Origin of the sequence: Fibrobacter sp. (assembly GCA_012523595.1) — a bacterium.
Classification (GTDB): Bacteria; Fibrobacterota; Chitinivibrionia; order Chitinivibrionales; family Chitinispirillaceae; genus JAAYIG01.
The window spans coordinates 57,672-105,163 of record JAAYIG010000137.1; the positions used below are offsets into that span (position 1 = coordinate 57,672).

At 46.1% G+C, this 47,492-nt stretch carries 27 protein-coding genes (1 of these 27 only partly in view); 10 read left to right on the forward strand and 17 right to left on the reverse strand.

The window, feature by feature from the left end; all coding sequences use genetic code 11:
* A protein-coding gene (locus GX089_09395) for a glutamine synthetase type III (protein ID NLP02695.1) crosses the window boundary here: on the reverse strand, positions 1-714 show its 5' portion. Its footprint begins 1,479 nt before the window's first position; 714 of the gene's 2,193 nt are visible here — the first part of the coding sequence; it begins with the start codon at positions 712-714; its stop codon lies off the left edge, out of view.
* A gap of 537 nt (positions 715-1,251) precedes the next feature.
* Between GX089_09395 and GX089_09400 the strand changes: the two genes are divergently transcribed.
* From GX089_09400 to GX089_09415, 4 genes are all read left to right on the forward strand, one after another.
* Positions 1,252-3,858 (forward strand): pyruvate, phosphate dikinase, encoded by a 2,607-nt coding sequence (locus tag GX089_09400; GenBank protein ID NLP02696.1) that lies wholly within the window; start codon positions 1,252-1,254, stop codon positions 3,856-3,858.
* A gap of 150 nt (positions 3,859-4,008) precedes the next feature.
* The gene (gene gltB, locus GX089_09405; protein NLP02697.1) at positions 4,009-8,538 is read left to right on the forward strand and encodes a glutamate synthase large subunit; all 4,530 of its coding nucleotides are present in this window, start codon (positions 4,009-4,011) and stop codon (positions 8,536-8,538) included.
* Positions 8,538-9,962 carry a glutamate synthase subunit beta gene (locus tag GX089_09410; protein NLP02698.1) on the forward strand — a complete coding sequence of 475 codons (1,425 nt, stop codon included), beginning with the start codon at positions 8,538-8,540 and terminating at the stop codon, positions 9,960-9,962. The genes gltB and GX089_09410 overlap by 1 nt, the downstream gene beginning before the upstream one ends.
* Before the next feature lie 418 nt (positions 9,963-10,380).
* Positions 10,381-11,700: a hypothetical protein gene (locus GX089_09415; protein ID NLP02699.1), complete on the forward strand. Its 1,320-nt coding sequence runs from the start codon at positions 10,381-10,383 to the stop codon at positions 11,698-11,700.
* A gap of 151 nt (positions 11,701-11,851) precedes the next feature.
* On the opposite strand, the gene GX089_09420 is transcribed toward GX089_09415, so the two are convergent.
* On the reverse strand, positions 11,852-12,166 hold the full coding sequence (locus GX089_09420; GenBank protein ID NLP02700.1) for a hypothetical protein: 315 nt from the start codon (positions 12,164-12,166) through the stop codon (positions 11,852-11,854).
* 1,034 nt (positions 12,167-13,200) lie between these two features.
* Between GX089_09420 and GX089_09425 the strand changes: the two genes are divergently transcribed.
* Positions 13,201-14,109: a hypothetical protein gene (locus GX089_09425; GenBank protein ID NLP02701.1), complete on the forward strand. Its 909-nt coding sequence runs from the start codon at positions 13,201-13,203 to the stop codon at positions 14,107-14,109.
* A gap of 3 nt (positions 14,110-14,112) precedes the next feature.
* Here GX089_09425 and GX089_09430 read toward each other — a convergent pair whose 3' ends face one another.
* Positions 14,113-14,850 carry a M48 family metalloprotease gene (locus tag GX089_09430; GenBank protein ID NLP02702.1) on the reverse strand — a complete coding sequence of 246 codons (738 nt, stop codon included), beginning with the start codon at positions 14,848-14,850 and terminating at the stop codon, positions 14,113-14,115.
* Positions 14,851-15,251: 401 nt separating this feature from the next.
* On the opposite strand from GX089_09430, the gene GX089_09435 reads away from it, so the two are divergent.
* The 3 genes from GX089_09435 to GX089_09445 all read left to right on the forward strand — a co-directional run bounded on the left by GX089_09435 (position 15,252) and on the right by GX089_09445 (position 20,719).
* Entirely contained in the window at positions 15,252-15,995 is a 744-nt protein-coding gene (locus GX089_09435; GenBank protein ID NLP02703.1) for a hypothetical protein, read from the forward strand.
* Positions 15,996-16,726: 731 nt separating this feature from the next.
* Complete coding sequence (locus tag GX089_09440; protein ID NLP02704.1) at positions 16,727-18,475, forward strand: glycoside hydrolase; 1,749 nt, start codon at positions 16,727-16,729, stop codon at positions 18,473-18,475.
* A 678-nt stretch (positions 18,476-19,153) separates the two neighbouring features.
* Positions 19,154-20,719, forward strand: a complete 1,566-nt coding sequence (locus GX089_09445) for a hypothetical protein (GenBank protein NLP02705.1) — start codon at positions 19,154-19,156, stop codon at positions 20,717-20,719.
* A 180-nt stretch (positions 20,720-20,899) separates the two neighbouring features.
* On the opposite strand, the gene GX089_09450 is transcribed toward GX089_09445, so the two are convergent.
* The 8 genes from GX089_09450 to GX089_09485 all read right to left on the reverse strand — a co-directional run bounded on the left by GX089_09450 (position 20,900) and on the right by GX089_09485 (position 31,220).
* Positions 20,900-21,634 carry an MBL fold metallo-hydrolase gene (locus tag GX089_09450; protein ID NLP02706.1) on the reverse strand — a complete coding sequence of 245 codons (735 nt, stop codon included), beginning with the start codon at positions 21,632-21,634 and terminating at the stop codon, positions 20,900-20,902.
* A 25-nt stretch (positions 21,635-21,659) separates the two neighbouring features.
* Entirely contained in the window at positions 21,660-22,796 is a 1,137-nt protein-coding gene (locus GX089_09455; GenBank protein NLP02707.1) for an alkaline phosphatase, read from the reverse strand.
* A 247-nt stretch (positions 22,797-23,043) separates the two neighbouring features.
* Positions 23,044-23,439 carry a hypothetical protein gene (locus tag GX089_09460; protein ID NLP02708.1) on the reverse strand — a complete coding sequence of 132 codons (396 nt, stop codon included), beginning with the start codon at positions 23,437-23,439 and terminating at the stop codon, positions 23,044-23,046.
* Between the two features lie 101 nt (positions 23,440-23,540).
* A complete protein-coding gene (locus GX089_09465) occupies positions 23,541-23,978 on the reverse strand; it encodes an Rpn family recombination-promoting nuclease/putative transposase (GenBank protein ID NLP02709.1) in 438 nt (145 codons plus the stop codon).
* A gap of 322 nt (positions 23,979-24,300) precedes the next feature.
* Positions 24,301-26,178: a family 16 glycosylhydrolase gene (locus GX089_09470; GenBank protein ID NLP02710.1), complete on the reverse strand. Its 1,878-nt coding sequence runs from the start codon at positions 26,176-26,178 to the stop codon at positions 24,301-24,303.
* A gap of 626 nt (positions 26,179-26,804) precedes the next feature.
* Positions 26,805-28,304 (reverse strand): hypothetical protein, encoded by a 1,500-nt coding sequence (locus tag GX089_09475; protein ID NLP02711.1) that lies wholly within the window; start codon positions 28,302-28,304, stop codon positions 26,805-26,807.
* A gap of 176 nt (positions 28,305-28,480) precedes the next feature.
* Positions 28,481-30,175: a cellulase family glycosylhydrolase gene (locus GX089_09480; protein NLP02712.1), complete on the reverse strand. Its 1,695-nt coding sequence runs from the start codon at positions 30,173-30,175 to the stop codon at positions 28,481-28,483.
* A 142-nt stretch (positions 30,176-30,317) separates the two neighbouring features.
* The gene (locus GX089_09485; protein NLP02713.1) at positions 30,318-31,220 is read right to left on the reverse strand and encodes a hypothetical protein; all 903 of its coding nucleotides are present in this window, start codon (positions 31,218-31,220) and stop codon (positions 30,318-30,320) included.
* 239 nt (positions 31,221-31,459) lie between these two features.
* On the opposite strand from GX089_09485, the gene GX089_09490 reads away from it, so the two are divergent.
* Complete coding sequence (locus GX089_09490; GenBank protein NLP02714.1) at positions 31,460-35,383, forward strand: AsmA family protein; 3,924 nt, start codon at positions 31,460-31,462, stop codon at positions 35,381-35,383.
* Complete coding sequence (locus tag GX089_09495; GenBank protein ID NLP02715.1) at positions 35,383-38,142, forward strand: BamA/TamA family outer membrane protein; 2,760 nt, start codon at positions 35,383-35,385, stop codon at positions 38,140-38,142. Before GX089_09490 ends, GX089_09495 begins: the two co-directional genes overlap by 1 nt.
* 142 nt (positions 38,143-38,284) lie before the next feature.
* Here the strand turns inward: GX089_09495 and GX089_09500 are convergent, their stop codons facing one another.
* From GX089_09500 to GX089_09525, 6 genes are all read right to left on the reverse strand, one after another.
* Positions 38,285-39,319 carry a glycoside hydrolase family 5 protein gene (locus GX089_09500; GenBank protein ID NLP02716.1) on the reverse strand — a complete coding sequence of 345 codons (1,035 nt, stop codon included), beginning with the start codon at positions 39,317-39,319 and terminating at the stop codon, positions 38,285-38,287.
* 171 nt (positions 39,320-39,490) lie between these two features.
* Positions 39,491-41,008: a hypothetical protein gene (locus tag GX089_09505; protein NLP02717.1), complete on the reverse strand. Its 1,518-nt coding sequence runs from the start codon at positions 41,006-41,008 to the stop codon at positions 39,491-39,493.
* Between the two features lie 287 nt (positions 41,009-41,295).
* Entirely contained in the window at positions 41,296-44,397 is a 3,102-nt protein-coding gene (locus GX089_09510; protein ID NLP02718.1) for an efflux RND transporter permease subunit, read from the reverse strand.
* Positions 44,398-44,399: 2 nt separating this feature from the next.
* Positions 44,400-45,497, reverse strand: coding sequence for an efflux RND transporter periplasmic adaptor subunit (locus GX089_09515; GenBank protein NLP02719.1), 1,098 nt, complete (start codon positions 45,495-45,497; stop codon positions 44,400-44,402).
* A gap of 24 nt (positions 45,498-45,521) precedes the next feature.
* The gene (locus GX089_09520; protein NLP02720.1) at positions 45,522-46,826 is read right to left on the reverse strand and encodes a TolC family protein; all 1,305 of its coding nucleotides are present in this window, start codon (positions 46,824-46,826) and stop codon (positions 45,522-45,524) included.
* Between the two features lies 1 nt (position 46,827).
* The coding region (locus GX089_09525) for a TetR/AcrR family transcriptional regulator (GenBank protein ID NLP02721.1) at positions 46,828-47,492 on the reverse strand (665 nt) is incomplete at its 5' end.

The following is a 47,492-nucleotide window of genomic DNA, read 5'->3' on the forward strand; positions in this document are numbered from 1 at the left end:
AGTGAGCTGAAGATCGCTGCGCATTTTATAGTATTTCTGATCGATGAGGAAATATTCCTGTTCCGCACCGCATGTGGAATAGACACTTTTTACATCGTTATGTCCGAACAGTTTCAACATGGCCACAGCCGCTTTGCTCAAGGCCTGTTCGCTTCTTAACAGCGGAAGTTTCTTATCGAGAGCCTCGCCTGTGTAGGAGATGAAGATTGTGGGGATACACAGTGTCTTTCCGTTTCCGCCGTTCATGATAAAAGCGGGGGATGAAGGATCCCAGGCAGTGTAACCTCGTGCTTCAAAAGTGACCCTCAGACCTCCGGATGGAAATGAGGATGCATCGGGTTCACCCTGGATCAATTTTGTACCGGTGAGTTTTTCCAGGATCTGACCCTTGCCGTTTATGGAGATAAAAGTCTCGTGTTTTTCTGCTGTTTGTCCGGTCATGGGCTGAAACCAGTGGGTGTAGGAATTGGCACCCTTCTCGATTGCCCAGCTTTTCATGGCATTTGCTATTTCATCAGCCTGCTCATTTGTTATCGGCACTCCATCTTCCTGCCACTGTTTGAAAGCATAGAAGGTTCTTTCGCAAACCATGCTCATCATAACAGCTTCGCTGAATGTGTTCTCTCCAAAATAGTCAGAGATTTTGCCGGAACATTCAAAGTTCCCGTTGCTGGCTGGTTTGATTGCCAGGTTTACTTCGTGACGTATACTCATAAAAGCTCCTCAAGTGAAATGATTTAATACTTGCAATTGATTATTCTGATTAAGAATCGACTTTCATGATTCTGACCAGAGAAACGTTAATGATCTTTTTTTTGTATCTGAGCATCTGCACAAAAGTGTTGCTGATACCAATACGGAACTAAATTGACATCAGCATATAGTCAAATTGTGTGCCATCTTTTTTCTGTTCTATGTCATCACTGCATAATTGCCCTTTTTTATCGATTAGAAGCGGTTATTTCGGTAGAGTACAGAAACGAAAGGGAGTAGAAGAGCCAAATTTGTACCCCTCGTTTTGATACCAAGATGTATCAGGTGTGGGGTGGATGATACAAAATTGTATCAGTGGGGTGAATGCTTGAGGGTGTTACTGCTCAGTGTTTCGGGATTGATCTGGGTGAAAAACACCTTAATATGTGCCTGTTTTTAGGGCTTTTGATTATGGAATGGGTGATTTGACACAAAATTGAATTGCATGGCACATTACTTGCATAATTGTCCTGGGATAAAATTAACAGAAGATATTTTATGCCAAAAGTTCTGAATTCACTAAGTACAGGTTTGCCAGGTCTGGATGAGGTAATCCAGGGGATAAGGCCGGGAGACAATATTGTATGGCAGGTAGAATCCATCGAGGATTACATTCCCTTCACAGAATATTTCAGCAGGGAATCACAAAAAACCGGTAATCCGCTTATTTATTTCCGCTTTGCAGATCATCATCCTCTTATTGCCGATGATATCGATGCTCTGAGATATGAACTTCATCCAGAGGAGGGGTTCGAGAACTTTATTTCTGCTATCTTCTCTGTGATAGAGAGGGTCGGTTTCGGGGCCTGCTACATTTTTGACTGCCTCTCAGAGCTTTCCGTAGACTGGTACAGTGACCGGATGCTTGGCAATTTTTTCATGCTGACCTGTCCCTATCTATACGACTATGACACCGCCGCCTATTTCGGGCTTCTCAGGAATCATCACATGTCTGCGGCAATCGGGGCGATTCATGATACGGCTCAGGTAATTATCGATGTTCACCGTAAAGATGAGAGGCTCTATGTTCATCCGCAGAAGGTTTATAAGAGATACTCTCCGAGCATGTACACTCTTCATGGCTGGGATGGGGAGCGGTTCAATACGGTGATGTCCAGTGCGATCATATCGGAGATCCTGGAGTGTGATCCCCAGCCCTGGCTTGATTTTTCGGTTCAGCGTGCTGATATCTGGACAAGGAATTTTACACGTGCAGAGATGCTGGTTCAGGGGAAGTACTGTTCCGGGAATTGTGAGGGTGAGGTTGAAGAGCTGAAAGAGCAGCTCTTAAGGATGGCTCTTTCCAGGGATCCCCGTCTGTTGGAACTTGCGCGTCGCTATTTTGATCTGGCCGATCTGGTGAATATTGGAAGAAGGATGATCGGCACAGGGCTTATCGGTGGTAAATCGGCTGGAATGCTGACTGCAAGGGCTATACTGGCAAAAAAAGCTCCTCAGCTATATGCGCTCCTTGAGGTACACGATTCTTTCTTTATCGGTTCCGATGTCTTCTACACCTATCTTGTGCAAAACAAATGCTGGTGGATGAGGCGCAAGCTCAAGAGGAGCGGTTCGATGTATGATGGGGCGGAGGAGATGCGTGAGCGGATGCTCAAGGGGAGTTTTCCCAAAGAGATCGAAGAGCAGTTTGCGCAGATGCTCGATTACTTTGGTCAATTTCCCATAATTGTCCGTTCCAGCAGTCTTCTTGAGGATGCTTACGGAAATGCTTTCTCCGGGAAATACGAGAGTGTGTTTTGTGCCAATCAGGGGACCCCAAGGGAGCGCCTTGAGAGTTTCAAGCAGGCGGTCCGCACTGTGTATGCGAGTACAATGAGCAGGGAGGCTCTCTCTTATCGTGAACACTGGGGACTGATGGAGCATGACGAGCAGATGGCTTTACTGGTGCAGCGTGTCTCTGGTGAGATGCATGGCTCGCTTTTCTTTCCGCATGCTGCAGGGGTGGGATTTTCGTTTAACCCCTTTGTCTGGAACAGTGATATTGATCCCTCCCAGGGAGTGCTTCGTCTGGTGTTCGGGCTTGGTACCAGGGCGGTGGATCGTGCCGATGATGATTATACCAGGATTGTGGCACTCAATGCCCCGCTGAAACGTCCGGAAACCAGTCTTGACGAGGTCAGGCGGTATGCGCAGAGACGTGTCGATGTGATAAATTTAACAAATAATACAACCGAAACACACCGTTTTGAGGATGTGATTCAGCAGTCTCCGAGAGTGCCGGTTGACATCTTTGCTTTCCGCGACGAGGAGATGGAGCAGCGGGGTAAAGAGGCGGGCAGGGATGTGTTTTCCTATGTATTAACATTTGATAAACTGCTTTCTGATACCGGCTTCTGCGATGCGATAAGAGAGCTTCTCAGAGTGCTTCACATCGCTTACGATCATGCTGTGGACATCGAATTTACGCTGAACTTTCTTGATGATAAATCCTTCAGGATAAATCTTGTTCAGTGCAGGCCTTTCCAGGTAAAGGGACAGTTCCGCTCGGTAAATCTGCCCCGTGGAATTCCTCAGGAAAGGATTCTGATGAAGACAACAGGGCCGGTGATAGGAACAAGTCGGGATATGACGGTGGAGCGCCTGATATATGTAGTTCCCGAGGTCTATGGCGGGATGAGCATGGGGGACAGATATTCGGTGGCGAGGCTTATAGGTCGCCTGACACACGCATCCGTGAAGAAGAATGAGGGACGTAAAGCGATAATGCTTCTTGGGCCCGGACGCTGGGGTACGACTACACCATCACTTGGTGTGCCTGTCTCATTTGCGGAGATAAACACTGTTGCTGTACTCTGTGAGATAGCATCGATGCATGAGGGGCTTGTTCCGGATGTATCGCTTGGTACCCATTTCTTCAACGATCTTGTAGAGATGGATATGCTTTACGCGGCGGTATATCCCGGCCGGACGGGAAGTTTCTGTCAGGAAAATCTTATTATGAGTATACCCAACCGGATAGGTGAACTGGTTCCGGATGCATCGATCTGGAGCCGTGCAGTGCATGTGATTGAATCAGGGGGTGAGGCCGGCAGCATGAGATTGACAATTGATTCGATGAAACAGGAAGGGATGTTGTATATATGATGGATCGGACAGCGCATAATAGTTTCTTGATTTTGGACAGGTATTGGAATTGGTGCCGAAATGTCCGGAAAAGTATCGATACCGATTCCGACCCCGAATTGGGAAACTTGTAAAGTAAAACTGAAACAGAGAGGTTTTGACGGGAGCAATATGAAAAAACAGGGATTGTATGATCCGCAATTCGAGCATGACAGTTGCGGGGTGGGTTTTATCGCGAATATAAACGGAAGCCGTTCTCACCAGATTGTCATAGAGGGCATATCGATACTTAAGAACCTGGTTCATCGCGGGGCAGTCGGCGGTGACTCGATGACCGGTGATGGTGCAGGGATTCTGCTGCAGATTCCCCACGTTTTCTTTGCACGTGAATGCGAGAAGAAGGGAATGGTTCTTCCGCCTGAGGGAAACTATGCTGTTGCGATGATCTTTATGCCTGATGATCCGGCTGTCCGCGGAAAACTTGTGCGTCTTGTCAATGATACAGTACAGGATGAAAACGGGAAAGTACTCGGGTGGAGAGATGTGCCTGTTTGTCCGGATTGCCTGGGAGAGATGGCGCGTAAATCCATGCCTTTTGTGAGCCAGATATTTGTTGTTTTCGATAAAAAAGGCGATGATCTGGAGCGAAAAGTCTACCTGACACGAAAATGTATCGAGAAGAGGGCAATGGAGTCTGGCTTTGGTATAGATGATTTCTATATCCCGTCATTTTCAAGCAGAACCATTGTCTATAAAGGGATGTTTGTGGCGCCGCAACTTGAGGCTTTCTACCCTGATCTCAGTGATCCGGAGTTTCAAAGTGCCATAGCTGTGGTTCATCAGCGCTACTCCACAAATACTTTCCCCTCCTGGCCTCTTGCCCAGCCATTCAGATATATAGCCCACAACGGAGAGATCAATACGCTCCGGGGAAATATAAACAAGATGATAGCCAGGGAATCCTCTCTGAGGTCTGATCTTTACGGAGAAGAGATAGAAAAACTCAAACCGGTGATAAACACCTTGTTGAGTGATTCTGGAATTTTTGACAATGCTTTCGAGCTTCTTGCCAACAGCGGCAGGTCGATAGAGCATGCGATGATGATGATGGTTCCGGAGGCATTCGGTTCCAGGCTTCACATGAGCCAGGACAGGAGGGCTTTTTACGAGTACCATGCCTCGATAATGGAACCCTGGGATGGTCCGGCTGCCATAGCCTTTACAGACGGAGTGAGGGTAGGGGCGACTCTTGACAGAAATGGATTGCGTCCTGCGCGGTATATCATAACCAGAAGCGGCAAGATGCTTCTGGCATCCGAGGTCGGTGTACTGGAGATCGCATCTGAAGAGGTACTGCAGAAAGGCCGCCTTGCACCAGGCAAGATGGTTCTTGTGGATACTTCACGCGGGAGAGTCATTTTCGATAATGAGATCAAGGCATCCATATCCCGAAGGAAACCTTACAGAAGGTGGCTGGAGAAAAATGTGATAGAGCTTAAAGGTCTCTTTCAGGTTCCGGGACCGGTGTCATTCACTGCAGATTCTCTGGATCTTCAGCAGAAGATTTTCGGGTATACACTTGAAGATATAAAAATGACAGTGGGTTCCATGGCGGAAAATGGTCAGGAACCGGTGGGGTCGATGGGTAACGATGCCGCGCTTGCGGTTCTGTCCGAAAGACCTCAACTGCTTTACAATTACTTCAAACAGCTTTTTGCTCAGGTGACAAATCCGCCAATAGATCCTTACCGGGAAAACCTGGTCATGTCTTTAATGAGCTATGTCGGACGGGAGGGGAATCTTCTTGAGGAAACTCCTGAGCACTGTCATCAGCTCAAACTGCTCTATCCGATTCTCACCAATGATGACATGAGCAAACTGCAGAATTCGGCACAGGAGGATCTTCGCTGGGCGAAGTTATCCATTCTTGCACCGCTTGAAAACGATAGTGTGGATTTCAGCAGTGCAATTGAGCGGCTTTGCATAGAAGCAGAGAAAAAAGTGGATGAAGGGTGTTCGATAATCATTCTCAGTGACCGGGGTGCAGGGGAGAATGATGTACCGATGCCTGCACTTCTTGCTGTCTCAGCGGTACATCATCATCTGGTCCGTGCTCACAAGAGGCAATTGACAGGCTTGATAATCGAGACCGGAGAGGCTCGTGAGGTGATGCATTTTGCCACGCTGATCGGTTATGGGGCAAGTGCTGTAAATCCATATCTGGCTCTGGAGACGGTTGCTGGTCTCAAGGCGCAAGGTCTTCTGCCGGAGGGTCTGAGGCTTGAGACTGCCCTTGAGAATTATGTAACCGCGATAAAGAAGGGATTGCTCAAAGTAATGTCAAAGATGGGTGTCTCTACTATCAGAAGTTACAGGGGTGCCCAGATCTTCGAGGCAATCGGACTTAACAGTGATGTGGTTGAAAAGTATTTCCCTGGAACAGCATCGAGGATAGAGGGAGTCGGTCTTGAATCCATAGCCGCGGAATCTTACAGGCGCCACAGGAAGGCATTTGATAAGCCGATCGTTTCATCGGCGGCTCTTGACTGGGGAGGAAATATCCATTTCAGGAGGAATTCCGAGAAGCATCTTTTCAGCCCTGAGGCGGTGACTCTTCTGCAGCAGGCTGTGCGCAGCGGTGATTATGGAGTTTACAAAAAATACACGGAGATTATAAACGATATAAGCAGGAATCTCTGTACACTGCGGGGACTTTTTACCTTTAAGAACCGTACTCCGGTGTCGCTTGATGAGGTTGAGTCTGAGGAATCTATTGTGAAGAGATTTGTCAGTTCAGCGATGTCGTTTGGCTCGATAAGCAAGGAGGCGCATGAGACGATAGCCTGTGCAATGAACCGCCTTGGTGCATCGAGCAACTCCGGTGAAGGAGGGGAGGATGAGGAGCGGTATGTACCTCTGCCAAATGGTGATTCACTGAAAAGTGCCATCAAACAGGTTGCCTCGGCCAGGTTCGGAGTGAATATCAGCTATCTTGTCAATTCAAGAGAGCTGCAGATAAAGATAGCTCAGGGGGCAAAGCCGGGTGAGGGCGGGCAGCTTCCTGGAGACAAGGTAGACAGGATGATAGCCAGGGTGCGCCACAGCACTCCCGGAGTCATGCTGATCTCTCCTCCGCCTCATCATGACATATACAGTATCGAGGATCTGGCGCAACTGATCTTCGATCTGAAGAATGCCAACCGTGAGGCTCGTGTTTCTGTAAAGCTGGTGTCTGAGGCTGGTGTGGGGACGGTTGCCGCAGGAGTAGCCAAAGGGAAGGCTGACATGGTGCTTATAAGCGGTCATGACGGAGGGACGGGAGCCTCTCCCATATCCTCTATCAAGCATGCGGGTATTCCCTGGGAGATAGGACTTGCCGAGACTCAACAGACTCTGGTGCTCAATAAGCTCAGGGACCGGATCAGGGTTCAGGTTGACGGGCAGTTAAAGACCGGACGGGATGTGGTTATAGCGGCACTTCTGGGTGCGGAGGAATTCGGTTTTGGTTCATCGGTGCTTGTCACTCTGGGTTGTGTGATGATGCGCAAGTGTCATTTGAACACCTGTCCGGTGGGAGTGGCGACACAGAACAGTGAACTGAGAAAACGTTTTGCGGGTAAACCTGAGCATGTCGTGAATTTCATGATGTTTACTGCCAGGAATGTGCGGGAAATTATGGCAGAGCTGGGTTTCAGGACAATCGATGAGATGGTGGGAAGAGTGGATGTCCTGGATGTGAACAGTGCGGTTGAAAACTGGAAAGCAGTGGGGCTTGACTTTTCAAGAATTCTTCACAAACCTGAGATGCCGGAAGGCAGTTCTCTGAGGTGTACCAGCCGTCAGGCAATCGATTTTACGGCATCGCTGGACAATGAACTGATTGACAAGGCCCAGTCTGCTCTTGTCAATGGTACACCTGTGAGCCTGTTTGCATCGATCCGCAACAGCAACCGCACTGTTGGTGCATCGCTGAGTGCGGAGGTGGTCAAACGGTTTGGATCAAAAGGACTTCCTGCGGATACCATAAAATGCAAGTTCACCGGTTCTGCAGGGCAGAGTTTCGGGGCATTTCTGGCAACTGGAGTGACTTTTGAGCTGGAAGGGGACACCAATGATTATTCAGGGAAAGGTCTCTCAGGTGGAAAGATTATCATTTATCCTCCAAAAGGATCGACCTTCGTGGCTCATCAGAATATCATCGCCGGTAATGTCAACCTGTTCGGTGCTACTGCCGGTGAGGCGTATATCTGCGGTATGGCTGGTGAGCGTTTCGCGGTGAGAAACAGCGGCGCGACAGCGGTGGTTGAGGGTGTAGGTGATCACGGCTGTGAATACATGACAGGAGGAGTGGTGGTTGTTCTGGGTCAGACCGGGGTCAATTTCGCTGCAGGTATGAGCGGAGGGGTGGCATTTGTGCTCGATGAGAACCAGCTTTTTGATACCCGATGCAACTTGGAAATGGTGGATATTGAGCCGGTCACTGAAGAAGCCGATCAGGAGCGCCTGTTCAGGCTGATTCAAAACCATGCCGAGTTTACAGGAAGCAGACAGGCGGAGAGAATACTGAGTAACTGGACCGATGTGCTCAATCAGTTTGTAAAGATAATTCCGATAGATTACAAGCGGGTACTGGAGAGGCTGCGAAAAGAGGAGCTGAGGGAGACTGAGGTATTGACAATAACTGAGGAGGTTTACAAATAATGGGCAGGGCAACCGGTTTTCTGAAATATAAAAGGGTAGAGATGAAAAAGCGCCCTGTTGAGGAGCGCGTAAAAGACTACCGCGAGATCGCGGAGCTTCAGCCGGAAGAGGAGCTCACACGTCAGGGTGCACGATGTATGGACTGTGGAATTCCCTTCTGTCATGCGATGGGGTGTCCGGTACTCAATCTGATTCCTGAGTTCAACGACCTTGTTTACAGGGGAAAGTGGAAAGAGGCCTGGGAGCGTCTGGAGATGACAAACAATCTTCCGGAAATCACAGGACGTATCTGTCCTGCGCCATGTGAGGCAGCGTGTACTCTTTCGATCAATTCAAGTCCTGTTACCATAAGGCAGATAGAGCTGGCGATAATAGAGCGGGCATTCAGGGAGGGGTGGGTTCGGCCGTTAAAGCCTTTGAAAGAATCAGGGAAAAAGGTGGCTGTTATCGGCTCCGGTCCATCGGGACTGGCTGCGGCACAGCAGCTTCGAAGGTATGGGCATTCTGTAACTCTCTTCGAGAAATCCTCTAAACCCGGTGGCATATTGCGGTTCGGGGTACCCAGTTTCAAGCTCGAAAAGAGAATTGTTGACAGAAGAGTACAGCAGATGTCTGAGGAAGGGGTGGTTTTTGAGACGGATATAGATGTGGGCGAGGATATTTCCGTCAGGTACCTGAGACGCAGTTTTGATGCTATTCTTCTGACGACGGGTGCAGGTCATCCGCGTGATATAATGGTTCCGGGACGTGGGCTTGAGGGGATCCATTTCGCGATGGACTTTCTTAAAGGGGCAAACCTGTTTTCAGCAGGTGAAGTGGGTGAGAGGGAGATTATCAGCGCCAGGAACAAAACAGTGCTTATTCTTGGCGGAGGAGATACCGGAGCTGACTGTACTGGTACATCTGTGCGTCAGGGCGCAAAGAAAGTGTATCAGTACGAGATTATGCCCAAGCCGATGGAGTGGCCGCACTCCCACAATCCCTCATGGCCTAACTGGCCTCAGATCCTGCGCACGTCAACATCGCATGAGGAGGGGTGTGAAAGGGAGTGGGGTGTGTCACTCGTTCAATTGACCGGAAGGGATATCAAAGTTCAGCAGGCACACTTTGTCAGGGTCGAGTGGAAAAAGAATCCGGAGACCGGAGCGATGAAGATGACTGAAGTGCCGGGTTCGGAATTTTCTCTCGATGTTGACATGGTTTTACTGGCGCTTGGGTTTGTGCACACAGAACACAGCAGGCTTACAGAGGAACTGGGTGTCGAATATGACAATAGAGGAAATATCAAGACAGACAGTTCCTATGCCACAACGGTTCCAGGGGTATTTTCAGCAGGTGATGCATCCACAGGAGCGTCACTTGTGGTAAGGGCTGTTTTCCATGGCCGTCAGGCGGCTGATTCGATTCATAAATATCTGTCCTGAGATCAGAAAAGCGACCCCGGAGTAAACCTTCAGTTTACCTCCGGGGAAGCATGCTGCTTTACTAATGCTAACAGTTCTACAGCATCGATAAGATTTATAGATACCTGTGCTCTGGCAAGGGTACAGTTTCCAGCCACAGCATTGAACTTCACAACTTCCTCACTATATCCAGTGGTTGTCCTTTATCCTGGTCTTCTCTCTGAAGAATATGATTCTGAGCAAGCGTGTCTGCTTGGCAATTTCCCTCAGGCATTTTCTCATATCGGCCTGATTATCAGTGCTTTTGTGCTGTCTGCATCAACTGATGAGATCAGGAAAAGATTCGATTAGAGAGATGCCCTGACAGGATTGGCATTTGCTTTGTAATGAGAATATCGGCTACTCAGGTGAAGATGTGAGATAAAAAGAGGGTGATACGATGAATGGTGAATACAGTGGTAGAAATGAAGACGCACGGGAGATCGAGAGGCTTCATGCACAGGTCAGGGCGCTTCAGGAGGAGCTTGCTCTTAGAAAGGGTAGTGAAGGCAAAAAGGTGGAACCGGGCACTTCCGCTGTTGAGCACGAGAGGCCTGAATCGGCGGGCAGAAGAATCAGTTCTCTGATTCTTCTGATAATAGGCATTGTAGCGCTGTTTGTGGCTATTCCTGTTCTCTGGCTTAACCACACATTGTTAACCACAGACGGGTGGGTTGAAGCCGTGGGGCCGGTAACTGAGGACCCGGCGGTTCAGGATGCAGTTGCGAATGCTGTCGTTCAGGAATATTCAAGGCAGGAAAATATCAGGGCCTGGGTTCAGGAGCAGCTTCCTGAAAAATCCGAGGAACTGGCGGGTCCAATTATCACACTTTTACAGATGGCAGCACGGCAGGTCGTAAAATTCATCATAAGCACTGATGCTTTTGAGGGTATCTGGACTGAGGCAAACCGTCTAAGTCACAGTCTGGCCATGGCCGGGTTCACAAGGGCAGATCAGATCGATGGGCAACTGGTTGAGCGTGCGGAATCGATGGAAATCGATCTGCAGGGAATAATCGAGACTCTTCGGCAGGAACTGCAGAGGAGAGGGCTTGGTTTTATATTGCCTGAGGGGATTACGGCTCAATTAGCGATTCTGCAATCTGAACGGTTTGTAAGGTTTCTGAACATATTGAAGACTCTCAATACTGCAGCTCCCTGGCTTGCTTTAATTACCCTGGTGGCAATAGCAGGTTCATTAGTACTGTCATACAACCGGAGGAAGACAGTACTTTTCCTGGGTGTGGGAATCATATCTGCGGGTCTGATTCTATTGATTGCCAGTTTTATAGTCAAAATGAGAATGGTTGGGCAGGTCCCTCCCGATGCTTTATTCACATCAGAGGCAACTTCTCAGGCCTACGATACGATTACAGGAGGACTGTTATCTACTTTGGGTGCCTCACTGCTGCTTGGAATTATACTGTGTTTCGGGGCTTATGCTCTTGGTCCCTCATTATTGATGACCAGAATGCGGAGGAGAGTCCGCTTATGGATTTACCAACTGGGAGGAGATCGGGCACCTGGACGGGTAGGGGGGTGGATAAAAGCGAATCGTAATAAATTGCAGGCAGCAGTATTGATTCTTGCTGGATTTGCACTACTGCTTCCTGTGGGTCGTAGTGTGATCTATGTCGTGTGGCTTACCGTGGGGGTTGTGTTCCTGGAGTTCCTGATCGAGTTTTTTGGAAGGACTGCTCCGCCTCCATTAACGACATAACCTCCCGGATAAACTTCCATGGCTTTGGGGCAAAGGTACCCTGTTTTGGCGGCTTTTTGATCATGTGGCAAAAAGCCGCCTTTTAGAAGAAAAGAAAAAGGAGGAGAAAGGTTCTTCTCCCCGATTATCCTGAATAAAGGCCTTTTTCCCCTTAATGAGCTGTTGCCCTTCTGGCATAAGTCGGTCTTGTACCGAAAACATGCCACAGTGCAAGGACTGCGGAAGCGATACCAACGATCAGCAGGTTTAGAGGCTCAATCAGTGCCGGAATAAATCCGGAGAAAATTAACCATAGCCCAAGGAATCCGTTTACGTAGCCCTGCCAATTGCCTCTTGCAGACCAGAACCCGAAGACAGCCATCACTATCCCGGTAACGATAAAATTGGCTGGAATCACAAGCCCTGTGGAAAAGCTGGAAACAAGGGCCCACACTCCAGCTAATAAAACTATCCATGCCTGCCACATAATTACCTCCTGGAAATTAGTGTAGTTCTAATAAGAATGCGAGATAGCGACTGCATTTATTCAATTTGGCTCTCTTTGCCTTTCATGTGAAAGCAGGAATACAGCATTAAAAGCTTAAGAAAAAGGTAGGGGCCGTGTTCCTGGCCCCTAAAACCCCCGCTGAAGGTAACGAATCATTATTCATGCCGGAAGACCGTCATGGGCAGGACTTTCTACGCGACAGGTGTTCATTACAGGCAGCGTTTTTCTTTCCACGTTAAATCTTGGTAATGCATCTTTGTCTCGAAAACCTTAGTATCTGTCTTAAAACCTTAGTAGCAGCAGAAAAAATCAATGACAATAACCTTATTACATTATTAAGAGGTGTGGAAAGGAAATAAGGTAATAAGGTTTTTTCACGTTTGTTAAAATCTGTTACTACTAAGGTCTGGCGCGATAAATACTAAGGTTTCAGGGGAAAAGCATGCTGAAGCCAGGGGGAAGTACGGCAATACGATGGTACGAGAGTACGACTATACGACAGGAGCATGTTCAGGCCACCCTGTGCTTCTTGAGGCTTTTTTAAATATGATTACGAGCACAAGAACGAAGGTGAAAATCCGGTATATAATATTCGTTTCTTCTTCCACCAGTAAAGGTTGAGAAGCCAGCTAATCTTGCCCAACTTGTAACAGTTTCCCGTTGTGCACTGCACTTCGTCAGCACAGAGGGGGTGGCGAACGATCCGCCTACGCTAAGAAGCTACGGCAGGGCAGACAGGGTGAGACTTTCACCTCCTTATAGTGAAAAAATCAACACTCTGCAAAAGGCGTTTATTTATACTGGTAAATATTACTTTTTGATTACAATTATCCATACTGCTTCGCTAAGCACGAGAAGATTCAACGAAGTTTTGGCTCAGGAAAAAAAAGGAGAGAAAAAACCTGAAACGCTTATTGCATTTATTTATTGCTAATAGTTAAATATTAGACATATCCTGTTCTGAGATAACAGACCAGAAACTACCCATATATGGGTATGGGTGGTGGAGAAAAATGAATTCAATATTAATGCTTCTTCTGGTTTCTATACTTGCTATCCCATCTTCAGCGGATAGTGACAGCAAAAATAAGCCTGTAGAAGGAAAAGCTGCCAAAAAAATCAAGTTCCATACCGGCCCTGTGACCTGCGGGATAAGTTCCTGGATGAGTCATTATCCCAATCGTGATGCTCTCAACGCCTACAATAAACTTGCCTTTGACAGCTATTTTTCTTACGGGAAATTAAAGGGGTTTGTCGGTATTCCGCTTCAGTGTACTGTGGAAAAGAGGGATTCTCTGAATGTCAATGGAAAGAAAATCCCCTGTGATACGGTTTTCAGTGCTTTTGCATTAGGAGATTTCACTACCTATGTCGGTTACAAAATCGGAAATATTGAACCGAGAATAGGGGTAACATTTCCTCTCTTTTATAAAACCAATACCGGGGTCTGGCTGGGATCAAAGAATGTTGTTTTAAAGACAGGGTTTGGCTTTTCCGGTGATCTTTATAAAAAGTTAAGGCTCAGGTATGGAGGAGAGATTTACTACAATTTATATGTAGCTGGTTATCCTGAAATAGATGGTTCTCTGGGGAAGAGAGGGAGCTGGTATATAGATCCCGATATCAAAGTCACATCAAAGGTTACTAAAAAATTGACAGTCGGTTTAGAGACACTCTGTGGGTTTAAGAAACTGTATCCGTCATGGCTGAAGTACGGCTCTTTCCAGGGCTATGAGCTCTCATCATCGATAGTTCCCCATGCCATATTTTCATACGAATTTTCCTGGAAATACTATATCAGCGGTAAAGCAGGGTTTGGTGCCGGATTCAAACGCAAGGTTGATTCGTCTCAGGGGGAACATCCGTGGAGACATACCGGGTATGCGTCAAATTTCGGGATCAGTGTGGGGTTTTATCCCTGAGATTTAAATCAGCCCCTTAATCTTCTGGTATTCCTCTTTATACAGCAGCGATGTATCGTCTTTAGGAGCTCCGGGGGTTCTGGAAATCTCCTTTTCGATAGCATTGATACGCTCACTTGTACGCGGGTGGGTGGAGAGAGGCTCGAAAATTTTTGGTTCTTCACTATACTTGTCAAGTAAAAATTTAAGAAAATGTTTCATCCCTGCAGGGTTGATTCCAGCATCTGTGGTATACCGAACCGAGTACTTGTCCGCATCGTACTCATCGTTTTTGCTTAATTTCAGAAATGCCAGGCTTTCAACAAGGTTTGCGATAGCTCCGGCAATTGAGGAGGAGTCGCTGCCAAAGAGGATAGTGTTTACAAGGTTTAAAGCTTCCCCCTGTACCATCTTGTTAACGCCGTGATAGAGGGTAATGTGCGCGATCTCGTGTGCAAGCACTCCGGCAAGTTCAGATGTGCTCTGGATATTTCTCAAAAGCCCGGTATAGACAAAAACATGTCCGCCAGGGATCGCAAACGCATTTATTTCATCATCTTTGTCGAGTATTGTGAAGGTGAAAGGAAGGTTCGGGCGCTCATCCTGAACAGAAGCCAGATACTGTCCAACTGAATCAACGAATCTTATGACAGCCTGGTTTCTATTGTATTGGGGATACTCCCGGGTATCGGAGAGAATCTGTGCTTTGAAACTGTTTCCCAGTTTTATCTCATCTTCCTCTGATATTAAAAGCGGTCTCAAAGCATTGGTAATCCCCTGACAGGATAGAATGAGAGAAAAAAGGACCACTGTACAGGAGAAGTAGCGATATCGGGTGAATTGTCTGTTCATAGGCTTCTATAAAAAAATATAATCTTGGAAGTATGAAAATGGGTACTTCGTTTAACATTTGTCCGTAGAAAAAGAGCATGAAAAAGAGGCTCACCGGAGGCGTACAGTGAAGAAATAGAAAGAGGGAATAGAGGGGGGGGGATTACCACAGAACACACAGAGAGTGCAGAGCAAAAAGAATGAAAATCCCGAAATTTACACTTCCGACAGTTTTCACTGTTGGCAAAATTTAGTTTATTTTCAAGAACATTTCAGTCTGAACTGAAAAACAAAAAAATCTTCACCAAAATGCAGATAGGATGTTATTCCCGATGAGATCGGCTCGCCATCTTTCAATAATCTCTTTGTGTTCATTTCTGGTTTTTCTGTCTTGCTCCAAACCACCACAAATGGTGGTGCTTCCAAAGGATTTCAAAGTGGGGGCAGGAAGACTGACACTCGGTGTCATGTTTGATCCGTCACAGCCATTTATCGGCAAACCAAACCTGATCAATTCATCGTTTGGCCCCGGCAACCCCATGGATAATTTCCAGCACTTTTTCAAAGTATCCTTCAGGGATGCTGTTCTTAGAAATTCTCTTTTTTCCCGGGTGGTATTTACCGATGATTCATTAGGGATGAAAAGCAAAGGGTTTTCGTATAGAAAGAATTATCTGGAAATGAAAGTCCCATTGGAGAAACTGGACCGGTTTGTATCCGATGGGATAGACTACCTGATGATAGTGCAGAAGCTTACATTAGATATTGTCGGAAGTGCCAACTCAGATTTATCCACTTTTAACAGAAGAAGACATGGTAAAATGATGATCGATCATCTTGGGGAAGAGAATAACCGGGAAACATTTGTAAATTACAGGTTGAAGCTCTCCGCAAAGGTATTGATTGTAAATTGCTCAAACGACTCCGTAATTACCTTCGGTAATGTAATTACCGACAACAGTGCCGCTGACCTCTCCAGAAGCGACTGGACTGAAAGTGTAAATGAGTTTGTGGAGGAGATATTTGAGGGGGTTCCGTTTGGCAGGGAGTATGAGAAGAAGGATGGTGAGAGGTGATTTGGGGGGAGCTCCCTAGAATAATATGCCATTATCAATGCAGATGTCACGACACTGAAATTTTTAAGCATGTTGTTGATCTATTGAAGAATTGTGAGATAATTGAATCCATTTTGTAGCGAGGATGGTTCATAAGGTAATTAAAAATACTGAATAGCAGTGGTGTTATTCAGGTAATCAAATACCTGAAACGCTCCGGTACACTGATATGTTTCGATGATAGGGAAACTGCCTGAAGCATAAGATGGCGAGGAACACTCTGATTCTCCTGTCATTTTCACGCCGTCCATAGTAATGATACGTTGTCAATTGAAAGTATTGGCTATTTCAGAATTGTTTACTTGAAAGGGGCTGAATATGCTAAAAAAAGGATTTTTGTAATTTTTACATTGTCACTTTTCTCTGTAGCGTTCACAAAACCGTGTGGTTATCATAAATAAGCTGTGATATTTGAAAACTTCTCAGTTTACGATATCCGCCATGTTTTGGAATGAGGCCATCCATATTTCAGGGCCTTTCGATTTATGGTGAAACTATTTCAGGGATTTTCAGATTTAGAAGAGGGAAAACTATTTGTGTAGAATAGAAGAAAAATTACAGTATACCTGAGGACAACCTGGGCTCTCATCATAACACCCATCTTAAATTCCCCTCTCCCCATATCATATTTTAATTGAACCACTGTATACTCACATAACAACAAACTTTTCTCAATTTTCAGAGGGGGAAAAATGAAAAGTCTGTTCATCAAAAAGGCCGTCCATTCACTTTCCATATTTGCAGTGAATGGGATTGTATGTTTACTTCTCTTACTGGCACCATCTTCTGTGAGAGCCGCCTATTCCATTCCGGTACAGGTCGAAGCCGAAGATCTGTTGTTAAGTAACGGGGCTACTGTTACCACCAATGTCTATGGAACCGAATATCCCGGGTATTCCGGGGAAGGATTTGTATGGGTATCCAATTCCGGTACATTGGCATTTGAGGTTACAATAACGGAAAAAGGGATGTATGAGCTGTCAACAAGATGCTGGATGTACCTGGGGGAGGAGGGTGACACAAGACTTCAGGCTGTAACCGTAAATGGCAAAAAAATCGGGGATTTCTATATCCCAAACAAAAACGAATGGATTGATTTCAGTTTCGGATTTACTTTCCTTGAGGCAGGTACGGCAAAAATCGAGATTGGTACCTCAGGAAGCTGGGGATTTATCCTTTATGACAAAGTAACATTTGACCATGCAGATATGCCTGATCTTAACATTTCACCCGCGACCTGTGATCCAAATGCGACACCCGAGACAAAGGCACTCAAGCAATACCTTACCAGTGTGTATGGAAAGTTTGTCATCTCCGGACAGCAGGAGATTTACGGTGGGGGAAATGACGGCAATATGGAGCTGGAGTTTGAATATATCTATGAAAAGACCGGTAAATATCCTGCGATCAGAGGCTTTGACCTGATGAACTATAATCCTTTGTATGGATGGGAGGATAGTACGACGGCCAGGATGATAAAGTGGGTAAGGGAGCGCAATGGTATCGCGACTGCATCATGGCATATTACCGTACCGCAAAATTTTACAAATTATACTCTCGGGGAGTTCGTTGATTGGCAACAGTGCACATATAAACCTACTGCCAGTTTTAAAACTGCAAATTGCCTCAATGAAACTACCAAAGAACATGCATACCTGATGATGGCCATTGATTCTCTTGCAAAGCAGCTTCTCATTCTCCAGGAGGCAAAAGTTCCTGTCCTGTTCCGTCCTTTCCATGAGGCAGAGGGGAATAACAACACAGACGGCTCAGGGGCGTGGTTCTGGTGGGGATCGGGAGGCGCGGAAGTCTACAAGCAACTCTGGAGATTGCTTTATACTACTCTGACGGAAAAATACGGGCTTCACAATCTGATCTGGGAGGTTAATCTATACACCTATGCAAATTCTTTCGAATGGTATCCCGGAGATGACTGTGTAGACATAGTCGGCTATGACAAGTATGAGGGATCTCCCTACACATGGGAAACAAGTGCTGTAACAACGGTATTTCTATCTCTGGTCAATTACACAAATGATACAAAGATGGTTGCCCTGACCGAAAACGATGTCATACCGGATATCCAGAACATTGTCAATGAGGGAGCCTGGTGGCTGTATTTCTGCCCCTGGTATGGTGAATTTCTCATGAGTTCAAGATACAATGACCCGGTATTGCTTAATACTATTTATAACAGTGAGTATGTAATAACTCTGGATGAGCTCCCGGCAGATTTATATACAAAGTCAGTAAATACGGTTGTCAATAAAAGATATACAGTTTATAAAAGATCTGAGCAACCCCGCACACTTCTGATACTAAACAACAGCTCATCAAAACAGCTTTCAGGTAAGAGAGATTTTTTCTCGTTGTCGGGAAGAAGAGCGGATATGAAGTCGCGGAAGATTTTAAATAAGGGCATTTATATAAAAAAGAAATAGAAAAAATATCGGGCTGAGACGATGACAAGAGAATATTAATAGATATTAACATAATTTCTATATATTGTTGAACTATGGTAAATAATAATAAGAAAATGGGTAGGGGCCGTGTTCCTGGCCCCTAAAACCCCCGCTGAAGGTAATGAATCATTATTCATGCCGGAAGACCGTCATGGGTAAGACTTCCTACGTGACAGATGTTTATTACATGCAGCATTTTTCTTTCCGCATTTCTCATACATTAATCATTTCAATCAACTAATCACAAAATTACAGTTCAGATTCATATCCTGTATACAATATTCGTTTCTTCTTCCACCAGTAAAGATTAAGAAGCCCTTTTGCCTTACCCGATTTGTAGCCGTTTCCCGCAGTGCACAACAATGTGTCAACACAGAGGGGGTGGTGGAAGGCCACCGTCTTTCGGTGGGCTGGAACCAGGGGGAAGACCTCCCACACATTATTTTTTTAAAGGACAAATTATTTTTCCGCATTAGCTTTAAATTCAACAATTTGTCCTATATCAGCAAAAGCAGGAACCCAGACTTTCTGAATGAAACCAGGCGATTATGTAACATTTCCCCATTCCGAATCGTTTATTTTTCAGATATGGAAAAATTCCTCCAAAAGCTGAGCTTTATTAAGCAAAACCCGGTAGTTTCCGTCACGATCATATTTGTGGTGATTTGCATAACCATGACCCTGGCGATCTCATTCTTTGCCATCAAAAACACTGTTATCAATTTTAAATACCGCGATATATGTCCCGACTATTTTGCATCACTTGAAGCCTATGTGGTGGGGCCGGATGGAAAGGGGCTGGATTCGGTTTCCGTTACAATGCGCGACAATTCCAACATTAATCTGATCTACCGGACCTTTACAGACAGTACCGGAAGATTCATGCTCTTTAATGATTTCAATACCTTTGCACTGTACGAGACTCCGTTTACTTATTATCTGTTTGTGGCGCTCAATGGCAATCAGGATACTGTCCGCTACAAGTTCAGGCGGTACAGAGTCTGCCATTTTGAAAAATTAGAAGGCCCAGACACTATTATTTTCGATCCTTTTAAAAACAGTAATGTCAACCTTGCACTCCATGAACCGTCAAATGTCAGCCTGTCCTCTGTAACTGATGATACTCCCTATGAGAGAATCGCCCTTTTGTCCACTAAACCCGGTTTTATCTCACGGTCTGTCGAGGGATGGGAAAAGGTCCTTTACGGCAGCATTTTGATTGGAGACAAGAGGATAGGTGTAGCAGCAGTCAAAAACCATCAAAACAATCCGGAATACAGCAGGTTTTCAGTGTACTATATCATTGACAGAAACGGTAATTCGGATCTTTCTGATGACCAGGTAAGCTTCTGGCAGGTAAATGATGACGGATCGGAAGCTGATTGCTCGGTCCGGGACTGCTTCAGTGAAGACAGCATTGTAATAAACGGATCTGCAGTGCGTTTACAGATTAAATTAAGGGGGTTTGGTACCGACAACCCTGTACTTGATTACCGCAATAACAGCATTATCCAGGGATATTATTCGCTGACTGGAAAGAAAATAAAGGCGCTTCTCTGGGACAGGGGGATGACCGGTTTCAGGGAGAGATCGGGGATCAGAATCGGGCTGGATCTCGATGGAAACGGGAATGTGGATTTCCGTGAGGGATCATCTGAGATGTTTGAAAACGCCACGCAAGCCATAGTAATTGACACTCTGACATTCCGTATCGATTCCATATTGAATAACGGAATCACTGTAAGAGGCAGGAGACTTTATGGAGGGTCGGTTAAACGCACAAGCGTCTCTGTTGGTGATATGGTACCCAGGGTTGAGGGATATTTTTTACAGAAATTCAATCTCTGGAAAGAGTGTTCAGCCAACGATATTGTAGCACTTTACTTCTTTGAGGGCGATTCAAAGCTCAACATGAAAGACAGGAATCTGCTTTCATTTATAGAGTCTGCCGGCCTTTACTACAAAAGAATAAGCCTGGTCGGAATAAACCGCAGGACAAGTGGTGAGCCTTATACGGAATTACCGGTGATAGAGGAGAATCTGGGCTGGGATGGGCCGATGGTGAGAGCGCTTCACAATCACAGAGACAGGGAACTGATCTGTGTTGACAGCACAGGAGTTATTGTCTGCCGCGGAGTCCCGGGGAATGATCTCTTTAAGCAGTTCCTGGAGAAAACTGGGGCTGGGGCAGAGAAGGCTTCTTCTACCAGCAGGGTACGATAGTACGACAATACGACAGTACGACAATACGAGGGCACGACATTACGATGTTACGACAAAACGACTGCACTTCAACACATGTAAACCCTGAAAAATCGGGGCAAATAGAAAACAATGAGATTTTATTTTCCTGCAAGCCCGGTTCAGGGCTTAGTCTGGTAGAGGCGGCATTAATGCCGCCTTTCATTGCATGTCTCTAATTCTTACCTCTATATCCTTGTCATTTTTAAGCAGTTCAGTAAGCCTGGAAATCTCCGTATCACCGAAATGGTAGGGGTAAAAGATCTTCGGTTTTACAGCCCTGGCAGCATCCGCCGCCATCTCAGGAGTCATCGTGTACGGAAGATTTACAGGAAGGAAAGCGATGTCGATTCGCTTAAACTGCTTCATTTCAGGGATATTTTCCGTGTCTCCTGCAATATAGATTTTTTTGCCTTTTATGGTGACGATATACCCGTTTCCTTCACCTTTGGGGTGAAAAGGCTGGCCATTATCTCTTTTATGCACAATGTTGTATGCAGGCACAGCTTTTATCTCGATTCCCTTTATTTTTTTACTGTCACCGTTTTTCATGACAACTGCATCTTTCAAGCTTCCGGCAACAGTTTGCGTACCTACAATCACTGTTCCCTGCTTGAGAATCTGATTCAACGCGGCAGTATCAAGGTGATCCTGGTGATGATGGGTGATAAGCACCAGATCAGCATCCGGTAAAGTCGAGTAATCGGCTACTTTGCTGTAGGGATCCACATGAACAACCGTACTATCAAAAGTAAACATCAGGCTGCCATGCCCCAAAAAGGTGATCATCAGATTGCCCGATGAGGTAGAAATGGTGTCTGTCTGATATTGCTTCTGTGCGTGTGAGAAAGTTGACAATGCGAAAATAACCAGCAGAGGTGCAAAGACATGTCTCATAGAGTCCTCCTTAGTGTTCACTTAACTATCTGTTTCTGATTCTATAAAGATATATTCCAGTTGCCCTGTTTTTAACTGATATCCGGTTCAAATCTGAAGAACCTTCCTGTTCAACAATATGTTCTGGACGGGACCGCTTTCCAGAGAGACTGAAACACTCTACAAGTGTGCCTGAAGGCAGATTGTTGAAAACTACTCTTTTATCAAAAACCGGACTTTTAATTATGTCATCTATAACGATTGGAGCATTTCTGAAAATCTCATGCATAACCTTACCCTCTGCTCCCGGTATGCTGAAATTAGCAATGTAACCGATAGTAGGCGCAATGTCAATCAACTCTCTTGGGATTGCAGAACTGTGATTAATCTTTATACCTGGGCCAATAGCAATAAACATTATATGGGTACAACCTTCACAATCATCACCATGAGAATAGAAATCATGAGTATGGCGTCCGTGGTCGTTTGTAATGAAAAGTGTAGTGGTATTACGCAGAACCGGATCATTCTGGATTGCACGCCAGATCTCTCCGATGAAATCATCTGTTTTTTTAATTTTTTCTATGTAGCCATTCCAGTCTCCTGAATGCCCCATTTCATCGGGTCCAGCATAATTGATCAGCATCAGCGAAGGGCGCTCTCTGAGAATGTATTCGATTGCAAGGGCATGGGTGATGCTGTCGTCCCTTATCCCATCATTGCCGCAGTCAACAGTAGGAAGATATTTACCGGACCAGAATGGATCTGATGTATTGGCGAGTATATCAAGTTTTTTCTTAGAACAAAGCACAATACAAGATGAGGAATCTGTTCTTTTTTCCTTACGATAATACTGGAAAATGGATGGCGAGGTTGGCAGCATCGACCCGTCATTGGAGAGATCCTGATGTGTACCGGTTGTGATTCCGGAGTGACCGGGAATTGTTTCAGAGATCAATGTGTGTGCAGAGCAGGGTAAAAAGGTACGGAAATTTGTCAGAGTCGTTCCTTGTCTGGCCAGTGCTGCAATGTTGGGGACATTTGATTTGTCTCCCATTGTTTCAGAATACCTCGCGCCGTCCATTACCACTATGACAACATGGTCCGATGCAAGAGAAAGACAGTGTAGCAGGAATAAATATACAAATGAGACTGCAGGAGGACGGACAGGTGGTATAGTCATATTTTTGATTTTTTCGTGACCTCATGTCCAGTATTTTGCGACATAATAAGTATAGTTTCCGGATCAGTTTTCAGAAAAGGAATAGAGAGTTGTTTATCAATATTGGGTTCTGGTATCGAAATGTCCGGGTACCTGGATAAAAAGATGTTATCGATATTGATTCCAGAGCCACTGCTGACCTGAAAAGAAAGTGCCGAGTCATTAGAATACTGGTATATTTTAGCAGCTTGACTCATGCATGATAAAATCAGGTCTTTTTTATAATCTTCTCGATTGTCTCATTATCAAGACCGGTAATATCCTGGATAGATTGCAGACTCATCCCTTTCTGGGTCATCCGTTTGACAATTTGGTTTACAAATTCTTCTTTGTGCTCAATTTCTGCATCTCTTTGCTTAAGTGCAGTATCTTTTTGCTCGATTACTTTTTTTAATTCTCTCTCTTTTTCTTTCCGCCCTTCCTCACGATAACTATCCGCTATTGTCTTCATAATTGCCTCACCATCTTTGTGCTCTTTCACTACTATTTCCCTGAACCGGCCTTTTAACTCATCATCAATCACCGACTGCAAATATGTTAATACTACATACAGGTAACCATCACTTTGAACCTTTTCTGATATCCGTAATTTGCGGTAAAACACTTAAAATCTCAGGGCTTCTACTGTACTTAAGAGCCAGCAGAAGCATCTTGAGTTTACCAGCTCCTGCCTCAGTGGGAGATCCATCTTCCATTTGCCCCGGATCAAAAAGCCACAAATCCAGCATTAAAAAGCGAAAATCCGGAATAACCTCTTTTATTCCCTAGAATTGCGATATCAGCTATCAGACTATTGTCGAATTTGCAAGGTCCGTTACAATGACATACCACAATTGGAATTACTAACGGCAAATGTTTGCCAATCCCGTTTTGAATCTCATGTTGGTCGAATATATCAAGGATATAGCGCAAAAGCTGGAAGTGGATTCTTCTGTCCGGTGAACTCTTATGCTCAAAGAGCAGATAAACCCATTGATCATTCAGGGTTTTTGTACGATAAACGACATCTGAGCGGTGCTCCTTAAGTCTTTCATCGAGCCATACCTCTTTTACAATCTCCAATGTATCCCAATTGATCAGGTTTTGGGCTTTTGATGGCAATGTTAAAAAAGAAAGCTGTCGTGCAATGTCGATATCCTGCATCGATTCTCGGAAAAGACGGTCGTGGGCATGCTGTATTTTTTACAAATCCTGATTGTTTTTCAGGGAAGCCATATTGCAGTATTCCTCTTTGTATAAGTTACTCAGGGTTGTTTGTTGTTGTTCTGAAAATAGTAATGTTTTTTGGAAAAAACTGACTTGTTGGTAAGAAAGAAATATGCACACGGAGAGGCGGATAATTCTGTACTCTGGATGCCTGTTTTCACAGGCATGATGATCTTCGGTGGCAGTTGTGCTTTACAAGAAACACCCTTACCTTTACATAATCCCTGCGAAAGCAGTTCCGGAAACTCTGACCACTGAATTACCTTTTTATCACTTTCCTTAAAATGGTATTCCTGTTCCCTATACTCTCAAGAGTTACAATGTAAAGGCCCTGAGATGAACTCCTGCCCTGTCTTCTTCTCAGTTCTCCCAACACATCTCTAAAGCTTCCGGCACTGCTTAACACCCGTGATTCCAAAAGACGCCCTGAAAGCGTGTAAAGTGAAAACCTGCATGCGCCATCTGAATACAGAGCGGGATTAATACCAGTTAAATCGGATTTACCGGCAGATGTTGACACGTATTGATAGCCTGTAAACTCGATCTCGCTCACATTGAGATAGCCTCCGGTACCGTTATATCTTACAAATCGCACAGGCGCGGAGTGGATTATCGGTACTGTCGTAAATTTGTTTTCCTCCGGTATCCGTGGAATAGTGTACACTTTCTCCCAGTTTACTCCATCTGATGAGACCTCAACTGTCCGTCCTCTCATCCTGTCCGCGTATCCGGTGCGGGGATAATATCTGAAACCTGTTATGATCATGGAATTCCCGGCACCGAAATCATAACCCACCCAGACTGTCTCTCCCACACAATCGGAGTATGTTGATGTGTTCCCGTCAACAGCAGCATCATACTCCACCCCAACTGTGTTGTTCCAGGGATCACCATCGCCGATAACTGTTCCTGTCAGCTTCACGCTCTTAGGTGCAACTGTCAGTTTGCGTGTTACCTGGGCAATTGTATTTGCCGCTTCTGAATCATCTTTTATTCCTTTTATTGTGAGAATTATCTCTTCGCCCGCTGAAAGCCCGGATACCTTGAGCACAACTGTTCTGGAATCAATCTGGAGTGCTGCGGATGAGATTGAATGGCCTTCGATTGTGAAGTTGGAAACCGATTCGGAACTTGACTTGTCGAGTTCCTCGGAAAAAAGAATCGAAACAGTACCGTCCTCAGATGCTGCGGCATCAACTACAGCGGGAGGAATTGTGTCAAATTCCTGGTAAACCCGGACATAATCGATTAAATACTGGATAGGAAAGGTGGTTCCGGAAGGGTCCCCGCCGTTACTCCCGATTGCCTGGTTAAGCATGATATATGCTTTCTGGTGAAAAGGGTTTTTCCCGTCACTTTCATTTATTGTGATTTTGAGATCTGTGGCATTCTGAAGAAAATCGTCAACCCAGAGCTGAACCTCATCTTTTGTCCACAGCATCCTCCAGATATGGAAATCTTCGGCAAAATCACTTCCTGCATCTCTGGTCTTAGAGCTCCAGATCCCTTTCCATCTCTCCTTCGATCCCCAGCAAAGGTTAGCATGGAGTTTACCAGCGTAGTATTCCATAATATCGATTTCACCGTTACTGGGCCATTCACCCGAAACTCCAAGAGTCCAGAATGCCGGCCATGATCCCTGACGTACATCTATTCTTGCCCGCATCTCAAAAATCCCGTACTGAAATTCCTGCTTTCCACGGGAATACAAACTGGCGGATGTGTATTCATTTCCGTTCCAGTTATCTCTCCTGGCCTCGATAATCAGATTCCCGTTTTCCATCCTGACATTTTCCTGTCTTTGACGGGTGTAGTACTGAAGTTCGTTATTGCGTACATAGCCCTCCTCGTAGCTCCAGTTCCTGGAGTCGGGAAGTCCGCTGCCGTTGAATTCATCGGACCATACAAGGCGGTAGTTTTCATAAGATGGCTGTGCAGCGACAGGGTAATAGAGCCCGGAAACGATAAACAACAGGGCTGTTGAGATTAGAATTTTTGTTTGGTTTTCTGTTTCCACGGGTGCTCCTTGGTATTCAGATTCTCTGTCCTGATTTTTTGTTTTTCTGTGAGATAACCAGATACAAATAATAACAAAAAAAGTCAATTGCTGGTTATAATAATAGAATTCATAAAACATTTCCAGTCCATGTCTTTAAGACCGGTAATTGTTAATATAAGAAGTAGATCGTGATTTGTCACAAATAGTTTTGTTCAGGATGGCTGGAAAATGGGATGAAATGCAGCACTTCTACGTTCCACGTCTTTCCCGGCAAAGCAGGAGTCCAGATATTAAAAGCATCAGTAAATGGTAGGGGCCGTTTTACGGGCCCCTAAAACCCCTGCTGAAGGTAACGAATCATTATTCATGCCGGAAGACCGTCATGGGCAGGACTTTCTACGTGAGAGATGTTCATTACAAGCAGCACTTTTCTTTCCACGTCTTTCCTGGGGTACGACAGTACGAGGGTACGTACCCAGTTCACCCTGTAGTTTTTTGATGATCTTTTTTTATTTACGATTACGAGCACATGTGGGCTGGAGCCAGGGGGAGACCTCCTGGAGACCTACCACGCGTTATCTCTTTAATGAATAAACGTTTCTGGATTACTCTCCAGGCAAAGGTTTGCGTTAAAGAATGATTGGATTGATAGAGTACGATAGGGCTTTAAGAAAAAGTATGGAATAAGATCTTATATTGATGTTCCACTCTGATCAGGAGCCTGCTCCTGATATCTACGGAGAATTATTACTGATCTTTCTATACTATTTAGTAAAGGTTGATCCTATGACCCTGCTTTTGTCTGTTTCTTTTAATACAAGCAGCCTTATCCCTGAACTTTTTCCTGCCTCACCCCTGAAAATTCTTCCATTTAAGCTGTAGGTTTTGCGATCTCCCGGACAAAACAGGGAAATTGCGCTGAGATGATATTTGGAACCTTTTACAGTTTTTGATGAGGCATTCTCAAGTGCTCCGATATCAATACTCCCGTCAACCGGACGGCTTTGTTCCGAGCCTGTGTCTATCAATACGGCATGCGGGGGATGAAAAGCGGGAGGGAAAAGAGGGTTTGTGAATGGAGCGGAAGATATGGTCGGAGTTGATTCAGCGCCTGCATTGATAAGTGCACCTCCGGGCAGAGGAGTAAAATCATGTTCATCTGCATTTACAAACGGTGATGTGTTCCCTGAAAGTGTACTGCTCCACTCTCCCGGAATTCTGGATGCTCCCTCCCTGACCCAGTTATTACTTCCTGTCAGGAGGCGGGGTGAGGTCTTCCACTCCCCGTCAGCATCATTTACAACACGGATATCCGCCCCCGATATAAGATTGTAAATGACATTGTTATACATCTCAAGCGTTTCAATTGAGTTGAAAGTCCTGATACAGTCGCCTCTGGAGCCGGTGAGAATAAATGTGTTATTGACAAATCTATACCGGCCGTTGGTGGGATATCCGGGAGCGTCACCCCCTATTCTGGCGCATGAATTCCTCTGCTGAATTATGACATTCCCCACCACATCTGTATCCTCCCGGGCAGTCTCTATTGAGACATCTTCATTGTCCTCAGGATCAGGAGCAAAGAGTCCCAGACCATGCCCGCTGCTTCCGGCATTCTCCATCCAGTTGTAATAGATCTCGTTACGCTCTGCACGGGATTTTACATTATCCCCCTGTACAGCATCGTGAAGGTAGCAGTATTGAAGGCGAAAGGTGGCCCCGGGGTGAGCTATTTCATCGGTGGCCATGTAAATCTGATGCTGAGTGGCTCCTCCGGTTGGCACTCCGTTTCCGTAAAATTCACAATACTCAACTGTCACATTTCCGGTGCCTGTTCCGTAGCCGATCAACCCATGGTTACAATCGTTTATTATGCAGTCCCGCACCTTTATATTGTCCCCGAAGACACCGATTCCTTTTGCAAGACCACTTATCTGCAATCCCTCTATAACCACAAAGTCTGCAGATACATTTATTCCATACATATCATTTCCTGAGATCACAGGGCGGGATCCGTTTCCGGATCTCACTCCACGGATAGTGATCCAGTTTTTTTCAGTCCCGCTCCGATCAATATATACCCCGGAGGGGTACGATGCATCTCCGTCGACAAGCACAATGTCCCCGGGTTTTAATCTACCAACGACATCCTGAAGAGTGGCGAAATCTTTTCCTTTTCCAACCAGATATGTTGCAGCATCCAGGCTGCTGAGAACAACAGAGAGCAGAAGCACAATCGAGAGAGTTGTTTTGGTTTTATTCATATCAGACTCCGAAAATGATGACAAGGGGCAAACACTAATAATTCTACACTTGTTTAATATAATGAGCTTTGAAAATTTTATGGGGAGGCAAGGTGATGGAGCATCGGTTTATAACAGGAAAACCATCCCCCAATCGGGGGACTTTAAGGCACACTTAACAGAATAGAATGAGGAGTTTAATAACCGATCACAGGAACAGATATATATTCTCCTGAACGATTTTCTATCCTCAGAAGATGGACCCCTTTACCCAGAGGCAGTTTCACTTTACCGGGGCGTGCCTTGAATGATTTGAGCAGACTGCCTGAAAGAGAAAACAGAGAGACCTTTTCCGCATCAGCAGAAAGTTCAACTACTATCGATCCGGGCTGTTTTCCCAGAAGACGAATGCGGTTACCTGCCAGGGAACCGGCGTGGTTGACAACTGATGTCACCACCTGGAACTCGATCCAGTTGAGATTTACAAGACTGGAACCGGAACCGCTCCACTCCACACGTAAGGCAGCCGGACCGGACTGAAGGGAAAACTCAGAGGATACACTGGTAGTTGTCCATTCCTGCCATCCTCCGGTGTTTCCAACGTTCCAGGATCCCACTGAAGCACCATTGATCTTCAGAGTAACAGTACCGCCTTCAGACTCTGTTGCCACCCGTAAGGAAGCTGTGTAAGTGCCACCTCTGGATACAAAAATTTCGTACTCCGCCCAGCTTCCCGGTGTTGTATACCCCAGATTTTCACCACCACCGGCATCTGATGTAGTCTCGGTTTGTAACCCCTCTGACTTGGAAGAAAATTTTTCCGCCTCGACTCTCCCCGGCAGTTTAAGGGTATCTTCAGGAATCGGGTCGAAATCGTATACTTTTCTGGACTTGAGCCTCTCTCTGATCCATTGACCGGATTGAGAGATATTGCCGCTGTTCCAGTTGCCTGCAGCAAGTGCTCCGGGAACAAGGGCTGCGGATGATTCATCTTTGTCCATGATAGACCAGTTTGCCCAGCTGATTCCTTTCTGATCTGCCCAGTCAAGCCAGGCCTTCCCCTCGTTTGTGTAAACGGTCTTGTCCGTATTTCCCCCATCGGCAATAGAGAGTCCAAACTCGGTGATAAAAAGAGCTGCACCCTTGCCCAGAGCTGCATCAGCTTTCGCTCTCAGTTTCTCCCCGTGACTACCAGCGTAGAAATGAAGAGTATAGGCAATGTTTGTTCCGGAAAGCGGATCATCCGCGGCTTCATCGACATTCTGTGCCCAGAAGGGAGTCCCGACAATTATCAGGTTTGAACTGTGCTCCCTAATGACCGGAATCACCTGATTTGCGTAACTCTTAATATCATTCCAGGTATCCGCTCCCTTGTCACCCGATCCGCCTGTGTTGTCGGGCTCATTCCAGATCTCCCATATAATATTAGGAGTGCTGGAATAGGTCTGTGCCATCTCCGCAAAGAAGGTTTTGGCCTGATTTACATTTGCGTTTGCGTTGTGATCATGCCAGTCTACTATAACGTAAATCCCTCTTGCTATAGCGGCATCGATAACTTTCTTCAACAGGCTTTTCTGGCCTTCGGGATCGGCCAGATATCCCTGTTGTCCGTTGGTGGATCTGGGCTCAACAGCCATGGCGCAGCGGATCAGAGTAATATTCCAGTCATCGACAAGCCAGTTTACAAGATCAGCATTATAGTATCTCTCTCCGCCCCACACTGACCAGTAAAGACTCATCCCTGCTACCTGTACAGGTTGATTGTCTTTAGAGCCAACAATCTGATTGCCGCTGACTTTCAGTGCTCCATGTGTGTCAACAGGGGAAGCAGAAAAGAGAGAACTTGCGGAAAAAAGAAGGCATATCATCAGGGTACAGCATGTTCTTTTCATTAAATACCTCTGCATTGAATCACTTAAACGGTTAAAAAGAAGATCGCTTTAGTTTATACATATATTAATTACACAAGAAAAAAATAGCAACCCGGAAGTAGCGTGTTTAAAAGAATTTTTTAATAAGTGTTAAAAAAATTCCCTATACTCTGAATATCTCAAATCCCAGGGAGAAGTTGCGGCGAATGTCTCGGCTGTCGATAAAACCGAACGGGTGTCCGTAAAGGAAGCCGGTAAAGAGCCCGATTCTAAGCCCCGGGGTTATTTTCCGGTTTAATCCTGCTTTCAGAGAAAAAGTGCCTGATCTGTGAATTACAGGATATGTGGTTTCCTTCAATGTGAGAACAGAGTGATCTTCAGAGTAGACCTCTCCTGTCGCTTTCATGCGGCTGTCAAAGATGAAACGTCCGTAAAGAGAGAGATAAGCCGCACCTGCTTTCCCCACATCACAATCAAACTGCATCCCACCCGATAAACCATGTCCCTGTGTCAGCACACCTCCGCTCAGTTCGGGAGTGTTTTTTGACATGAAATAAAAGTGATAGAACAGCTCTGCTGTCAGATTTCCAGGCATAAACGATCGGGAGACTCTGTTTCCAAAATTTGCTGCATTCAGAACCATCCATCGGTAAGTTTTATCATAGATCTTTTCGTATGCATTGTCCGTTTCCACAACTATTCCCATCGTAGGATGCGCGCTTTCATGGTAAAGTCCGGTGATAAAACCTGTTTCAAGTGTATTCCATTTTATGTCCTTAAGTAAAAACTCCGCGCGGACAACACCTCTCCAGTTATGATTTGGCAATATCTCCTGATTGAACCGTTTCTCATTGCGTACCTCGATGAGTCCACCTAGAGAGAACCATTTCAGGGATATTCTCTCGGCAATACTGGCCACCGGAACACCATCCGATGTCACAGCAAGAGAGCTTCGGAAATGATCCGGGTTTGCACTCAGGCCATCATTGGAAAAGGCCGTTGTGGATATGAGAGATAAAAGCAGGAAGAAGAGGATAAATTTGTGAATATTTCCTGGGCTGATCATAATACAAAACTACTAAAGGGGGCGGGAGAGATGAAGATAACTCCGTGATTATATGACTTAAGTCACTGATTCACTTCAGGAGTGGGAGTTCCAATGCAGATCCTGAAAGAACTATGGGATGATAACAGAATAGTAATGTATTTTTGTACCAGGAGACTAAATTTACTCTCAGGTATCCTCATTCTGGATTCTGAATTCTGAAAGATTTCTTCCTGGTATCAAAATAACCGCAGGATAAAATGAAACGAATCTGCCTGATCTGCGCCATCATACCGGCTACTCTGATAATCATAGTCTCTGCCCTGACAATGTCTTTGAAACTCGATACCGTTCACCAGTTTGCTATCTCCCAGGTCAATAAAGCAATCCCCGGAAAAATCTCTCTGGGCAGCCTCAAACTCTACCTCCTCGACCTTAGAGCAGTGATCAAGGATCTCCAGGTTGCAGATTCCACAGGGAGACCTCTTGCAGGAATAAAGAAAATTGAAGTGGATGTTTCCACACTAAGTCTGCTTCACAGAAAATTGGTGGTTGAAAAAATTCTAGTGGAAAAGCCTGGGGCCTCTCTGGAACTGGATTCAACCGGAAAATTATCCCTCCTTGGCGCTTTTTCGGCCGGTGATACACCGCCAAAGGAAAAGGAAGATGAGAAAACAGGTGGCAAACCCCCGGTTGTAGAACTGAAAAGCCTGGATATCTCCGGTGGAGACATCCTTTTCAAGGCGGATAATGACAGCCTTTCAGCCAGGGTGAGCGGCCTTTCCCTTAAAGCTGACGGGGAAACAGGAACTCTTTCCGGCAGGGCATCGGTTACAATCGATTCCATTTCAGTACTGCGAAACGGTGGAAGGCTCGATGTGAGCGGCATGTCCGTAAATGCCCGCATGAAAGAGATGAATCTCGATACGTTTGAGATGAGATTATCAACCGACAGTTCTGTAGTGGCAGTCAAGGGCAGGGCTCTTTCGCTTGACAAAGATCCGGAAATCGGCCTGTCCGTGGATATCGATCTCCTTCTGAAGGAGTTTCTTCCGATACTGGGTCTTGAGGAGAAACTCAGCGGTAACTCCAGTATCTCTTTAAAAGCAGGTGGTAAAATTTCCAATCCCGACCTTTATCTTGATGTAAAGTATGCAGGCGGAAAAGTGTGGGGTTACCCCCTGCAGTCGGTTTTTCTCAGGGGAGAGATGAAAGATCGGATTTTCGACCTTGTTTCCCTGCATGTCGATGCGCCGGTTGGAGGTGTGGACATAAAGGGAAGAGTTGATCTGAGGAGAATGTTTCCGGATGGATTACTTTCTTCACCGGGTTCTCTGAATGAACCGGCATACAATCTTTCCGTATCAGCAAGAGGCGTTTCCCTGAAAGAACTCTCACCCGGAATATCGGGCACTGCCGCGGCATCGGTTGATATCGATGGACAGGGATTTATTCCTGATTCTCTTTCTGCAAAGCTTGGGTTATCTGCCCGGGTGGCATCACTGAAACTTTCCGGAGATAAAACAGACGGGAAAAACCTGCCTCTTGATGCCGCAGTCTCCTGCTCTGTGTCTGTGACTGAGAATACCGCTTTGGTACACAAGCTGAAGGGAAATCTCGGCGGTACAGGGTTAACACTGACAGGAAGACACGAGATCGGTTCAGGGAAAACGGATGCTGATCTTAAACTTTCCCTTACATCACTGGGAGAACTGATGAAATTCGCCGGGACAGACAGTGTCAGGGGAAAGGCGGATGTTTCTGTGCATGCAGGAGGTGATCTGAGAAATCCTGTGGTAGACATGGTGGTAATTGCTGAAGCAGTATCGTATGAGAATATCCGCGTCGGAAATCTTGCACTTAATGCTGGACTCGGGAGAAACGGAGTCGCAGAAGTAAAAAAAATGGAGCTTGTAAACAGAAATTCTCATCTGATGGTTTCCGGTACGGCGAAAGTGCTTGATAAAGGCAAGGTTCTGCCGTCTGATCAGATGACTTTTGGCCTCTCATTGTCTTCTGAGAACCTTGAACCTGGCGATTTTCTGGATTCGATCGGGGGAAGTGTAAAACTCAATGCGCAAATAGAGGGTACTGTAAATGATCCCGCCGGACATGTGAAGCTTTCCGCATCCCGGCTTTCTGCAGCGGGCCAGAGTATAGCAGGTGTAACTCTGGATGCAATTCTAGATCAGCAGCGACTTAATATTCAGCCTTTGAATGTAACGATCAGTTCCGGTCAGGATCTTACAATTAAAGGATGGGCATCACTGAAAGATTCCTTCAGTGTGGCTCTGTCTGCCCCTGGAATTAACCTTAAAACTATTTCCGCCTTATCATCGCAGGATTCTCTGGACGGAACCATCTTTATGGATCTGCAGGCAGGCGGGACCTATAAGAATCCTCAGGCAGGAGGCAGTGTCGGTGTAAAGGGGATAAAGCGGGGAAAGTTACGTCTTGAGGATATATTGCTGCGACTTGCTTTGAGTGATCAGCAGATCGATGTGAACGGGAGAGTCCTGGGGGATGTTTCAGCCGGATATAATCTCGGAACCAGAGAATTTTCTGCCAGTCTCGAAATAAATAATCTGCTTCTGACGCCATATCTTGCAATCACAGGACAGAGTCTCGATGGTTCATTGACTGCCGCAGTCAAGGTCGCCGGCAACAGCGATTCACTGGACAGGATCACCGGATCTCTCAATATAGCAGACCTGAAAATGAGCTACAAGTCAATTCCGGTGATTGAGATCCAGGGTTTGAGGGCGGCTTTTGAGGAATACCGGTATTCAATTCCGGATTTTATCATAACTCTGGCCGGTGAAGGATCTATCAAGGGACATGCAGAGGGACATGCAAAAGGCCCGCATGATATTGCGCTGAACGGGATGGTGCCTTTGACAGTTGCAAAGTACTTCTCTCCGGATATTCCGGATATCGAGGGACGCCTCTTTATCGATGCATCACTGAAAGGCACACCGGAAAATCCGGACCTGAAGGCAATTGTGAAGCTCAGAGATATCGCAATGACTGTCCCCGGACTCACCCAGCGTTTACATTCACTTAACGGAGACATAATAGCGGATCCAAAACGTGTGAGAATTGTGGAAATAAAAGGAAAGATCGATGACGGAGGACTGGGTGTAAAGGGAGAGCTTGAACTCGATAATCTCGCTCCGTCAAATCTGTCCGTGGATATTGCACTGGATGCAGTTCCGGCCGGGGTACCGGATATGCTCGATATAGCCATCGGCGGTAGATTGCATGTGTCAGGTACACCGGACACCTCCCAGATCACCGGAGATATCGTTCTTCTTGATGGTTTGTATTACAAGGATATAAGCATAAATCCTCTGGGTATCGTGGGAGGAGAGCGTAAACGCAAGGTGAAACCGCCTCCTGCGGAATATTCCGCTCCATATATCAGAAATATGCGCTTTGATATAGGTGTGCAGACCAGGTCTGCTTTCCGGGTTGATAATAACATGGCCCGGTTGACTGTCGCTCCGGATATCCAGGTAATGGGCACGTTACAGTCACCATCAGTAAGCGGAAGAGCAGTAGTTGAGCAGGGTATTATCACTTACCTCAAGAAAGAGTTTACCGTAGACAGGGGAATAATCGATTTTGTCAATCCCTACGCGATCGAGCCGGAAATTGACATTGTGGGTACAGTTCCAGTAAGGGACTGGAAAATCCAGATCCTGATATCCGGGACTCCGGATGATCTTGTGCTGAAGCTCTCCTGTGAAGATCAGGCATTTGATGACCAGGATCTCCTTTCGCTGCTTATCCTCGGTAAGACAACCGCCGAACTTCAGGGAGGTATCGGAGCTGTAGCCGGGGGACAGTCCAATGAGCAGATGCTTGCCTCACTTGTAGCTTCTACATTCGGCGGTGGTATTAAAAAGGCTGCAGGACTCGATATGCTGAAAGTGGAAACCGGCGAGGAAAATGGGGAAGAGTCGGACAGGATCGCTGTTACAGTTGGAAAGCAGTTTACAAAACGCCTCGGGACAAAGTACACAATTGAATCCAAAGACTCAGAAACACTTCAGCGTGCCTCAGCAGAATTCCGTATTCTGCAGAATCTGCTTATCGAGGGATTCCAGGAGTATTATCTCACCAAAACCGATGACAAGGGCGCCTACGGCGGCCAGATCCGGTTCTCATGGGAGAGACGCTGATGGCTTTCAGATCTGCTATAATACTCCTTGCATGTGTTTTTTCCGTTTTCTCCCGGGAAATTATCACCAGTGTTACCTGTGAAGTATCCGGGGATTGTGATTATCTTCGCGAAACAGCGATGAAGCTTATTTCCCTGAAAGTCAATGAGCCTCTGGATACAGTGCTGCTGAATCAGTCACTGGAAGCTCTGAAAGTGTGCCGTCTCTTTGAGCAGGTAGACTATGAAAGATCATCCGGAGAAGTAAAATTCCTCCTTACACCTGCAGTTTATGTGCGTGATATCCGTATAAAAAGGGAGATACCTCTGTTTGAGGATGATGTAGAGAGGGCGATGAGCACTTATCCGGGAGACATTTACACTGAAGAGATGATGAAAGTTCAGGATTCCCTGATTACCGCACTTTATCAGCGTGAGGGATTCATCAGCCCGTATGTTGAGGTATCATCGTACCAGCACCGGTCAGGCACTGACAAGGTCCTTACAGTAAAAATAAAGGCAGGACCGTTTTACAGGCTTAACTCACTTGATATCAGGGGAAACAACTCTGTTTCAGATTTCCGAATAAAGCGCAGCATGAGATTGTGGAGGACATCGCTGCTGCCGGGAATTGCGGGTAGATTTGTGGAAACGGTGCTTCAGGATGACATAAAAGGGCTTCTTGAACTTTACAAGTCAAAAGGATTCGCCGATGTACAGATACGCGATACGGTTATTACCGATTCTCTGACAAAATTGGTACAGGTTATTCTCGATATAGATGAGGGCTACAGGTACAGGGTAAAAATATCCAGCGAAGGAAATCGTGCTTTCAGAAAGCGTACTCTGCGTAAAGATGTTACGATTCACAAGACAGGAAACAGGAACAATGCGGGTGTGAGAAAGTCTGTCAAGGCAATGGAAAAACGCCTGGCCAACGCCGGTTTCCTTGGTGCCGGGGTGGAGATCGCAGACACTGTTATTCAGAAGCGTAAGCATAAAAGAAAAGAAGTGTATTTCTCTGTGAAGGCGGGGAAAAGGACAACTGTATCATCTATTATCATAAAGGGTGCACGCAGGCTGGATGAGAAGACTATCCGCGGGCAGATGCTGCATGTTGACAAAGGCAGGGACAGCAAAAGGGCCTACAACCCGGAAAGACTTCAGGAGGATATTTTCGCTATCCAGACACTTTACCGTTCCAGGGGATTTCTCAGCGCTAGTGTAAACCATAAGGTCGAGCAGTCAGAAAATATGGTATCGATAGTCATTTCCATCGATGAGGGAAAGCGGACCTTTATAGGCGATGTATCTGTCGATTTCTCCAGGTTCCCCTGCCTGGATACAGGCAAGGCGATTACAGTCAGAAAGGGTGATCCATTCCGAAGTGATCTGCTGAAACGGGGTGCTCATTCTTTGCAGACAATAATCGCTGAAAAGGGATATCCCCATGCAGTTGTAACTCCGGTTGTGTCATTGAGTGAAGACAGCAGCCGGGCAGATGTGGAGTTCAGCATCGAGGAGGGGCCGCTTGTGACCATGGGAGATATCCGGTATATCGGTGCGTTCCGTACCCGCAGAAGAGTGCTTGAAAGAGAGTCGATGGTCAGGTCTGGTGAGCCGTTGTCTTTGAAGGATATAGTCGATACCCAGAAGAGAGTGAGGGATCTGGGACTGTTCAGCTCTATCCGGTTCAGGACCATCGGTTTACGTGAGAAAAGAGATACGGTTCATATGTTTGTGGAAGTAGCTGAGAAACGCTCCATCTACGGGGCTCTCGATGGGGGCTATCAGTCGGATAAGAGAACTTTTTTAAATGCAAAGGTGGGTGACCGCAATCTCTTCGGGTTTAACAGAGAGGCATGGGTTAGAGGAGAAGTCAGCCAGCTTGACAGCCTGGTGCGTGGAGGCAGTGTGGATGAGATCGACTGCAGGGGTGAAATGGGTATATCTGATCCCAGGCTTTTTGGCACCAAAATCCGCGCAACGGTCCAGTTTTACGGAGAAAGAGAGTCGCAATTGAATCAGAGCTGGAAATCTGTCGCGGGCGGAGTGTCAGGGGGACTCACCTTTATTCCGAGTAAAGACGTAATGCTTGGCCTTGGAGCGGGCTATGAACGTCGTAAGCTTTTTCAGGATATCGGAGGTGTTCAGGTGGATACAGCCGGGATTCCCGAGGAATTGCGGCCACGTAACACCGTAAGTCTCAAACCCTCTTTTGCCTGGGACCGCAGGGATTCATTTACCCGCCCTCGTAAAGGAATGTTCATCTCCTCTGTTGCTGAACTTTCCAAAAGTATCGGTAGTACTGTTGACAATTTCCTGAAAGCACAGGTCGAGGGCAGGGGATATCTGTCTCCGTTTTCTTTCCTGACATTTGCAGGTGTGGTACGTGGTGGTTATCTCAAACCCTGGGGCGGAGCGAAAGAGACTCCGGCGGACAGGAGGTTCTATTTAGGCGGAACCGGAGATGTGCGCGGGTTTGATGAGAATCTGCTGAACCCTGATGACACCACCGGTGGTTATTCCTCCCTTTCTGCAAGTATAGAGGCGAGGCTGGATATCGGCTTTAATCTGGAACTGGCAGCATTTGCCGATGTCGGGCGGCTGGAGGATCAGCTTGTTACGATTACACCGGAACAGTTCCGTTACTCGGCAGGTGTGGGAATAAGATACGTTACCCCGATAGGGCCGATAGGTTTTCTTTACGGGTGGAAAATAGGACGGAGAGAGGGAGAAAGTCCCGGAAAACTGCATTTCTCACTGGGGTATACGTTCTGATACACTTCTCTTCGAAATCGGTATCGGAATCGGTATCGAAGAATTGGATGTCAAGGGCATCTTATTATTTATGGAAAATCGGTATTTTCGATACCGATACTGACCCCGATCCTGAAGACAAACAGAACCGGATACTCCTGCCTCAATTTATCGGTTTTACCCGCAACCAGCTTTTTCTCTTCTCTTTTACTTCCTCCACATCGATTATCCCGGCATACTGACGGAGTTTGCGCCTGATAATCTTTCCTGATGCGGTAAAATTTGACGCCTGCCAGTACCCGATTGGACGGGTGCCGGGCAGGAGGGCTGCGGATGTCTCGTCCTTGTTCGCTATCGACCAGTTGCACCAGCTCAAATGATGCTTGTCCATGAATTCGAACCACTCTTCTGTCTCAGCAGTGTCAAGAAAACCGTTGCCGGTTGCAACACAGGTGCCGAATTCAGTCACAAACAGTGCTACACCTTTGTCAAGGGCTGCTTCGGCTTTATCCCTGAGTTCACCTTTGTGTGAGGCGGCGTAGAAATGAAGCGAATAGGCAAGGTTCTCCCCTTCAAGCGGATCATTTGCGGCATCGTCAACATTCTGGCACCAGGATGGAGTGCCCAGGATAATCAAATTGTCGGGATCGACCGATCTGATGGCGGATACAACCGCTTCTGAATAGGGCTTGACTGAATCACTCCAGGATACTTTCATAGGCTCATTGAAAATTTCATATATCACATTTGGATATTCTCCATAACGGGTGGCCATCTCCTTGAAAAATCTCACAGATTCCTTCTGGTTCTTATGTGCGTAATGATCATGCCAGTCAATTATGACGTATATTCCCTTTTTGATTGCAGCATTAACTACGGTAATTATCTTTTCCTTTTCCGATCCATCGTATAAATATCCGCTCTTTGTTTCCTCGTGCTTTACTCCCAGCGCTGCGCGAATAATTGTGACTTTCCAGTCATCAACAAGCCATTTGACAGCACTCTCATTGTAAAAGTCTCCCATCCACTGGCTCCAGAAAAGGCTCATCCCCCTGAGTTGAACCGGATTACCATGCTGATCGACTATTTTGTTTCCTTTCACGCTCAGCTTTCCGTGTTTTTCCACAGGTGTGGGCTCGCCGGCGGAAACTGCCGCAATGTAAATAAGAAGGACTGTAATAAATGGTATGATACGCATCCTGAAATCCCGGTTGATATTAACAAAGTAAATCTGTGATATGCCTGTTTAATCATCCTGTTTGAATCAAACAGGTATTGTAACATTTTTTGCCTTGAGAATGAAAGTAATATTTGCCGGCTCTGTTTCTGGGGGGCGGCACCGGTTATCGATACCGATGCCGATGCAGTATTAGAAGAGATATGTCACACCTATGCGCATGTCCAGGCCTTTGAACTGAACATCTCTATGGGGGAGCATTTTCTGATCGATCTTGAACTCTCTCTCGACTTCCCTGACATCCCAGATCACATCGTCCCATTCCCATGTTATATACTTTGCACTCCATTTTGAAACAGCGGGGTGGTAGCGATACCCGGCATGGGCAAAAATACCCAGATGTCTCATAATCTTTAACCTCAATCCTGAAAAAACTGCGGCACCGAAAGTAAAGGCACTGATCTCCTCTATTGCAGTCGATTCCATTACTGTGGTACGGTAGTTGGTTAAGTGGCTCTGAAGTTGATATATGTAGGGAATTTTGTATGTATATGATCCAAAGCCTAAACCGGCACCAATCGGTATAAAAAGGCGTTCCGCGATAACCGCAAACTCATATCCGATGCGGAAGTCAAAATCGAAAGATGAAAACTTATCCGATTGGTTGATAAAAGCAAAATTGAATCCGGTCATGACATTTGTGTTTCGTATCTGGTAAAAATCGATGGATAAGAAAAAGCCCATGAGCTTTTCCAGAGCTTTGAAATCGGAAAAGTCAGGTGTCATGGTATCGATATCCCCATATCTTATATAAGTGGTATAGGTGATAGTGGGAGCGGAGCCGATGGATGATGCTGCGCCGCTAAAGGCATATCCGCCGGAAATTCCGAGGTTTGTCCCGGGTCTTGTCTCCCGGATCATATCGCCTGCACCGATATTTTCACTCTTTTTAACAACCTTCGCTCTGGAATAATCCTTTTCAACAGAAGTGACCTTTATCAGCGCTGTCTCTATACTCTCGGTTCCAATTTCCTCCCCGGTAGATTCATCGATGATTCTCGATCCCTCTCTCAGGACTTTATAGTATTGACCTTTGCGAATACCCATTTCTGACCCCATGTTTATAGTCACTTCCCCGGGATCCACTCTGGCTATACGTGCATCCAGCGGATACATCTCTTTGATACTGGCAACGATGGAATTTACTGAATTACCTGCTGCGCTGAGCCGTGCTTCGCTTGTAGAACTGCCGGACCCGCTCTGATCTATCTGAATCGCATTCTTTACTGTTCCGCTTGACGGATCTATGAACTGCACGTTTAAGGAGATCTGCGCTGTTATACCCTCCCCGGAATACTCTGCGCGGTAGTAGTCAACTGTTCCCAGAACAACCAGGTCTGCTCCGGAGGCTTTCCCGACTTCAACCGCAGTAGAATCATTGATGGTTCCACTTGATTCAGGAGACTTTTCCTTAAGCAGTGTTTCAAGCTGCATCCTGTCCACAATCTCAAATCTGCCCTGTGAGGCAACAGTTGAACCTGTTCTATCGGTCAGGATTTTTCCCAGATTGCTGCGATCCTGGGATGAGCCTATGATATCAGTGGAGACCGAGAACGGTAAAACAGCGATTTTTGTTTTTCTCTGTTCTGCGTTATTTGCAATGGCCAGAAGGAAAAATGACAGGAAGACTTTTTGCAAGATATGCGACATAGTACAACTCCTGAAGTGTTTCGGGTGATACGATTTGTGAGAGTAAATACAATTTTTAATGTTTGAAAAGCAACTCTGAGTGGTGGTGAGGCTCGCCTCCGCATAGCACCTCGGCGTAGCACTTCGGTGGAGTGATTCGTCGACATCCGGTTGGACACTTCCGGAAAATTCAGTGGTCTGGGATAGACCCCAGGGTACAGACCTTGTAATCCTGGCAGAAAAAAAATGCCGGTGGCTTGACGCCACCGGCTGAAAAAACTGAGTGCCGGATCTGATGGCAGAGGGAATCAGTCTGTATGCCCCAGAACTTTTTTCTTTACACGGCTTCTTGTAAAGTGGCTGATCCTGTCTACCGCACTGTAGAGTATAGGAACTACAAACAGTGTAAGCAGTGTTGATGTCAGAAGCCCGAATGCTACCACTGTACCCATCGGACTCTGCATTTCTGAACCCTGCTTTGTACTGAGTGCCATCGGCAGCACACCAATAATGGTTGTCAAAGAGGTAATGAGAATCGGGCGCAGACGGAGAACTGAACCACGGACGATTGCCTCTCTCTTCGGAACACCCTCTTTACGCAGATCATTTATAAAGGAGATCATCACTATACCGTTGTTAACCACTATACCGGCAAGGATAATCACTCCCATAAGCGCGGGCACAGACAAAGGATGACCCATGATCATAAGTCCCCCAACGATTCCTATAAAGGCAAGCGGCACTGTAAACATAACCACAAAGGGCTGAGAAAAACTCTCAAACTGTGCAGCCATAACCATGTAAATAAGAACTACTGCTATTGCAAAGGCGAAGAGGAGATCACCGAATGTTTCCTGCATGTCTTTGTAAGACCCGCCGTATTCCACGAAATACCCGTTTGGCATGCTCGCCTCAAGAGGTTTCAGTTCCGCCTTGACTTGCTCAATGTATGCCTGGATATTCCTCTCTTTTGTATTGGCGGTCACAGAAATCTTCCTTACCCTGTTTTCCCTCTCGATGGTGATAGGCCCTGTGGTTTTGACTATATCACCGACATTACCTACCTGACTTACAACACCTGAACGGGAGATAAGGGGCAGAGATGTGATGCTGCTTCTTGTTGAGCGGTCAGCCTCATCAAGCCTGATTCTGACATCGTACTCGTCACCTGCTTCTCTGTACCGGGTTATAACCTGCCCTAAATTGGCGTATTTTATCCCGTTACCGATATCAAGCATCGAGAGTCCCATTAAAGCAGCCTTGTCACGGTCCGGAAATATTCTAAGCTCAGGTTTACCTTCACGCATGGATGTATTTACATCGTATAATCCGCTCATCTTTGAGAGCTTCACTTTTGCTGAATCGGCAAATGCTTTAAGCTGGTCAAGTTCCTTGCCGTAAAACTTCAACTCTACGGGACTGGTTGCGGATCCCATTCCACCCATTGATGGAAACTCGATGATGACATCATGCAGTTCAGGTACAGACTGCCTGATCTCATTTATCACCTGTTTAGTGGAACGCACCCTCTCCTCAAAAGGTACCAGACGGAAAAAGATCTGTGCCTCATTGACATCACTGGCTCCCTCTCCGCCGCGGTCATCGATCCTTCCAATCATCACCGCAACACCTTCCATCTCCGGGATGGAAATGATCTTCTTCTCTATCGCGGTAACCAGCCTGTTGGTTTCGTCAAGATTTGTCCCTACAGGCATCCTTATCATGATCTGCCCCATGCCGTCATCACCCTCAGGGATAAATTCTCCACCGATCACTTTTATTCCGGCAAGGCTTAAGATAAAGAGAATAAAAGTGGTACCAAGCACAAGGAACCAATGGTTAAGACACCAGCGCAATCCGCCCTCGTACATCTTTGTAACCATTTGAAATATTCTTCCGCCATGTGCCTCGACAGACTCTTCACCCTTGTGGAATGTACGCTTTTTGAATATCACCGATGCCATCATCGGTATAATCGTAACTGCGACAAAAAGTGATGCGGCAAGTCCTGCGCAGATTGTCAGTGACAAAGGTCTGGCCAATTTACCGGCATATCCACCGGCAAGAGAAAGTGGCACAAAAACAGCCACAGTAGTCAGAGTTGATGCCGTAATAGCCAGAAATACCTGATTTGTGCCCTTGATAGCTGCAGTGTTGCGATGCTCGCCAAGTTCGAGATGACGGTAAATATTTTCAATCACCACAACCGCATTGTCAACCAGCATACCCACCGCGAGGGCGAAACCTCCTATGGTGATGATATTAAATGTATAACCCAGGGCATACAACCCTATGAAAGTTGTGATAATCGATATCGGTATGGCAAGAGTGATAACGAGTGTGGGACGCCAGTTGCGAAGAAAAAGCCACAGGATAAGTACTGCCAGTAAAGCTCCCAGGGCAGCAGAACTGCTTGCGTTTCCGGTTGCCTTTTCAACCATTTCACCCTGATCAAAGATTGTCATGAAAGTGAGATCCTGAGGCATTGATGGGCGAAGTTCCTTCAGGAGATTTTTGATATTGTTCGCCACAGCAAGAGTATTTGATCCACTCTGCTTAGTAACAAACAGCACAACTCCATCCTTGCCGTTGAGCCTCATTATGTGACGCTCTTCCTTGAAAGTGTCTTCCACCCTCGCTATATCTCCCACTCTTACTGGAGAGCCGTTTATCACAGTAATGATGGTACCTGCAACAGACTTGACATCAGGGTATTCACCCATGGTCCGGATTGTGTATTCCTGATGGCCCGCTTTGACATGACCGCTGGAAACATTGGAGTTTGCAGACCCGATTGCCGCCATTACCATTTCGGGGCTTATCTTGTAAATGTCAAGACGGGTCTTGTCCAGGTATACATTTATCTCTCTCTCCTTACCTCCGCCTACAACTACTCCTGCAACCCCGTCAAGTCTCTCAATCCTGGGGGCCAGAGTCTGCTCAAGGTAGGTTTTCAGCTCAGATGTGCTGCTCATCCCGGATACCCCGTAGAAGATCACCGGCATCTGGGAGACATCAAACTTGAAAACCATCGGATCTTCAATCCCTTCAGGCATATACTTGCGTATACGGCTGATATTTTCCCGGATGTCCTGACCCGCAAAATCAAGGTTTGTTCCCCAGTCAAATGTAGCAGTTATTATCGACATTCCTTCGGATGAGGTAGAATTGAGCTTGTCAAGACCCTTGATGGTTGATATCACCTGCTCAACCGGGCGGGTAATAAGCTCCTCCACATCCTCGGCAGCAGCGCCGGGATAGGAGATTGTAACCGTAAGGATCGGGAACTCAAGCTCCGGAAAAAGATCCAATCCCAGTTTTGTAAACGAAATAATCCCAAACAGTATTATGATAAGCACAAGCATGCTTATCGTGACACGCCTGGTTACCGAGAATTGTGAAAGCGTCATGTTTACTCCTTGCCAGAATTCTCTATTGAGGTAACCTGGATATCAGTGTTCTCAAGAAGGCTGACATTATTATCTTTCAGAACCACTGTACCCTCCTGAAGACCGGAAACAATCTCGGCCATCTCATCATTTACTATTCCTGTCTGAACCTTGACAATCTGAGGCTTTGTAGTGAATGGAACAGCCTTGTTTTCAACAGTGAAAACAATCTGTTCCCCGTCACGGCTTACAACTGCAGGAGCCGGTATCACAACAACGTCCTTTTTTGAACTTGTTGCAACTTTTACACGCGCAAACATGCCCGGTTTGAGACGGTATCCGGGGTTTCTGATTTCAATCGTGACACGTGCAGAACGGCTCATACGGTTCAATGCAGGGTTTACAGTAGTCAACTTGCCCTCAAATACCGTGTCCGGGATCGCATCTGTCCTTATTTCAACAGAGAGCCCGGTTCTTAAGAGCACAAACTCCTGCTCAGGCACCATCACTTCTATCTTCATCATCCCAAGCTGTGCCAGAGCAACAATAGCAGTAACACCATCCATTCCGGGTGTCCCGTTGTAAATCTCTCCCTCGTTAAAATGCCTGCCAATAATTGTTCCGGCATAGGGAGCACGGAGTTCAACTGAATTTTTCAGGTTTTCATATCCGGCCTTTGCAGCATCGTAAGCCGCCTTTATCTGTCCATACTGCTGTGCAGTTGCGCTTCCACGTTCATAGAGAGTTTTTAACCTCTGATAATCCTCCTGGAGCTGCTGGAGATTGGCGAGAGCCTGCTGAAGACCGTAATCGTCCATTTTTGCGAGAAGCTGCCCCTCTTTGACATAGTCACCCTCTTTGACAAAGATCTTCTTTATCCTTCCGGGGGACAGAGGTGCAATGGATGCCCGTTTTACAGCATCGATATTTCCAGAGAAATTCAGTGTCTGGGAAATATTACCCCTCTTTGCTACCGCGGCTTTCACCGGAAGCACAATTTTTTCGTATTTGACATCTGATTCTACTTCTTTTTTCCGGTTGCATCCCGGTAAAAAAGCCGCCAGTAACGAAACCGCTATACAGGTTTTCAGAAAACTCGATGATGCCAGCCAGCGATTCATTTTTTTACCATCCTTTCGGTATCTTTATTTCGAGGAGAAGAGATATTCAATGTCAGCACGTTTGGAATAGTAATCACTGAGAGACCTGTAATAGGAAATCTCAGACTGAAGCTTTGTACTTTGCGCAGTTAAAAGCTCACTGTTGGGCACAAGTCCCTGTCCAAACTTGTCGTATGTTATATCGTAAGCCCTTTTTGACTGCTCGATGCTCTTTCTTGTAATGGCTATATTGTCAAATGCATCCTTTACAGCCAGATAACCGGTTCTCACGGCAAGTTCCATGTTTTTTGTAAGCTCTTCCTTTGTTGTATTCAACTGGCGAACCTGCGAGAGCATCTGTTTTTTCTTCTGAAGCGCTGCCCCCCAGTCAAAAATATCCCACTTCAATGCCAGTGAAAGTGTCCAGGAATCCTGAAACTCCCTGTCGTCAACACCAATAACCTGGCCTGAAAAACCGGCCGATGTAACAAGCATGGGAAAGTATGCAGAACCGGCAATCTTTGCAGATAACTCAAGAATACGAAGCTGATGATCCATCTGCCTGAGTTCCGGCATCTCTGTCTTGAGTTTCTTTAAAAGACTCTCAAGCTCAGGAATATCAAATGAGACCGGTTCAACTATGGAGTCTGAAACATTTACAGACTCATCGATACTCCTGCCTATGAGAACCGCAAGTTTTCCTTGAGCTGCTGTCACTCCGTTTGCGGCCTGCTGACGAACCATCTTCTGGTTCTGAAGCTGCACTTCGGCCTGAAGCAGCTCATGCTCGCCCCTTATCCCAACTTCCACCGCATTCTTCAGATCCTTTACTATCTGCTCAAGGAGAGCAATCGATGTGTCGAGCGCTACAAGGCTTCTCCTGGCAGCGGTTACAGTATAATAGGCCTGTGTCACATCCCTGATAACATCCCTGCGTGCTGCTTTCAACTGCCACTCCGAAATACATTTGCCCTGCTCGGCTAAACGGTAGCCATTGACAACCTTCCCGCCTGTAAAAAGAGGCTGTGTAAAAGATGCTGACACATTGTAAAGATCCCTGGCCGATGTCTCAATCTTCTGTACCGCTCCCGGGGGCATTTCGAAGAGCATATACGGAGCATCGTGAAGCAACGAAACACTTCCTGAACCACTCAGTTTGGGAAGAAACCCGGCTGCAGCCTCCTTTATCGCCGCCTCGCTTTCGTTCTGCTTTTCATTTGCGACAATAATCTTTGCGTTTGCATTCAATGCACTTTCGATGCACTGATCAAGTGTCATCACCGGCTCTCCTGCCACAAGGGATGGAACAGCCGCCACAGCCAGAATTCCAGCTATAATTAATCTCCTCAATTTACCCTCCACATTTTTCCGATAATTCATTCTCTTTTATGCCCAGCCCGGAACAGATAAAAGAGGTTATGCTGCCGATTTCCTTTTCAATATCACCCATACTGCCTTTTAAATACCAGCGCTGGAAAACACCCTTTACAAGGGCTTCAAGATGATCTGCAATCTCCCCGCTTTCCAGAACGCTTGAAATCTCTCCATTGGCTTTCCCATTATCTATCCGCTCTATTATGTAATTTTCCATCTCATTCCTGAATTCCCTGAATTTATCGATCTCCTCTCTGTACTTCAGAAAGTCTGTCTCGACAAATGTCTTGATGGTTCGGGAATTTGACATGTTAAGAAGAAGCGGAAAATGCTCACCGAAAACAGACAAAATTGTCCTGATCATCATTTTCAGGAAAGAAAGAAAACTGCTGCAATCCGCGGTATTTTTCCGTACTTCCTCCAGGAGTTTCTCATGCTCTCTGAGACAAAGGTTGAGAAAAATCTCCTCCTTGTCCTTGAAGTAGTAATAGAGGGCTGTCTTTGAAAAACCTGCTGCATCGGCAATATCCTCAAGCCTTGCAGCATGATAACCCAGTCTCGCAAACACCTCTATAGAGGCATCCAGGATCAGGTTCATCTTTGTTTTTCGAACCGCGTTCTCTCTTTCTTCCTTTGGATTCA

Coding starts and splice junctions, on each gene's coding strand:
- GX089_09400 (NLP02696.1), top strand. CDS start 1,252: ATGCCAAAAGTTCTGAATTCACTAAGTACAGGTTTGCCAGGTCTGGAT.
- gltB (NLP02697.1), top strand. CDS start 4,009: ATGAAAAAACAGGGATTGTATGATCCGCAATTCGAGCATGACAGTTGC.
- GX089_09410 (NLP02698.1), top strand. CDS start 8,538: ATGGGCAGGGCAACCGGTTTTCTGAAATATAAAAGGGTAGAGATGAAA.
- GX089_09415 (NLP02699.1), top strand. CDS start 10,381: ATGAATGGTGAATACAGTGGTAGAAATGAAGACGCACGGGAGATCGAG.
- GX089_09420 (NLP02700.1), bottom strand. CDS start 12,166: ATGTGGCAGGCATGGATAGTTTTATTAGCTGGAGTGTGGGCCCTTGTT.
- GX089_09425 (NLP02701.1), top strand. CDS start 13,201: ATGAATTCAATATTAATGCTTCTTCTGGTTTCTATACTTGCTATCCCA.
- GX089_09435 (NLP02703.1), top strand. CDS start 15,252: ATGAGATCGGCTCGCCATCTTTCAATAATCTCTTTGTGTTCATTTCTG.
- GX089_09440 (NLP02704.1), top strand. CDS start 16,727: ATGAAAAGTCTGTTCATCAAAAAGGCCGTCCATTCACTTTCCATATTT.
- GX089_09450 (NLP02706.1), bottom strand. CDS start 21,634: ATGAGACATGTCTTTGCACCTCTGCTGGTTATTTTCGCATTGTCAACT.
- GX089_09455 (NLP02707.1), bottom strand. CDS start 22,796: ATGACTATACCACCTGTCCGTCCTCCTGCAGTCTCATTTGTATATTTA.
- GX089_09465 (NLP02709.1), bottom strand. CDS start 23,978: ATGCAGGATATCGACATTGCACGACAGCTTTCTTTTTTAACATTGCCA.
- GX089_09470 (NLP02710.1), bottom strand. CDS start 26,178: ATGTTTTATGAATTCTATTATTATAACCAGCAATTGACTTTTTTTGTT.
- GX089_09475 (NLP02711.1), bottom strand. CDS start 28,304: ATGAATAAAACCAAAACAACTCTCTCGATTGTGCTTCTGCTCTCTGTT.
- GX089_09480 (NLP02712.1), bottom strand. CDS start 30,175: ATGAAAAGAACATGCTGTACCCTGATGATATGCCTTCTTTTTTCCGCA.
- GX089_09485 (NLP02713.1), bottom strand. CDS start 31,220: ATGATCAGCCCAGGAAATATTCACAAATTTATCCTCTTCTTCCTGCTT.
- GX089_09490 (NLP02714.1), top strand. CDS start 31,460: ATGAAACGAATCTGCCTGATCTGCGCCATCATACCGGCTACTCTGATA.
- GX089_09495 (NLP02715.1), top strand. CDS start 35,383: ATGGCTTTCAGATCTGCTATAATACTCCTTGCATGTGTTTTTTCCGTT.
- GX089_09500 (NLP02716.1), bottom strand. CDS start 39,319: ATGCGTATCATACCATTTATTACAGTCCTTCTTATTTACATTGCGGCA.
- GX089_09505 (NLP02717.1), bottom strand. CDS start 41,008: ATGTCGCATATCTTGCAAAAAGTCTTCCTGTCATTTTTCCTTCTGGCC.
- GX089_09510 (NLP02718.1), bottom strand. CDS start 44,397: ATGACGCTTTCACAATTCTCGGTAACCAGGCGTGTCACGATAAGCATG.
- GX089_09515 (NLP02719.1), bottom strand. CDS start 45,497: ATGAATCGCTGGCTGGCATCATCGAGTTTTCTGAAAACCTGTATAGCG.